The organism is Microbispora sitophila, from assembly GCF_014892245.1.
Taxonomy (GTDB): domain Bacteria; phylum Actinomycetota; class Actinomycetes; order Streptosporangiales; family Streptosporangiaceae; genus Microbispora; species Microbispora siamensis.
This window is the reverse complement of the sequence record NZ_JADBGC010000035.1, coordinates 1-57,201: the sequence shown is the minus strand read 5'-3', so window position 1 is coordinate 57,201 and position 57,201 is coordinate 1. Positions and strand designations below refer to the sequence as shown.

General features: G+C 70.7%; 51 protein-coding genes and 1 pseudogene (1 of these 52 only partly in view). 26 read left to right on the top strand and 26 right to left on the bottom strand.

Going from position 1 to position 57,201, the window contains the following annotated elements; all coding sequences use genetic code 11:
• Window positions 1–45, bottom strand: the beginning of a protein-coding gene (locus IL992_RS41070; protein WP_030511444.1) for a WhiB family transcriptional regulator. 210 nt of this gene lie to the left of the window's left edge; the window shows 45 of its 255 coding nt (coding positions 1–45); it begins with the start codon at window positions 43–45; its stop codon lies beyond the left edge, outside the window.
• Between the two features lie 286 nt (window positions 46–331).
• Window positions 332–1,324, bottom strand: coding sequence for a diacylglycerol/lipid kinase family protein (locus tag IL992_RS41065; protein ID WP_193208691.1), 993 nt, complete (start codon window positions 1,322–1,324; stop codon window positions 332–334).
• 248 nt (window positions 1,325–1,572) lie between these two features.
• Between IL992_RS41065 and IL992_RS41060 the strand changes: the two genes are divergently transcribed.
• Window positions 1,573–1,974 (top strand): hypothetical protein, encoded by a 402-nt coding sequence (locus IL992_RS41060; protein ID WP_319019152.1) that lies wholly within the window; start codon window positions 1,573–1,575, stop codon window positions 1,972–1,974.
• Between the two features lie 107 nt (window positions 1,975–2,081).
• On the opposite strand, the gene IL992_RS41055 is transcribed toward IL992_RS41060, so the two are convergent.
• From IL992_RS41055 to sodN, 3 genes are all read right to left on the bottom strand, one after another.
• Window positions 2,082–2,882, bottom strand: coding sequence for an RNA polymerase sigma factor SigF (locus tag IL992_RS41055; protein ID WP_139580371.1), 801 nt, complete (start codon window positions 2,880–2,882; stop codon window positions 2,082–2,084).
• A complete protein-coding gene (locus IL992_RS41050) occupies window positions 2,882–3,307 on the bottom strand; it encodes an ATP-binding protein (RefSeq protein WP_079316287.1) in 426 nt (141 codons plus the stop codon). Before IL992_RS41050 ends, IL992_RS41055 begins: the two co-directional genes overlap by 1 nt.
• Before the next feature lie 213 nt (window positions 3,308–3,520).
• A complete protein-coding gene (gene sodN, locus IL992_RS41045; RefSeq protein WP_079316288.1) occupies window positions 3,521–3,922 on the bottom strand; it encodes a superoxide dismutase, Ni in 402 nt (133 codons plus the stop codon).
• Window positions 3,923–4,006: 84 nt separating this feature from the next.
• On the opposite strand from sodN, the gene IL992_RS41040 reads away from it, so the two are divergent.
• Window positions 4,007–4,321 carry a S24 family peptidase gene (locus IL992_RS41040; protein WP_319019150.1) on the top strand — a complete coding sequence of 105 codons (315 nt, stop codon included), beginning with the start codon at window positions 4,007–4,009 and terminating at the stop codon, window positions 4,319–4,321.
• Window positions 4,322–4,343: 22 nt separating this feature from the next.
• On the opposite strand, the gene IL992_RS41035 is transcribed toward IL992_RS41040, so the two are convergent.
• Window positions 4,344–4,871 (bottom strand): CGNR zinc finger domain-containing protein, encoded by a 528-nt coding sequence (locus IL992_RS41035; protein ID WP_193208690.1) that lies wholly within the window; start codon window positions 4,869–4,871, stop codon window positions 4,344–4,346.
• 294 nt (window positions 4,872–5,165) lie between these two features.
• On the opposite strand from IL992_RS41035, the gene IL992_RS41030 reads away from it, so the two are divergent.
• Complete coding sequence (locus tag IL992_RS41030) at window positions 5,166–6,329, top strand: NAD(P)-dependent malic enzyme (RefSeq protein ID WP_226874719.1); 1,164 nt, start codon at window positions 5,166–5,168, stop codon at window positions 6,327–6,329.
• Window positions 6,330–6,539: 210 nt separating this feature from the next.
• Window positions 6,540–7,946, top strand: a complete 1,407-nt coding sequence (locus tag IL992_RS41025) for a hypothetical protein (RefSeq protein WP_226874718.1) — start codon at window positions 6,540–6,542, stop codon at window positions 7,944–7,946.
• Between the two features lie 14 nt (window positions 7,947–7,960).
• Here IL992_RS41025 and IL992_RS41020 read toward each other — a convergent pair whose 3' ends face one another.
• From IL992_RS41020 to IL992_RS41005, 4 genes are all read right to left on the bottom strand, one after another.
• Window positions 7,961–9,082 carry a trypsin-like serine peptidase gene (locus IL992_RS41020; RefSeq protein WP_226874717.1) on the bottom strand — a complete coding sequence of 374 codons (1,122 nt, stop codon included), beginning with the start codon at window positions 9,080–9,082 and terminating at the stop codon, window positions 7,961–7,963.
• A 168-nt stretch (window positions 9,083–9,250) separates the two neighbouring features.
• A complete protein-coding gene (locus IL992_RS41015; RefSeq protein WP_193208688.1) occupies window positions 9,251–9,535 on the bottom strand; it encodes a hypothetical protein in 285 nt (94 codons plus the stop codon).
• Between the two features lie 69 nt (window positions 9,536–9,604).
• On the bottom strand, window positions 9,605–10,786 hold the full coding sequence (locus IL992_RS41010; protein WP_193208687.1) for a trypsin-like serine peptidase: 1,182 nt from the start codon (window positions 10,784–10,786) through the stop codon (window positions 9,605–9,607).
• 286 nt (window positions 10,787–11,072) lie between these two features.
• Window positions 11,073–12,200, bottom strand: a complete 1,128-nt coding sequence (locus IL992_RS41005; protein ID WP_193208686.1) for a trypsin-like serine peptidase — start codon at window positions 12,198–12,200, stop codon at window positions 11,073–11,075.
• 211 nt (window positions 12,201–12,411) lie between these two features.
• Between IL992_RS41005 and IL992_RS41000 the strand changes: the two genes are divergently transcribed.
• A complete protein-coding gene (locus IL992_RS41000; RefSeq protein ID WP_193208685.1) occupies window positions 12,412–12,903 on the top strand; it encodes an SSI family serine proteinase inhibitor in 492 nt (163 codons plus the stop codon).
• 140 nt (window positions 12,904–13,043) lie between these two features.
• On the opposite strand, the gene IL992_RS40995 is transcribed toward IL992_RS41000, so the two are convergent.
• The gene (locus tag IL992_RS40995; protein WP_193208684.1) at window positions 13,044–14,204 is read right to left on the bottom strand and encodes a trypsin-like serine peptidase; all 1,161 of its coding nucleotides are present in this window, start codon (window positions 14,202–14,204) and stop codon (window positions 13,044–13,046) included.
• 346 nt (window positions 14,205–14,550) lie between these two features.
• On the opposite strand from IL992_RS40995, the gene IL992_RS40990 reads away from it, so the two are divergent.
• Window positions 14,551–15,513, top strand: a complete 963-nt coding sequence (locus tag IL992_RS40990; protein WP_193208683.1) for a zinc-binding dehydrogenase — start codon at window positions 14,551–14,553, stop codon at window positions 15,511–15,513.
• Here IL992_RS40990 and IL992_RS40985 read toward each other — a convergent pair.
• The 7 genes from IL992_RS40985 to IL992_RS40955 all read right to left on the bottom strand — a co-directional run bounded on the left by IL992_RS40985 (window position 15,503) and on the right by IL992_RS40955 (window position 23,051).
• Entirely contained in the window at window positions 15,503–15,742 is a 240-nt protein-coding gene (locus tag IL992_RS40985) for a hypothetical protein (protein ID WP_193208682.1), read from the bottom strand. The two genes, IL992_RS40990 and IL992_RS40985, sit on opposite strands and share 11 nt — an antisense overlap.
• 41 nt (window positions 15,743–15,783) lie before the next feature.
• Complete coding sequence (locus IL992_RS40980) at window positions 15,784–16,524, bottom strand: helix-turn-helix transcriptional regulator (RefSeq protein ID WP_193208681.1); 741 nt, start codon at window positions 16,522–16,524, stop codon at window positions 15,784–15,786.
• A gap of 150 nt (window positions 16,525–16,674) precedes the next feature.
• A complete protein-coding gene (locus tag IL992_RS40975) occupies window positions 16,675–17,496 on the bottom strand; it encodes a DUF4097 family beta strand repeat-containing protein (RefSeq protein ID WP_193208680.1) in 822 nt (273 codons plus the stop codon).
• A 189-nt stretch (window positions 17,497–17,685) separates the two neighbouring features.
• Window positions 17,686–17,859: a DUF6104 family protein gene (locus tag IL992_RS40970; protein WP_167530605.1), complete on the bottom strand. Its 174-nt coding sequence runs from the start codon at window positions 17,857–17,859 to the stop codon at window positions 17,686–17,688.
• A gap of 84 nt (window positions 17,860–17,943) precedes the next feature.
• On the bottom strand, window positions 17,944–21,627 hold the full coding sequence (locus IL992_RS40965; protein ID WP_193208679.1) for a multifunctional oxoglutarate decarboxylase/oxoglutarate dehydrogenase thiamine pyrophosphate-binding subunit/dihydrolipoyllysine-residue succinyltransferase subunit: 3,684 nt from the start codon (window positions 21,625–21,627) through the stop codon (window positions 17,944–17,946).
• 196 nt (window positions 21,628–21,823) lie between these two features.
• Window positions 21,824–22,465 (bottom strand): B3/B4 domain-containing protein, encoded by a 642-nt coding sequence (locus IL992_RS40960; protein WP_193208678.1) that lies wholly within the window; start codon window positions 22,463–22,465, stop codon window positions 21,824–21,826.
• Window positions 22,466–22,475: 10 nt separating this feature from the next.
• Entirely contained in the window at window positions 22,476–23,051 is a 576-nt protein-coding gene (locus IL992_RS40955) for a TetR/AcrR family transcriptional regulator (RefSeq protein ID WP_193208677.1), read from the bottom strand.
• 70 nt (window positions 23,052–23,121) lie between these two features.
• Here IL992_RS40955 and IL992_RS40950 point away from each other — a divergent pair, with 70 nt between their 5' ends.
• On the top strand, window positions 23,122–23,880 hold the full coding sequence (locus IL992_RS40950) for an SDR family oxidoreductase (RefSeq protein ID WP_193208676.1): 759 nt from the start codon (window positions 23,122–23,124) through the stop codon (window positions 23,878–23,880).
• Between the two features lie 81 nt (window positions 23,881–23,961).
• Here the strand turns inward: IL992_RS40950 and IL992_RS40945 are convergent, their stop codons facing one another.
• Window positions 23,962–26,502, bottom strand: a complete 2,541-nt coding sequence (locus IL992_RS40945) for a glycoside hydrolase family 9 protein (RefSeq protein ID WP_319019148.1) — start codon at window positions 26,500–26,502, stop codon at window positions 23,962–23,964.
• A 203-nt stretch (window positions 26,503–26,705) separates the two neighbouring features.
• Here IL992_RS40945 and IL992_RS40940 point away from each other — a divergent pair, with 203 nt between their 5' ends.
• The 3 genes from IL992_RS40940 (at window position 26,706) to IL992_RS40930 (ending at window position 29,308) form a co-directional block, all read left to right on the top strand.
• The gene (locus IL992_RS40940; protein WP_193208674.1) at window positions 26,706–27,287 is read left to right on the top strand and encodes a winged helix-turn-helix domain-containing protein; all 582 of its coding nucleotides are present in this window, start codon (window positions 26,706–26,708) and stop codon (window positions 27,285–27,287) included.
• Between the two features lie 7 nt (window positions 27,288–27,294).
• Entirely contained in the window at window positions 27,295–28,182 is an 888-nt protein-coding gene (locus tag IL992_RS40935; RefSeq protein ID WP_193208673.1) for an MFS transporter, read from the top strand.
• 61 nt (window positions 28,183–28,243) lie between these two features.
• Window positions 28,244–29,308 (top strand): MBL fold metallo-hydrolase, encoded by a 1,065-nt coding sequence (locus IL992_RS40930; RefSeq protein WP_193208672.1) that lies wholly within the window; start codon window positions 28,244–28,246, stop codon window positions 29,306–29,308.
• A gap of 56 nt (window positions 29,309–29,364) precedes the next feature.
• On the opposite strand, the gene IL992_RS40925 is transcribed toward IL992_RS40930, so the two are convergent.
• On the bottom strand, window positions 29,365–30,888 hold the full coding sequence (locus tag IL992_RS40925; RefSeq protein ID WP_193208671.1) for an FAD-dependent oxidoreductase: 1,524 nt from the start codon (window positions 30,886–30,888) through the stop codon (window positions 29,365–29,367).
• Between the two features lie 450 nt (window positions 30,889–31,338).
• Between IL992_RS40925 and IL992_RS40920 the strand changes: the two genes are divergently transcribed.
• Window positions 31,339–31,749 carry a MarR family winged helix-turn-helix transcriptional regulator gene (locus IL992_RS40920; protein WP_193208730.1) on the top strand — a complete coding sequence of 137 codons (411 nt, stop codon included), beginning with the start codon at window positions 31,339–31,341 and terminating at the stop codon, window positions 31,747–31,749.
• Between the two features lie 9 nt (window positions 31,750–31,758).
• On the opposite strand, the gene IL992_RS40915 is transcribed toward IL992_RS40920, so the two are convergent.
• Genes IL992_RS40915 through IL992_RS40900 form a run of 4 tightly spaced genes read right to left on the bottom strand, consistent with a single transcriptional unit; the run spans window position 31,759 to window position 35,970 of the window.
• Window positions 31,759–32,589, bottom strand: a complete 831-nt coding sequence (locus tag IL992_RS40915) for an SDR family NAD(P)-dependent oxidoreductase (RefSeq protein WP_193208670.1) — start codon at window positions 32,587–32,589, stop codon at window positions 31,759–31,761.
• The gene (locus IL992_RS40910; protein WP_193208669.1) at window positions 32,586–33,428 is read right to left on the bottom strand and encodes an amidohydrolase family protein; all 843 of its coding nucleotides are present in this window, start codon (window positions 33,426–33,428) and stop codon (window positions 32,586–32,588) included. Before IL992_RS40910 ends, IL992_RS40915 begins: the two co-directional genes overlap by 4 nt.
• Entirely contained in the window at window positions 33,425–34,612 is a 1,188-nt protein-coding gene (locus IL992_RS40905; RefSeq protein WP_193208668.1) for a mandelate racemase/muconate lactonizing enzyme family protein, read from the bottom strand. The genes IL992_RS40910 and IL992_RS40905 overlap by 4 nt, the downstream gene beginning before the upstream one ends.
• Complete coding sequence (locus tag IL992_RS40900; RefSeq protein WP_193208667.1) at window positions 34,612–35,970, bottom strand: aspartate aminotransferase family protein; 1,359 nt, start codon at window positions 35,968–35,970, stop codon at window positions 34,612–34,614. The genes IL992_RS40905 and IL992_RS40900 overlap by 1 nt, the downstream gene beginning before the upstream one ends.
• A gap of 189 nt (window positions 35,971–36,159) precedes the next feature.
• Here IL992_RS40900 and IL992_RS40895 point away from each other — a divergent pair, with 189 nt between their 5' ends.
• From IL992_RS40895 to IL992_RS40840, 12 genes are all read left to right on the top strand, one after another.
• Window positions 36,160–36,969, top strand: coding sequence for an IclR family transcriptional regulator (locus IL992_RS40895; protein WP_226874716.1), 810 nt, complete (start codon window positions 36,160–36,162; stop codon window positions 36,967–36,969).
• Between the two features lie 218 nt (window positions 36,970–37,187).
• On the top strand, window positions 37,188–39,344 hold the full coding sequence (locus IL992_RS40890; protein WP_226874715.1) for a hypothetical protein: 2,157 nt from the start codon (window positions 37,188–37,190) through the stop codon (window positions 39,342–39,344).
• 23 nt (window positions 39,345–39,367) lie between these two features.
• Window positions 39,368–41,491, top strand: a complete 2,124-nt coding sequence (locus IL992_RS40885; protein ID WP_193208665.1) for a peptidase C14 — start codon at window positions 39,368–39,370, stop codon at window positions 41,489–41,491.
• A gap of 34 nt (window positions 41,492–41,525) precedes the next feature.
• Window positions 41,526–42,779: a Gfo/Idh/MocA family protein gene (locus tag IL992_RS40880; protein ID WP_193208664.1), complete on the top strand. Its 1,254-nt coding sequence runs from the start codon at window positions 41,526–41,528 to the stop codon at window positions 42,777–42,779.
• Window positions 42,780–42,811: 32 nt separating this feature from the next.
• Window positions 42,812–44,044, top strand: coding sequence for an ABC transporter substrate-binding protein (locus IL992_RS40875; RefSeq protein WP_193208663.1), 1,233 nt, complete (start codon window positions 42,812–42,814; stop codon window positions 44,042–44,044).
• Window positions 44,045–44,129: 85 nt separating this feature from the next.
• Window positions 44,130–45,026 (top strand): carbohydrate ABC transporter permease, encoded by an 897-nt coding sequence (locus IL992_RS40870; RefSeq protein WP_193208662.1) that lies wholly within the window; start codon window positions 44,130–44,132, stop codon window positions 45,024–45,026.
• Window positions 45,023–45,859 (top strand): carbohydrate ABC transporter permease, encoded by an 837-nt coding sequence (locus IL992_RS40865; RefSeq protein ID WP_319019147.1) that lies wholly within the window; start codon window positions 45,023–45,025, stop codon window positions 45,857–45,859. The genes IL992_RS40870 and IL992_RS40865 overlap by 4 nt, the downstream gene beginning before the upstream one ends.
• 3 nt (window positions 45,860–45,862) lie before the next feature.
• Window positions 45,863–46,882: an NAD-dependent epimerase/dehydratase family protein gene (locus tag IL992_RS40860; protein WP_193208661.1), complete on the top strand. Its 1,020-nt coding sequence runs from the start codon at window positions 45,863–45,865 to the stop codon at window positions 46,880–46,882.
• Window positions 46,882–47,868, top strand: coding sequence for a dihydrodipicolinate synthase family protein (locus tag IL992_RS40855; protein WP_193208660.1), 987 nt, complete (start codon window positions 46,882–46,884; stop codon window positions 47,866–47,868). Before IL992_RS40860 ends, IL992_RS40855 begins: the two co-directional genes overlap by 1 nt.
• Entirely contained in the window at window positions 47,852–48,829 is a 978-nt protein-coding gene (locus IL992_RS40850; RefSeq protein WP_193208659.1) for a hydroxyacid dehydrogenase, read from the top strand. The genes IL992_RS40855 and IL992_RS40850 overlap by 17 nt, the downstream gene beginning before the upstream one ends.
• On the top strand, window positions 48,826–49,758 hold the full coding sequence (locus IL992_RS40845) for a GNAT family N-acetyltransferase (RefSeq protein ID WP_226874714.1): 933 nt from the start codon (window positions 48,826–48,828) through the stop codon (window positions 49,756–49,758). Before IL992_RS40850 ends, IL992_RS40845 begins: the two co-directional genes overlap by 4 nt.
• A 65-nt stretch (window positions 49,759–49,823) precedes the next feature.
• Window positions 49,824–50,732 (top strand): SDR family oxidoreductase, encoded by a 909-nt coding sequence (locus IL992_RS40840; RefSeq protein WP_193208657.1) that lies wholly within the window; start codon window positions 49,824–49,826, stop codon window positions 50,730–50,732.
• Window positions 50,733–50,760: 28 nt separating this feature from the next.
• Here the strand turns inward: IL992_RS40840 and IL992_RS40835 are convergent, their stop codons facing one another.
• Complete coding sequence (locus IL992_RS40835; RefSeq protein ID WP_193208656.1) at window positions 50,761–53,163, bottom strand: glycoside hydrolase family 65 protein; 2,403 nt, start codon at window positions 53,161–53,163, stop codon at window positions 50,761–50,763.
• Window positions 53,160–53,903 (bottom strand): beta-phosphoglucomutase family hydrolase, encoded by a 744-nt coding sequence (locus IL992_RS40830; RefSeq protein WP_193208655.1) that lies wholly within the window; start codon window positions 53,901–53,903, stop codon window positions 53,160–53,162. The genes IL992_RS40835 and IL992_RS40830 overlap by 4 nt, the downstream gene beginning before the upstream one ends.
• 175 nt (window positions 53,904–54,078) lie before the next feature.
• Between IL992_RS40830 and IL992_RS40825 the strand changes: the two genes are divergently transcribed.
• From IL992_RS40825 to IL992_RS40815, 3 genes and pseudogenes are all read left to right on the top strand, one after another.
• Window positions 54,079–55,266: an ROK family transcriptional regulator gene (locus IL992_RS40825; RefSeq protein ID WP_193208654.1), complete on the top strand. Its 1,188-nt coding sequence runs from the start codon at window positions 54,079–54,081 to the stop codon at window positions 55,264–55,266.
• Window positions 55,267–55,312: 46 nt separating this feature from the next.
• A complete protein-coding gene (locus IL992_RS40820; RefSeq protein WP_226874713.1) occupies window positions 55,313–56,860 on the top strand; it encodes a sugar ABC transporter ATP-binding protein in 1,548 nt (515 codons plus the stop codon).
• Window positions 56,853–57,201 (top strand): annotated as a pseudogene (locus tag IL992_RS40815) (ABC transporter permease); the annotation flags it as partial. The gene IL992_RS40820 and the pseudogene IL992_RS40815, both read left to right, overlap by 8 nt.

Genomic DNA, 57,201 nt, shown 5'->3' with positions numbered 1-57,201 from the left:
TTCGGGGTCCACGTCACGGCAGGCAGCGCGGTGGCGCCAGTCCATGCGTTCCACTCCTTCGTAAAGTGGAGCCTCCGTGGCTCCTCTGGCCGTCAACTTTGTGAACTCTTTCACTAGCTGCTGCGAACGGTCACCCGGATCCAGGGTGGGGGCCGGGCTCGTCCGCATGATCGCCGGGGCTCCTTACGGAGGCGGTGGTCTCCGTAAAGGTCCTACGTTCCGACGTCGTAGTTCAGCTTTTCAGCCGTACCAACACCACACAAGAGGTTTGGGACAAGGTTTTGCCCGTCGTGGCTGTCGGATGCGTCACACTATGACTACATGTAACAGGCTAGACGAGGACTTGTAACGCGTCCGGGATAGCGCGGAAGATCACCCACTCGTGTTCTCCCAGGTAGTCGCCGTCGAGCTGGAAGGCGACCGGGCGGGAGGCGTGGAGGGTGAACTCGGCCTCGTCATGGATCTGAACGAGGTGTTTACCGCGCGGCAATCCCCGGTGTTCGCCGATGATCTGCCGCGCGAGCGCGAGCACGGTCGGCAGGCTCATCCTCCGGAGCCCGAGCATGTCGAGCCCCGTCTCGAAACCGGCCCACGGCGTCGGGTTGATCGGACGTGTGCCGGCGTACGTCCACGGCGACGTGTTCGACACGATCGCCATGAAGATCCCATCCTCTGTCGGCCGGCCGGGACGCGTCAGCCGGATCGCCGGCCGCCGGCGGTCCGTCACGAAGAAGTGGCGGACCGTCGTGCTCACGTAGAGAGCGGGCAGCGCTCGATGCCCCGCGCTCCGCAGGCCCTCCACGGCTCGGACGACCTCGGCGTCGTATCCCAGCCCAGCGCAAAATGTGAAATATCTGGACCTTTGCTGGTCAGGTGGCGCATCTGCCCCCGGGTCCGGGCCTGAAACCTCGTCATGCCAAATCGCCTGTCCCAAACCGATGGTCCGGCGGCGTCCTTCGCGTAGCGCCTCCAGGACGGCGCCGGTCGCCTCGACCGGGTTGTTGGGCAGCCCGAGGGCGCGGGCGAAGACGTTGGCGCTGCCCCCGGGAATCACGATGAGCGCGGGCCGCTCGCTCGCGCCGCCGCCGGGCCGGGCGTCCAGGAGTCCGTTGACGGTCTCGTTGATCGTGCCGTCGCCGCCGAGGACCGCCACCGCGTCGAAGCCCTTGGCGTGCGCGGTCGCCGCGAGCGCGGTCGCGTGGCCGCGGTAGGCCGTCTCCTCGACCGACAGGTCGACGGCGGCGCCGAGTGCCCGGATCAGCACGTCCCGGGTACGCCGGTGCGTCGAGGTCGCCTTGGGATTGACGAGGAGGAGTGCCCGCATGCCTGAAGGTTAACGAACGGTTTACCGCTCGTGCCGGTTGACGCCTCCTCGTGCCTCTCCCTCCAATCTTTGCCCCGTCGCGTCGCCCAGAGCGGCACCTCGCTGCGTTGTCGTCGTCGCTCGTAGCTCCGCTACGAGCTCCTCCTCCGCCTTGCGATGCACCACTCTGGACACCGCGCCGTACGGGCAAATCTTGTCGGTCGAGGCACCCGAAGAGGCGCACGTATCTGCGGGTAGGGTTGGGCGGTGTGATCAGCAGTTCCGTCGGCCGCCCCGGCACACTGACCGTGGCCGCCGCCGTCCTGGCCGCGGAGGGCCTGCTCGCCCTCGCCCTGGGCGGTTACGTCGGCGTCGAGACCGTGATCGGCAAACCCACCGACTTGGTCACCAGCATCGCGGTGGCCGGATTCGGCCTGCTCGGCGGCGCCCTGCTGCTCTGGGTGGGCTGGGGCGTGTGGCAGGTGCTGCGCTGGAGCCGGGGCCCGGCCGTGGTGACGCAGATATTCGCGCTTCCGGTCGCGATCAGCCTCATCCAGTCGGCGCAGTACGCGTTCGGCGTCCCGCTCATCGCCGCGGCGGCGGTCGCCCTGGTCGCGCTGCTCGCGCCGGCCTCCACCCACGCCCTCATGGGCGAGGACGGCGCGCGCTGAGCAGACACCAGGACACCGGACGCCGGCTACTGACCGGGCGCCGCCGGGGGGAACGCGGCGTCGCGGTCGTCCTTCTCCGATCGTCCCGGGCCGCCCGGGCCGGACGATCAGTCCTCGGCGGTGAGGCCCTCGCGGAGCTGGGCCAGGGTCCGGGCGAGCAGCCGGGACACGTGCATCTGCGAGATCCCCAGCTCGGTCGCGATCTGCGACTGCGTCATGTTGCCGAAGAAACGCAGCAGCAGGATCCGCTTCTCGCGCGGCGGCAGGCGCTCCAGCAGCGGCTTGAGCGACTCGCGGTATTCCACGCCCTCCAGCGACTCGTCGACGATGCCGAGCGAGTCGGACACGGCGGGAGCGTCGTCGTCGCCGGAGTCCGGAGCGTCGAGCGACACGGTGGAGTAGGCGTTCGCCGACTCCAGGCCCTCCAGGACCTCCTCCTCGCTCATGCCCAGGTGGGCGGCGAGTTCGGCGACCGTGGGCGCCCGGCTCTCCCGCTGCGACAGCTCGCTTATCGCCTTGGTGAGCGAGAGCTTCAGCTCCTGCAGGCGGCGCGGCACGCGGACCGCCCAGCCCTTGTCGCGGAAGTGCCGCTTGATCTCGCCGACGATGGTCGGGGTGGCGTACGTGGAGAACTCCACGCCGCGGGCGAGGTCGAAACGGTCGATCGACTTGATCAGACCGATCGTGGCGACCTGCGTGAGGTCGTCGAGCCACTCGCCCCGGTTGCGGAAGCGGCGGGCCAGGTATTCCACCAGTGGCAGGTGGAGCTCCACCAGCTCGTCGCGGATGCGCTGGCGCCTCGGGTCGTCCGGCGGGAGCTCCGACAGCTCGGCGAAGAGTGTGCGCGCGCGTACGCGGTCCGGCACCGCCGAGTCGCCGGAGGTCATCGCACTCGTCCTTTCCGTCATCACGACGGCCTCGCCGTGCTCCGGCGCTTACGCAGCACGATCGCCAGATGGTCGGCGTGGTCGGAGATGGCGTCCACGTCGTCGGCCAGCGCGGTCAGCACCATCCAGGCGAAGTCCTCCCGGTTGGGCGAGCTGACTCCGAGCGTGTTGACCTCGACGCGAACCGTCATCTCCTGGCCCGTGAGTTCGAACTCCGCGAGGAGGTCCGTCCCGGGCACGGCGTGCCGCAGCAACATGGCGCACGCCTCGTCGACGGCGATGCGCAGGTCCTCGATCTGGTCGAGGGTGAAGTCGAGCCGTGCGGCGAGCCCGGCGGTTGCCGTGCGCAGCACGGACAGGTAGGCGCTCACGGCGGGCAGCCGGACACTCACAGCATCGCGAATCCCGGTCAGATCCACCGCAGGCGTCTCGGTTTCCTCGGTCACGTTCCTCCTCGCCCCTTCAGCCGGCTGAGTGCCGCTGACTGCAACCTACCGCCACTCGCGCGGTGCTGCCCCGGCTGGACGCGCTGATTGTGGCGTTCCTTGGAGGTAACTGCACGTAAATTCCGTACAACCGAATATGGAGTTTGTATGGGCCTTGGGATGATCTGGCCCCGCGCGGCCGTGGAGGCCGTGCGGGGCCCGAGTTCCCCAGGCTCAGGCGGCCTTGGTCTCCCAGAAGATCTTGGCGATCTCGTCGATCTTCGCGAGGAGGTCGTCGGCCAGGGCGGGGTCGACGGTGCCCTTGGCACCGGCGGCGCCGGCGAGCTTCGTGGCGTCCCAGAAGAGCTGGTGAAGCTGGGGGTACTGCTCCAGGTGCGGGGGCTTGAAGTAGTCGGTCCACAGCACCCACAGGTGATGCTTGACCAGCTCGGCCCGCTGTTCCTTGATGAGCAGCGCCCGGGTCCTGAAGACCGGGTCGTCGTTGTCGGCGTACTTCTTAATGATCGCCTTCACCGACTCGGCCTCGATGCGGGCCTGTGCCGGGTCGTAGACCCCGCACGGCAGGTCGCAGTGGGCGGACGCCTCGTGCCGGGGTCGCAGCAGTCGTGCGAGCATCGGAATCCTTCCTTAGGAATGCTGGTGACAGCACTGTTCCAGGACCGACCTTACTCGTCTCGAAATCACTGTGCGGAGGGGGATGTGCTCACCGCCGTGTGTGTCTCCGGCGACTCGATGCTGCCCGCGTTGCGGCCGGGAGACTGGCTGCTGGTACGGCTCGGCGCTCCCGTCCGCCCGGGCGACGTGGTGGTCGCGAGGCGGCCGCACGGGCTGATCGTCAAGCGGGCCTTCCGGCTCACCGGCGACGGCTGGTGGCTGGAAAGCGACAACCAGTCGGCCCCCGGGCGCCGCGACAGCTGGGACTTCGGCGCCCTGCCGGAGGAGGACGTCGTCGGCAGGGTCGTGCTGCGTTACTGGCCCCGGCCCGCGCTGCGGTTCCCCGCGCCGGCCGCCTGACCGCCCTTCCGGACGGCCCGGGTCAGGCGCCCCGCTTGCGCGCCCGGTAGGCGGCCACGTTGGCCCGGCTGGCGCACCGCTCGGAGCAGTAGCGGCGCGACCGGTTGGAGGAGGTGTCGAGGTAGGCGTTGCGGCACGGCGTCGCCTGGCAGATGCCGAGCCGGTCCACGCCGAGCCGGGTCACGACGCTGGCCAGACCCATGACCGACCCGACCGCGAGGGCGTCGGCGACCCGGCCGCCCTCGGTCAGGTGCAGGTGCCAGGGCTGGCCGTCGTGCCCGGAGATCTGCGGATGCACGGGATGGCGGACCAGCAGCCCGTTGAGCCGCTCGACCACATCCACGTCGTCGCCCGCGGCGGCGGACGCGAAGACCTCCGCGAGCTCGTCGCGCAGCTCGCACAGCGCGTCGATGTCACGGCGGGTGAGGCGGGCGGCCGCCTCCGTACGGCCCGTCTCCTCAAGCAGGGCTCGCAGGGAGAAGGGGTTTTTGAGTTCGTCGCCCATGTTGACCAGCTGAACGGCCAGCTCGGCGTAAGACGTCAAGTCCACTGGGGCGCCCAAGTACGTAAGAGATCACTGGCAATGCCGAGTATTACACGCCCGATGGCCTGGGGGAACACCTGAAGGTGCAACGATGTGTGACCCGATCGGGCAGGGGCGGTTGTCACTTCGTGTGGCACAATCAGGGAACGGGTGACCCCCGTACCCCCCTCAAGAGACGACCGTCAACGACGACGGCCTCCGGCGGCTACCGAAGCCAGGGCTCTCGTTCTCTTGACGGCGTCTACCGAAGGAACTCGTCCTTTCGACACTGGGGTCGCTGTGACCGTTACACCTGTTTCCTTGGAATCTCTCGACCTGGATCCCGCTTTCGCGCTGCACCGCGGCGGCAAGCTGGAGGTCCGCTCCACCGTCCCGGTCCGCGACGCCGACGACCTGTCGCTCGCGTACACGCCGGGGGTCGCCCGCGTCTGCACCGCCATCGCCGACAACCCTGACCTGGTCAACGACTACACCTGGGTCTCCAACGTCGTGGCCGTGGTCTCCGACGGCACCGCCGTCCTGGGGCTCGGCGACATCGGGCCGGCCGCGGCCATGCCCGTGATGGAGGGCAAGGCCCTGCTGTTCAAGCAGTTCGCCGACGTCGACGCCGTGCCGATCTGCATCGACTGCACCGACGTGGACGCGATCGTCGAGACCGTGGTCAGGCTCGCGCCGTCGTTCGGCGGCATCAACCTGGAGGACATCAGCGCCCCCCGCTGCTTCGAGGTGGAGGAGCGCCTGCGGGCGCTGCTCGACATCCCCGTCTTCCACGACGACCAGCACGGCACCGCGATCGTGGTCCTCGCCGCGCTGCGCAACGCGGCCCGCCTCACCGGGCGGTCCCTCGGCGACCTGCGCGCGGTGGTGGCCGGCGCCGGCGCCTCCGGCGTCGCGGTCTCGCGGATCCTGCTGAACGCCGGGATCGGCGACATCGCGGTCTCCGACTCCAAGGGCGTCATCCACGCCGGCCGCGAGGACCTGAACCCGGTCAAGCGGGCGCTGGCCCGCGACACCAACACGGCCGGCCTGTCCGGGTCGACCGAGCAGGCGCTCGCCGGCGCCGACGTGTTCGTCGGCCTGTCCGGGTCGACGGTCTCGGAGCAGGCCATCGCGGCGATGGCGCCGGACTCGATCGTGTTCGCGCTGTCCAACCCCAACCCGGAGGTGGACCCCGCGGTGGCGGGCCGGCACGCCCGGGTGGTCGCCACCGGTCGGTCCGACTACCCCAACCAGATCAACAACGTGCTGGCCTTCCCCGGGGTCTTCCGCGGCGCGCTCGACGTCCGCGCCACGACGATCACGGAGAACATGAAGGTGGCGGCCGCGGACGCGCTGGCGGCCGTGGTCGGAGACGACGTCGCCGAGAGCTACGTCATCCCCTCGCCGTTCGACGCCCGGGTCGCCCCCGCGGTGATCGCCGCCGTCGCCCGGCAGGCCCGGGAGGACGGCGTCGCCCGCAAGTAGTCGTCCTCCTGCAGGCACGGGACGTAGGCACGGACCCGGAAGGGCCGCGCACCGCGTGACAGGCGCGGTACGCGGCCCTTCGTCTTTCCTTGTCGGTCTCCTTGCCAGTGCCGTCAAACATTTGGGAATCCCTTTAGGTCCTCACGGTTAGTGCTATAAAGAAAGCTCTCCGTAACCAACTCGGCTATTGCCTGTCCCGGTTGGAGAGCGATGCGACGTGACCCCAACCGCCTGCTCCAGCAGCACCTCACCGAAGCCGGACTGTCCCGCAAGGGCCTGGCCCGCCGGCTCAACGGTCTCGGCTCGGCCCGGGGGCTGCTGGGGATGCGGTACGACCACGGTTCCGTGCTGCGCTGGATCGGCGGCCGCCGTCCGCGCGAACCGGTTCCCGGCCTGCTGGCCGAGATCTTCTCGCTGCGGTTGGGGCGGCAGGTGTCCAGGGAGGACATCGGCATGCCGCGCGGAACGGTCCCCGCCGATCTGGGACAGGAGTTCCCCCATTCGTGGGAGGAGGGTGTGGCAAGCGTGACAGCACTGTGGAGGGCCGACGTCGAGCGGCGCAGGTTCCTGCTCGACTCCACCTTCGCCCTGGGGGCGGGTTCGGCGGGCATCGTCCGCTGGCTGGCGGCCCCCGACGGGGAGCGGCTCTCCGCGAACGGGCCGCGCCGGGTCGGGCCCTCCGACGTGGCCGCGATACGCGAGGTCACCCGGTCGTTCGGCGAGCTGGACAACCGGTTCGGCGGCGGCAGCATCCGCGGCCCGGTCGTGCGCTACCTGCACACCGCCGTGACGCCGCTGCTGCGCGAGGGCGCGTACGGCGAGGCCACCGGGCGCTCGCTGGCGACCGCGGCGGCCGAGCTGACCCGGCTGGCGGGATGGATGGCCTACGACCTGGAGCAGCACGGGCTGGCCCAGCGCTACCTGATCCAGGCGCTCGGCCTGGCGCGCGGCGCGGGCGACCACGCCCTGTGCGGCGAGATCCTCGCCGGGATGAGCCACCAGGCCGTCTACATCGGGCATCCCCGGCACGGGCTGGAGCTGGCCAGGGCGGCCGTCGCGGCGGCCCGGCGCTCGGGGGTCGCCACGTTGCTGGCCGAGGCCCGGGTGCTGGAGGCGCACGCCCTGGCCCTGCTCGGGGAGCGCACGGCGTGCGGCGGCGCGCTGCACGAGGCCGAGGTCGCCTTCGACAGGCGCAGGCCCCAGAACGAGCCCGGCTGGATCGGCTACTTCGACGAGGCCTACCTGGCCGCGAAGTCGGCCCACTGCCTGCGCGACCTCGGCGACGGGGCGCGGGCCGTACGGCAGGCCCGGCGCTCGCTGGTGATGGACGGGCGTTATGTGCGCGGCAAGATGTTCAACCTCTCGCTGCTCGCGACGGCGCTCATCCAGGAGGGCGAACTGGAGGAGGCGTGCCAGGCGGCGTCGTCGGCCCTCGATCTGGCCGAGAACATCCAGTCGGCGCGCACCCGGACGTACGTGGCGGACATGTGCCGCCGGTTCGCACCGTACGCCGCGCAACCGCGGGTGGCGGAGCTGCTGGAGCGCGGCCGGGGCCGCGCGGGGAACAGGGAGAGCGCGGGCAGGGAGAGCATGAGCAGGGAGGCGGTCGGCGTCTGAGCGGACGCCGACCGTCAGCCCGCTCGCCGTGCCGCGTTGTAGACCTGGAACAGTTCTCCGTCGAAGTACGGCGACAGGCCGGTCCCCGGGCCGGAGAGGCCGATCGTCAGGCCGTTCAGGTACCCCAGACCGCGTACGCCGCGGTAGGCGGCCAGCCACGGCGACCCGGAGGCGGCGGTGAAGGCCGAGCGCACGGCGACCAGTTCGTTCGCCCTCCTGGACAGGTCCTGGGCCAGGAAGGGCTTGCCGTACGCCCGGGTGAGCCGGGTGCGCCCGCTCGCGGGGCCCTCGGCGGTTCCCATCGGGTAGCCGAAGATCGAGAGCGGCCGGTCGACCGGCAAGTTGTAGGCGAGGCCCTGCCCGCCGACCTTGTCGCCGAGACGCCCCGCGGAAAGCAGCCTGACGCCGGTGTAGCCGGTGGCCGTGCGGTACTTCGGCCCGGCGGAGAATCCCGCGAACTGCGCCGCGTCCCGCAGCGTGACGCGCTTGGGCAGCACGCCGGCGTGGACGCTGACGAACGCGTAGTCGCGGTCCAGGTCGCCATACCTGGTGAAGTCGCTGTGGGCGAAGGCCCGGTCGCCGGCGTAGACGCCCCAGGGCGTGCCGCCGCCGGCGTACCCCGGAATGAAGATCCAGTATCGGTAGGGCGTCGCGGTGGACTCTCCCGCGGCCTCCGCTGTGGGCCTCGTCGCGTACACGCAGTGCCCGGCCGTCGCCACGAGATTGCGATGATCGGACTGTACGGACGTGCCCACGCACCAGTGGGGGCGGCCGTCCGAGCCGACGAAGAAGACCTTGCCCGTCGTCCTCGGCAGGTTGACGTTCTTGGACGGGCCGGCGGCCCGTCTGACTCCGGCCGAGGCGGGCACCACGCCCCGTACGCCGCCGGGAGCGCTGCCCTCGGCCGTGACGGGAGTGGCGTCGATCCCGGCCGGCGCGGACGCGGGGGTCGCCGCCGCGAGGGGGCGTCCGCCGTCCCTGAGCCAGTAGGCGATCACGGAGGCCACCTTCGCGCCGGAGACGAGGGGCGTCGTCACGGTGATCTCGTAGGCGTGAGCGGGCACCGCCGTCCCGCCGACGAGCAACGCGGCCGTCGCCGCCGCACCCCACAGCGGGGGGAGGAGGATGCGCTTCAACCGGATCTCCTTGCTGTGGAACGTCTCCCGCGCCCCACACGTGAATGGGCTGCGAGGAACATACAGCGATGGGGATCAAGTCGGGAAAACAACGCGGACGGCGCGTGGTTCTCCCCGGAACGCCGAAGTGCCCCGCCGCGGCGCGACGGGGCACTTCCTGGGGGGTGCTCAGGCCTGTGGCGTGAGACCCGGGGCCTCCTGGGCGAACGTGATGACGATGTCCCGGCCGTTGGCGTAGCTGACCACCGGCCGTCGCAGCGCCTCACCCACCCTGCGGGCGACCGTCTGCCACAGATCCACCATCTCCGGGCTGTCCGCGGTGATCCTGAACCGCCCCTGCGTGACGAGGTGTTCGGCGACGAGCTGTGAGAAGGTGATCTCGCTGCGCGCCCTTTCCTCCGCGTTCAGGGGGGTGCGCCGGAAGGCGGGCCGCGTACCGGAAGGGTGGGTCATCGCTGTTCTCCTCGTGATCGCCGTCCACTCAGCATGCCACTCGCGGACCGGCGCCGAGGTATCCGCGACTCAGGCGATGGAGCCGGACCAGTTGTTGGCGGCGGCCTTGTAGACGCCGTAGGTCTCGCCGTCGAAGTACGGGGAGACGCTGGTGTCGATCCGCTGGTTGCCGTCGGTGTCGGACACGCCGCTGGTGACGCCGTTCAGGTAGCCGAGCCGCTTGGCGCTGCTGTACCTCAGCAGCCACGACGAGCCCGAGGAGCCCTCACCGGTGAAGGACGACTTGACGCCCACGAGCTCCTCGCCCTTGACCGAGGGGGCCTTGGCGGCGAAGGTCTTGCCGTACGACCACTTGAGGGTCTGGCCGGTGAAGGCGTGGTTGCCGTCCGGGTGCGACCCGCTCGGGTAGCCGAACACGTAGACCGAGCTGCCGACCTTCTGGTTGTAGGCGAGGCCCTGCCCGCCGACGTTGCTCTCGAGCCGGCCGACGTCGGTGAACTTGACGACGTAGTACTTGCCGCCCTTGCTCCTGCGGATGAAGCGGTCGTAGCTGAGGTAGGTCTTCCTGTCGACCTGCTTCCAGTTCCACTCGGCGACGTTGCGCAGGTCGCCGCCGCGCCCCGCCTTGATGCCGTTGTAGACGGTCACGAAGGCGTAGTCGCGGTCGCCGTCCTCGTAGACGTCGAAGTCGTAGTGGGTGTAGGCCGTCTTGCCGACGTAGATGCCCCACGGCGCCTTGCCCTGGTAGTAGCCGGGGATGAAGACCCAGCGGTCCATGGTGGCCCGGTTGGACTTGGTGTCGTAGACGCAGTGCCCGGCTGTGGCGACCAGGTTGCCGTACTTCGACTGGACGGAGGTCGCGCTGCACCAGTGCGGCCGGTGGTCGGCACCGCGGAAGAAGACCTTGCCGGTGGTGCGCGGCAGGTTCACGTTCTTCAGGGTGCCGCCGGACTTCCCACCGCCGGTGGCCGGGACGGTGCCGGGCTTGCTGTCGGCGGACGGCCCGCCGGTCGAGATGTGCTTGGCGCTGACCTGGCTCTCGTACCCGTACGGAGTGGCGTTGACCAGGTTGCTGGCCTTCTGGTTGAGCCAGTAGGCGATGACGTTCTTCGCGGCGAGGCCGCTGCCCGCCAGGGTGTCGTGGGCCGTGTCACCGGCGGCCTGAGCCGGGACCGCCATCGTGGCCCCCACGAGGCCGGCCACGGCCACGCCCCCGATGGGGAGGATCAGGCGCTTGACTCGCGTGTTCATGAATCTCCAGGTGCTGTCGTGGCACGCCACATGCGTCCCACCCGTCAGTAAAGGGCTAGTAAAGACAGTACCTCTCGCTTTTATCCGTGTTTTACGTGCTTTCAGGCCCCTCGCTCACGTGACTTTTCCGTGATTCTCAACAGTGCTTGTCAAGGTCGAGGGCGCACCGGAAGATCAGTGCAGGTCCACTCGGACGCCTTCTGTGTCAAATCGAGCACTCGGCGCAGCCGGGGAGGGGGTGGCGATGTGACGCAACTCACATTTTCGGCTCGCCGAGCGGGAGAGGTCAGCCCGTGCCCTGCTTGCTCGCCTCGGTGTACACCCGCTGGGTCAAATGGTTGAAGTAGGGCGTGGAGACGGCGTCGAGACGCCCGCCGCCGCTGAGGTTCCAGGTCAGGCTGGTGATCCCGGTGAGGTAGCCGGTCCGCGTGGCGGCGTTGTAGCCGATCACCCACGGGCCGCCGCTCGCGCCGGCGGTGAACGGGCAGCCCGGCAGCCGCACCCCGTGTTCGAGCTGCCAGGTCGGCGCGCTGACGAACTTCTTCTCGGTGGTGCCGTCGCAGGACTTCACCGTCTGACCGGTGTACGGGCGGCTGCCGTCGGGGTTGGCCCCCGCGGGGTAGCCGAAGACGTGGGTCGGTCGTCCGAGCGGCTTGCCGGAGGCGAAGCGGAAGGCGCCGGCCTTGTCCTCCAGGCGGCCCACGTCGACGGAGCGGTACTTGAGCCTGCCGTTCTCCACGTACGGCTGCCAGGAGAAGCCGCGGTGCACGGTCACGAAGGCGTAGTCGCGGTCGAAGTCGCCCTGGCCGGCGAAGTCCTCCTGCATGTAGAGCGTGTGGCCGACGAAGATGCCGGAGGGGGCCACACCGTCGTGGTAGCCGGGGATGAAGACCCAGTTCTGCACCGGTTTGTCCTGCGACAGCGCGTACGCGCAGTGCCCGGCGGTGGCGACGAGGTTGCGGTGGGAGGAGTGCACCGCGGAGGCGGAGCACCAGTACTCCTTGTCGCCGACCTTGAAGAACACCTTGCCCACCATCGGCGGGGAGGCCACAGGCGGAGGTGTCGCGGCGCGCGGCGCCCCCGTGCGCGTCTTCGAATCCCCCGGGCCCACCTCGGCCGCTGAGGTCGTGCTCTTGGTGGAGGGCGACGGCTTCGTGCTCGGCACGTAGCTGCTCGCCTGCTTGAGCCGCTCGGGGCTCCAGTACGCCGCCACCCGCTCCTCGTCCGCCTGGCTGGGGGCGAGGGGGAAGGCGCTGACCCCGTTCCTGTCGACGCCGATCACGGCGGAGATCGTCGTCGTGGCCGCGCGGGACGCGGCGGTCGCGGGAACGGCCGGTCCCTGGCTCCACAGCACGGCGACCGCACTCGCGGCGGCGGCGACGCCACCGGCGGCGAGTGTCAGCTTCCTGGTCACCGTGAGCCTCTCAGGGCGGAGATATGGTCAGTAAGGGGTGATTTTTCCAGATCCATACGGTTGTGGCACACCTTCTTGTCCAGCTCGTTATGATTCGAGCGGAACCGATGTGATCTGTGGTACGCCACGTTTCCGGTGGGGTCCGGAGTGGACGCTTGCCTCGAGGGTCTCCCATGAGAACGCTGGTCACCAGCGGAAACGGGGGGATCGCATGAAACCGCTGCTTGTCCTACTGGCCGGTGCGGCGCTGGCCGCCGGCCCCTCTGCCCAGGCATGGGCTCAACCGGGCGCCTCCGGCGCCGGCGGGACGACCGCCCCGGCACGGGCGGACACCTTGCCGGCTCCGCCGCCGCCCGAGGTCGCCCTGCGGGCGTCCCGGCCGCCGGCCGCAAAGGTGCGGGCGGTGATCCTGACCGTCGCGGACGGCGAGCAGGCGGAGCCGCCGGCGCGGTCGGTCTTCCTGAACTGCGCTCCGGTGGGCGGCTCGCACCCTTCGGCGGACAAGGCGTGCGCATGGCTGAACAGGACGGGCGTCGACCCGGGCGCTCTGCGGGTGAACGCGGCCGAGCCCTGCACGATGATCTACGCACCTGTCACGGTCACCGCCAGCGGCATCTGGGACGGGAAGTACTTCCAGTTCCGGCGCACCTTCGGCAACGACTGTGAGAAGCGGTCGGCCGCCGGGGCGCTGTTCGACTTCTGACAGGGATAGTCGACCGCACGCGGCGTACAGGGAACGTAAAGGTGCATGGGAGAGCTGTGACAACCAGGGGGCCCGGCGGGACGTCCGCCGGGCCCCCTGCCTGACCGGACGGCCGTGCGGTCAGGTCCGCGCCGCCACTTTCACTGTGTCCACCGGTTGGCGGCCACCGCGTAGACGTCGTAGGTCTCGCCGTTGAAGTACGGCGAGGAGATCCGGTCGTACCGGTCGTTGCCGTCGCTGTCCCACGCCACGCTGCTGATGCCGTTCAGGTAGCCCGTGCGGGTCGCGCTCTTGTAACCCATCAGCCACGGGCCGCCGCTGGCGCCGGAGGTCATGCCGCAGCTGAACCCCAGGTGCTCCTGAATGTCGTACTTCGGCACGGCCGGCATCGGAGCCGACTGGCCATAGCACCACTTCATGGTCCGCCCGGTGAAGGGGCGGTCGCCGTCGGGGTGCGGCCCGGCGGGATAGCCGAACGCGAACACCTTGACCTTGGTGCTGCGGTTCCAGGTGAAGCCCTGGCCGCCCACATTGTCGCCGAGGCGGCCGGCCGGGGTGCGTACGTAGTGGGTGACGTCCCCGTCCTTCTTCGGCGTGAGTGTGAAGCCCGACGACACGTTCACGAACGCGTAGTCGTAGTCGTAGTCCTCCCTGACCACGAAATCGTCGTGCGTCTGGAACCACTTCGCCGGGTAGATGCCGTACGGCGCCTTCCCCTCCCATGCCTGGTCCCCGTCCCAGTACGACGGGATGAACACCCAGTTGTCGTAGAACTGGTTGGTCACCGGGTCGTAGACGCAGTGCCCGGCCGTCGCGACGACGTTGCGGTAGTGGCCCTGCACGGAGGTGCCGGAGCAGTACTTCCAGCTCTTCGGGTCCAGGGGGTTCTTGCCCGGCAGGGTGAAGAACACGCGGCCGACGGTGCGGGGCAGGTTGACCTGCTTGCTGATCTTGCCGGAACCGCCGGCCCCGCTCCTGGCGGCGCCGGCCGGCGGGACCGTGCCCGCCTTGCCGTCCGGGGTGGCGTCGCCGGCCTTGCCGAAGCCCTTGACGGAGTTGCCGAGTTCCTCGGTGTAGTCCTTGGCCGCCCGCAACCGCTGCGGCGACCAGAAGGCGACTGCCTCCGCGGGGGTCTGGGGCGCGGCCTTGGCGGTCACCTCGCCCGGGGCGGCCAGTGCCGCCGCGATCGCCGCGGTCGCGCCGGTCGCAGCCGAGGAGGTGGCAGGGGTGGCGCCGACCACGCCGGCCGCGAGGAGCGCGCCGGTGAGGGGAACGGCCAGACGCCGTGCTCGGGGGATCATGGAGCTCCTTTCCCTGGGACGGTGAGGGTGCGTCCCATTCCTCAGGAAAACGCTCCGAGATTAATGACCGATCTTGTGAAATGTCGGGGATATAACCAGAACAACCGGCACTTTGCCCTATCTGTTATCCATAGCGAGTGGTTATGAGTGCCATAATGCCAGGTCATGGCGCTACTCCGGTGGGGCGTCGCGTCGCGGCGTCATCGGGTTTACGGCCATTCTTGACGGGTCTTGTTTGATTTCTGGCGCTCTGTTCCCACTGATATCCCTGAGTATCAAAGACGCCGGCGGCGAGCCGTGCGGGGGTCGTCCGGGGCCGGTGCGACGGCCGGAGTAATGTTCTGGCATGTTCGCCGTCACCGCCACACAGACCGATCCGGACGACCCGATCAAGGGCCTGACGCTCGGGGAGCACCCCGAGCCCGCCGTACCGGAGGGATGGACGACCGTCACGGTCCGGGCCGCCGCGCTCAACCACCACGACCTGTGGACCCTCAAGGGCGTGGGGATCAGTCAGGACCGGCTGCCGATCGTGCTCGGCTGCGACGCGGCGGGGGTGGACGAGGACGGCAACGAGGTCATCGTCCACTCCGTCATCGGCACGCCCGTCGACGGCGACGAGACCCTCGACCCGGCGCGTTCGCTGCTGTCGGAGAAGTACGACGGGACGTTCGCGGAGAAGGTCGCGGTGCCCCGCCGCAACCTGGTGCCCAAGCCCGCGGCGATCTCCTTCGAGGAGGCCGCCTGCCTGCCCACGGCCTGGCTGACGGCCTACCGCATGCTCTTCGACAAGGCCGGGCTGGAGCCGGGCTCGACCATCCTGGTCCAGGGCGCCGGTGGCGGCGTGGCGACCGCGCTGATCGCGCTCGGCCGGGCAGGCGGCTTCCGCGTCTGGGCGACCAGCCGCTCGCAGGACAAGCGGGAACGGGCCCTCACGCTCGGCGCCGACCGGGTCTTCGAGACGGGCGCGCGGCTGCCCGAGCGGGTGGACGCCGTCATGGAGACGGTCGGCGAGGCCACCTGGAAGCACTCGCTCAGTTCCCTGCGCCCGGGTGGCCGGATCGTCACCTGCGGCGCGACCAGCGGGATGGTCGCCCCGACGCAGCTCGCGCAGGTCTACTTCCTGCAGAAGTCGATCATCGGATCCACGATGGGGACGCGCGAGCAGCTCGCGCGGCTCGCGGTGTTCCTGGAGCAGACCGGCGTGCGGCCGGCGATCGACCGGGTGCTGCCGCTGACCGAGGCGGAGGAGGGCTTCGCCGCCATGCACCGCGGCGAGGTCTTCGGCAAGGTGGTCTTCACGCTCTGACGGGCGCCCGCGCGGGGCGGGCGGCGCTCTCGTCGCCGCCCTCCCGCTGCCGGTCGCGCCGGAAGGCCCGGTCGCCGTGGAGGTTCCGGTCGTCGCCCGGCCGTTCCGGCTCGCGGACCGACCGGGCGCACGGCGGCGGGGGGAGGGGAGAGCGCAGGAACGGATTGCGCCAGCCGTACGGGCTCAACTCGGCTCCTCGCTGGTCGGTGGTGTTCGTGGGGGACGTCACGGGCCGGCCCGGCTTCAGGGCCCCGTTTCAGGGGCCCGGCTTCAGGGACGCAGTGCTCGGCGGATGCGCTCGGCGGCCTCGTCGAGGGCGGCCCGGCACTCGGCCAGAGCCCGCTCGTCGGGCACGCCCGCGCTGGAGGACTGGTGGACGTCGGCGACGAAGTCGGCCAGCATCCGGCTGAGCGCGACGTCGTGGCCGCCCTGCCGGCCGTCGCCGAACCCCCAGGACTCCTCCCAGATCCGGCGCCACTCGTGCTGCCAGCGCTCGCTCTCCTCCTGCCACTGGCGCTTGTGGCGGCGCCACTCCTCCTTCTGCCTGCGCCACTCCTCCTTGGCCTGGTCGCGCTGCCGCCGCCACTCCTCCTTCTGCTCACGCCGCAGGTCTCGGTTGTCGTGGCCGATGTCCCTGGCCATCTGGGTGAGCTCCTCGCGCAGGGAGCGCACGGTCTGCCGTACGTCCTCCTTCACCTCGCGCGCGATGTCCTGGACCGAGGCGGTGATCTCCTGCTCCAGGTCGGCGAGCTCGTCCATCCGGTCGTTCAGCTCGGCCCGCCCCTTGTCGGTCAGCGTGAAGACCTTCTTGCCGTCCACGACCTCGTGGGTGACCAGGCCCTCGTCCTCCAGCCGGGCGAGGCGGGGATAGATCGTGCCGGGGGAGGGGGAGTAGACGCCGAGGAAACGGTCCTGCAGGAGCCGGATGACCTCATAGCCGTGCCGCGGGCTCTCCTCCAGCAGCTTCAGCAGGTACAGCCGCAACCGGCCGTGCCCGAACACGGGACTCATGCCACCTCCTCGCCTCCGGCTCGGAGCGGCATTCGCCAGACGCTGTGTTCCCTGATTCGCTCGCTACGCTCGCTCATGCCACCTCCTCGCCTCCGGCTCGGAGCGGCATTCGCCAGACGCTGTGTTCCCTGATTCGCTCGCTACGCTCGCTCATGCTCTCTCCTCTTCTCGCCTGCCGGCGGGCTGGCCGCTGAGCAGGGTGACGGCGCCGGACACCGTGGTCGCCGACAGGGACGCCATGCCGCCGCCCAGCCGGCCGCTGAGCGAACGGGCCCCCGGGGCCGAGGTGACGTACAACTCGGGGAAGGCCGACTCGATCCTGCCGGAGGTCGAGTGAACGGACACGTCGGTGTCCACGTCGTGCGGCAGCCGTACGACGATCGCGCCCGACATGCTGTGCAGCGTGACGTGACCGGTGGGCTCCAGTTCGAGGTCGGCGGTGACGCGCCCGGACACCGTGTTCGCGCGCAGCCGTCGCGGCCGGCCCGCGGCTACGGTGAGATCGCCGGAGACGCTGGAGAAGGACAGGTCGCCGGCCAATCCGCGGCTCTCCACCGAGCCCGAGACCGTCTCGGCCTGCACTTCGCCGCTGACGCCGTCGAGGACGATCTCCCCCGACACGCTCTTCGTGCCGGTGATCCCCTCCAGGCCCGCCACGACGGCGGAGGCGGAGACGACCCCGGCCTGCACGGGACACGTCTTCGGCACGGTCAGCGTCAGCGTGGTCCTGCGCGGGCCCGGGCGTAACCAGCCCAGGATCCCGTCCCACGTCAGGTCCTTGTACGCGACCGTCAGGCGGCCGTCGTCCTCGTGGGTCACCACCAACGGCGAGCCGTCCACCTCCGTCACCTCGAGGGTCGGCGGGCCGTCACTGGCCAGCACGGCCAGCCGACCGGCCACGACGCGCACGTTGAGCGCGGTGACCTCTCCGAACGTGAGCCGTCCGGGAGAGTCGATCGTCCATTGGGGCATCGCTCAGGCCCTTCCACGCGAAGTCCTGCGCCCGCGCGGGTCGGCACCCGCGCGGACGAACCATCCACAAACAAGATATATCTCGTTTGTGCGAAGTCAAGATGTATCGCGTTTCCCCTGGCTTCTGACTCTCGCCCCGAGCCGCCCTCCCGAACCGCTCTCGCCGGCCGTCCTCGTCGCCCGTCCTCGTCAGTCGTCCTCGTCGAGGCGCGCGAGCCAGGTGGCCAGCCGCTCGACGGGCACCTCGAACTCGGGGTTGAGGTCCACGAACTCGCGCAGCCGCTCCGCGAGCCAGCCCACGCTGACCTCCTCCTCGCCGCGGCGCTCGACGAGCTCCTCGATCCCCCTGTCGGTGAAGTACATACCTCGCTCCAGTGAATGACCTGATCATGGAGAAAGGTCCCCCACGGGCGTGGGGGACCTCCTCAGTGGGTGTGGAATCTTCGCTCAGCCGAAGATCTCGCCCAGGATGGCGTGCAGTTCCTCGTCGTGCTTGGAGTGGGAGCCGACGGCCGGCGAGGAGTTCGGCGTACGCGAGACCCGGCGGAAGGTGCGGCCCCCGAGCAGGTCGGGCTTCTCCACCATCTTCAGGCTGAGGTAGGGCCACGGGCCCATGTTGACGGGCTCGTCCTGCGCCCAGAGCAGCTCCGCGTCCGCGCCGTAGCGGGCCAGCTCGGCCTTGAGCGGGTTCTCCGGGAACGGGTAGATGCGCTCCAGGCGCACCAGCGCCACGTCCTTCCTGCCGTCCTTCTCGCGCCGCGTGAGCAGGTCGTAGTAGATCCTGCCCGAGCAGACCACGATCTTGCGGACCGCCGACGGGTCCACCGTCGCGTCGCCGATGACCGGGCGGAAGGCGCCGGAGGTGAACTCCGAGGTGGCCGAGGCCGCCGCCTTGAGCCGCAGCAGCGACTTGGGCGTGAAGATGACGAGGGGCTTGCGCCGCTCCGACAGCACCTGCCAGCGCAGCAGGTGGAAGTAGTTCGCCGGGGTGCTCGGCTGCGCCACCGTCATGTTGTCCTGCGCGCACAGCTGCAGGTAGCGCTCGATGCGGCCGGAGGAGTGGTCAGGTCCCTGGCCCTCGTAGCCGTGCGGCAGCAGCAGCACGACCGAGGAGCGCTGACCCCACTTCTGCTCGCCCGACGAGATGAACTCGTCGATGATCGACTGGGCGCCGTTGGCGAAGTCGCCGAACTGCGCCTCCCAGGCGACCAGGGCGTCCGGGCGGACCACGCTGTAGCCGTACTCGAAGCCCATCGCGGCGAACTCGCTGAGCAGCGAGTCGTACACGTAGAACTTCGTGGTGCCGTGGTTGAACGTCTTCAGCGGGGTGTGCTCCTCGCCGGTGACCCGGTCGACCAGTACGGCGTGGCGCTGGCCGAAGGTGCCGCGGCGGGAGTCCTGACCGACCAGGCGGACCGGATGGTCGTCGATGAGCAGCGAGCCGAACGCGAGCAGCTCGCCGGTCGCCCAGTCGATCGCGTCCTCGGTGATCATCGCGCCGCGGCGCTGGATCACCGGGGCGAGACGCGGGTGGACGGTGAAGCCCTCGGGCAGGTTGAGCTGGGTCTCGATGACTCGCTTGACGACCTCCTCCGAGATCGCCGTCTTGGTGTCCTCGTGCGACCACGGGATCACCTCGTCGGGCTCGGGCCGGACGACCGCGCCCGGCTGGAGCGGCTGCCTGGTGGCCTCCCGAGTCTCGGTGAAGGCCCGCTCGAGCTGCTCCTGGTAGTCGCGCAGGGCCTGCTCGGCCTCCTCGACCGTGATGTCGCCGCGGCCGATGAGGGCCTCGGTGTACAGCTTGCGGGTCGAGCGCTTGGCGTCGATGAGGTCGTACATCAGCGGCTGCGTGAACGCCGGATTGTCGGTCTCGTTGTGGCCGCGCCGCCGGTAGCAGATCAGGTCGATGACGACGTCCTTGAGGAACGTCTGGCGGTATTCGTAGGCCAGTCGGCCGACCCGCACGACCGCCTCGGGGTCGTCGCCGTTCACGTGGAAGATCGGCGCCTGGATCATGCGCGCGACGTCGGTGGCGTACACGCTCGACCGCGAGGAGGCGGGCGAGGTGGTGAAGCCGACCTGGTTGTTCACCACGATGTGGACGGTGCCACCGGTGCGGTAGCCGCGCAGCTGGGACAGGTGCAGGGTCTCGGCGACCACGCCCTGGCCGGCGAACGCCGCGTCGCCGTGGACGAGCACGGGCAGGACGGTGAAGCCCTCCTCGCCGCGCTCCAGCAGGTCCTGCTTGGCCCGGACCACGCCCTCGAGGACCGGGTCGACGGCCTCCAGGTGCGAGGGGTTGGCCACCACCGACGTGCTGATCTTGTTGCCGTCCGGCGCCACGAAGTCGCCGCTCGCGCCGAGGTGGTACTTCACGTCGCCGGAGCCGTGCGCGCTGCGCGGGTCGATGTTGCCCTCGAACTCGCCGAACACCTGGGCGTACGACTTGCCCACGATGTTGGCCAGGACGTTGAGCCGGCCGCGGTGGGCCATGCCGATGACGACCTCGTCGAGGCGCTCGGCCGCCGCGGAGCTGATCACCGAGTCGAGCAGCGGGATCAGCGACTCGCCGCCCTCCAGCGAGAACCGCTTCTGGCCGACGTACTTGGTCTGCAGGAAGGTCTCGAACGCCTCGGCGGTGTTGAGCCTGCGCAGGATGTTCAGCTGCTCCTCGCGGCTGGGCTTGGAGTGCGGCCGCTCCACCCGCGCCTGGATCCAGGCCCGCTCCTCGGGGTTCTGGATGTGCATGTACTCGATGCCGATCGTGCGGCAGTACGAGTCGCGCAGCACGCCGAGGATGTCGCGCAGCTTCATCAGCGGCTTGCCGCCGAAGCCGCCCGTCGGGAACTCGCGCTCCAGGTCCCACAGCGTCAGGCCGTGCGACTGGATGTCGAGGTCCGGGTGCTTGCGCTGGCGGTACTCCAGCGGGTCGGTGTCGGCCATGAGGTGGCCGCGGACCCGGTAGGCGTGGATGAGCTCCAGCACGCGCGCGGACTTGGCCACGTCGTCGTCGTGGGTGGCCGAGATGTCCTTGACCCAGCGGACCGGCTCGTAGGGGATGCGCAGCGACTCGAAGATCTCGTCGTAGAAGTCGTCGGCGCCGAGCAGGAGCTGGTGGATGCGGCGCAGGAAGTCGCCCGACTGGGCGCCCTGGATGATCCGGTGGTCGTAGGTGGAGGTGAGGGTCATCACCTTGCTGATGGCCAGGCGGGACAGCGTCTCCTCCGAGGCGCCCTGGTATTCCGCCGGGTACTCCATCGCGCCGACGCCGATGATCGTGCCCTGGCCGGGCATGAGGCGCGGCACCGAGTGGACCGTGCCGATCGTGCCGGGGTTCGTGAGGGAGATCGTGGTGCCCTGGAAGTCGTCCACGCCGAGCTTGCCCGCCCGGGCCTTGCGCACGATCTCCTCGTACGCCACCCAGAACTGGCGGAAGTCCATGGTCTCGGCCTGCTTGATCGAAGGCACCAGCAGCTGGCGGGAGCCGTCGCTCTTCTGCACGTCGATCGCGAGGCCGAGCCCGACGTGCTCCGGCTTCACGAGGACCGGCTTGCCGTCCACCTCGCCGTACGAGTAGTTCATCTCAGGCATCGACTTGAGCGCCTGGACGATCGCGTACCCGATGACGTGGGTGAAGGAGATCTTGCCGCCGCGGCCGCGGGACAGGTGGTTGTTGATGACGATGCGGTTGTCGATCAGCAACTTCGCGGGAACCGCACGGACGCTCGTGGCCGTGGGAACGACCAGCGAGGCCTCCATGTTGGCGGCCGTGCGGGCGGCGGCGCCGCGCAGCTTCTCCTCGACCGCTCCGGCCGGGGCCGGAGCCTGCTGCTTGGCGGGCGCCTTGGCCTCGGGCTTCGCCTGCGGCGTCGGCTTCGGGGGCGCCGTCTGCGGGGCCGGGCTCACCGGAGCGGGAGCCTCGGGCGCGGCCGTCGCGGTCGCGCCGTTTGTGGCGCCGGCGGACTTGGACGGAGCGGGCTTGGCCGTCCCGTTGTAGTCAGCGAAGAAGTGCCACCAGGCCTGATCAACAGACTCGGGATCTTCGAGATACTTCTGGTACAACTCGTCGACAAGCCACTCATTTTGTCCAAAGCTTGCCAGCGGGTTTGTCCGCGACGACTCAGACGACACGGCGGAAATCGCCCTCTTCCGCAGATCGGCGTTGATGTTTGGTGAACCTGTCCAAGGCTACTCGCCTCGCACACCGACGTGCGCCCCGGCGGGTCGCAGGTCCCGGCCCATCCTCCCAGGATCGATAAAACAGGTCACGCGCGGATAGCCCGTCTGGGTGGTGAGGTGTCCCTTACCCTCTGGTCACAACGACTGGTCAGCCGATGAGCCGCGACTCGATCCGGATATTGGGAGCTATATCGGACAGCATACCCGTGAGGTCGTCACCCGCTGCACCCAACGCGTCCAGAGAGAGCGGTTCGAGGCGCTCCAGGAGGAAGAGCGCGTCCACCGTCTCCTCGGTGATCCTCGTCCTGACGCACTGCCGCCAGTTCCACCGCCGGCAGGTGACGCCCGCGTCGTCGCGCCACACCACCTCGCCGATCTCCGGGTCGCCCAGCGCCTCCTCCGAGGGCTCGTCGCCCGCGGCCCGCACCAGCCGGGCGGTGCCCTGGTAGCGGCGCAGGTCCTCGCCGCCGATCGGCAGGCCGTGCCGTACGGACACGGCGTTGTAGGCGTCCACCACCAGGTTGATCTCGGGGAGCGGCATCCGGCGGACCAGCGCGTCGACCGACGGCCGGGTGCGCTGCGGCTTGGCGCCGAAGGCACGGTAGGCCGCCCGCCAGGCCTCGATCCTCTCGTCGTCGAGCGGCACGGCGTGGGCCGCCGCGTCGGCGAGCCAGGACCGCGAACGGTCGTCGGACGGCCCGTTGCGCAGGCCGTACGCGCAGATCACCAGGACGGCGAAGTCCGGACGGAGTGCCGTGACGGCGTCGTCCACGAAGATGTCGTCGATCACGCCCGACAGACTACGGCCAGGCGCGCAGCGCCAGCGTCGCCACCGCCTCGAGGTCGGCCCGGCTTGCGCCGTCCCTGGCCTGGGTGGACATGCCCTGGATGACGGCGGCGAAGAACGTCGCGAGCGCGGGGGCGTCGGTCTGCGGCGGGAGGAGGCCGGCCTCGGCGTCCCGCTCGATCCGGCGGCGGATCGCCGCCTTGCCCGCCTCGCGGTGCCCGCGTAGTTCCTCGATCACGGCGGCGTCGCTCGTGTTCACCCCCGCCGAGATGATCATGCAGCCGGGTGGGTGTGCCGGGTCGGTGTAGACCTCCGCCGCCTCACGGAGGAGGCGCTCGACTGCCGCCCGCGCGGTCGGCTCCCCGGCCAGGGCACGGGAGCTGAAGGCGCCGTGGGTCTCCTGGTAGCGGCGCACGGCCTCGCCGAACAGCCGGCGCTTGTCCCCGAAGGCGGCGTAGAGGCTGGGCGGGTTGATCCCCATCGCCGCGGTCAGCCCGGCGACCGAGGTCGCCTCGTAGCCGCGCCGCCAGAACTCCTCCAGTGCCCGTTCCAGCGCGACGTCCCGGTCGAACGCCCTGTTTCTTCCCATGCGCCGATTTTATAGCGATCGCTACACGTCGTGTTATTGTGTAGCGGTCGCTATAAAAAAGGGGACGGACATGACTGTGCTGAGCGGTAAGACGGCGCTGGTGACGGGCGCGAGCAGGGGGATCGGGCGTGGCATCGCCGAACGGCTGGCGGCCGACGGGGCGCTGGTGGCGGTGAACTACGCCAGGGACGAGGCGGCGGCCAAGGACACGGTGGCGGCGATCGAGGCCGCCGGTGGCCGGGCCTTCGCGGTCCGGGCCGAGCTGGGCGCGGCGGGCGACGTGGACGAGCTGTTCGCCGGACTGGACCGGGAGCTGGGACCGGACGCGCCGATCGACATCCTCGTCAACAACACGGGGATCACCGTGCGGGGAACGATCGAGGAGGTGACGCCGGAGCTCTACGACAAGGGGTTCGCCGTCAACACGCGGGCGGCCTTCTTCGTCACACAGCGGGCGCTGCCGCGCATTCCCGACGGCGGGCGGATCGTGACGGTCACCTCGGGAGTGACCAGGATCGCGTTCCCCGAGGCGATCGCGTACGCGATGACCAAGGGCGCGCTGGAGACCTTCACGCTGGCGCTGGCCAAGCACCTCGGACCACGGGGGATCACCGTCAACAACGTGGCGCCGGGGATCGTCGACACCGACACGAACGCGGACTGGCTGCGCGGCGACGAGGCGGCCTGGGCGGCGTCGGCCGGCCGGGCGGCGCTGGGCCGGGTGGGCACGCCGGGGGATGTGGCCGGAGTGGTCGCGTTCCTCGCCTCCGACGACGCCCGCTGGGTCACGGGCACCACGGTCGACGCGACCGGCGGCAGCGACCTGTGAATCGTCTCCCCGACGACGTGGAACCGGCCGCCGCCCCTGCTGGGGCGGCGGCCGGAGCCTTTTGATCCGGTGCGGATCGGGTCAGGCGCAGGCGGCGCCGTTCAGCGTGAACAGGTCGGGCGTCGGGTTGGCCCCCGGCGCGGCCTGGCCGTTGAAGCCGAAGGTGACCGACTGGCCCGGCTTGATGGTCTTGTTCCACGCCTCGTTCGCGGCGGTCACGGTCGCCGCGTCCTGCGAGAACTTGGCGCTCCAGCTACTGGCGACCTTCTGGCCGCCCAGGAACGACCACTTCAGCGACCAGCCGTCGATCGCCTTCGTGCCGGTGTTCTTGAGCGTGATCTGGGTGGTGAAGCCCGTCGGCCACGTGCCGTGCGTGGTGTAGGTGACCTTGCACGCGCCCGGGGCCTTGACCGTGCCGTCGCCCTGGTCCGCGATGAACGCCGAGACCCACGACAGTGCGGAGTTCCAGTTGATGGCCTCCTCGTTCGTGGCGTACGAGCCGATGTCGTCGATGTAGCAGAACTGCGGCTTGCAGCCCTTCAGCTTGGCCTGGGCCACCGGGTCCTGGATGCCGGAGTTCGCACCGCCCGCGAGCGTGCCGTGCGGCGGGTTCGGCAGCGAGGTGTCCAGCGAGTGGGCGTACCACCGGCTGTGCTGGTTCTTCGACGCCACCTCGCCGTAGCCGGTCACGTACGACTGGTTGAGCGCGTTGCGGCCGAGGATGTAGTCGATGGCCTCGATGGCGGCGTCGCGGTACTTGACCGTGCCGGTGATGTCGTAGGCCGCGCCGAGGGCGACCGTGTTGTTGAGGATCGCGCTGTTGGAACCCCAGAAGTAGTCACCCGGATCGAACGGCAGACCGTACGGGTGGCTCTTGACGATGCCGAGGTAGCGCTCCGCGCCGTCGACGACCGACTGGCGCACCGCGTCGCGGCCGGGCAGGTCGTTCGGCACGGTCGCCAGGTCGAGGCGGCCGAGCGCGGCCACGTGGCCCCAGTCGAATGCGCCGCTCTTGCTCCACAGGTCCGCGGTGTGGTGCGGCGAGGCGAGGACGAAGTCCTTGTACTCCTTGTCACCCGTGGTGATGTAGAGCTCGGCCGCCGCCCAGTAGAACTCGTCGCTGACGTCGGCGTCGTCGTAGGTGCCGCCGCCGTTGCCGTCGGAGGGGGAGGCGAGCACGTCCGGGTGCGCCTTGGCCGCCGCCCACGCCTTCTTCGCCGCCGCCAGGTTCTTGGCGGCGAACGCCGCGTCGTACGGCGCGAAGATCCGGGCCGCCTGGGCGGCCGTCGCGGCGAGGTTGAGCGTGGCGGCCGTGGAGACGGGGTGCAGTTCGCGCTTCTGCGCGTCCTGGTGCGGCAGCAGCGGCAGGCCGGTCCAGTTCTCGTCGTGGATCTTGTGGTGGACCATGCCGTCGGACCGCTGCATCTTCAGCAGGAACTCCTGCTCCCAGCGGGCCTCGTCGAGCACGTCGGGAACGGCGTCACCGCTCTCCGGGATGTTCAGGCTGCCGATCGGCTTGGCCGTCGCGGCGTTCTTGGTGCGCTCGAACTCGCTCATGAGCTGGGCCACCGAGATGCCGCCGTTGACGACGTACTTGCCGTGGTCGCCCGCGTCGTACCAGCCGCCGGACACGTCGAGGGAGTAGTCGCAGACGCCCGGCTGGCACGGGACGTTCGTGTCGCCCTGGTTGGGGGCGACGCCCACGTGGCCGGCGGGCCTGCCGTAGCCGGGACGCAGGGCGTCGTCGATCGCGATGCCGCTGCGCTGGGTGTAGTAGAACTTCAGCGCGTCGAGCTTGAGGTCGGCGTACGCGTCGGGCTTGATGTCGAACGGCCGGCTGGTCTCGCCGTCGGCGGTCAGCGTGTATCCGGTCCCGGCCTTCGCGTACGTGCCGAAGTCGATCGAGTGGACGTTCTGCCCGGAGCTGGCGTCGACGCCGCGCGGGGTGGTCGTGCCGTGCGCGACGACGGTCCCGGCGGAGTTCTTGAGCTGCCACGGCAGCGCGTCGGAGGCGTCGGTGACCAGGGTGGCGTTCTTGGGGCCCTTGGGCAGGTAGGCCACCTGGTTCACACGGACCCGGGGGCCGGTGTCGGGCGTGTAGACGTCCGGCGGCGCCCCGCCCTTGAGCGAGACGTTGTCCACGCAGAACCGCCACGCCGTCGCGCTGCCGCCGAGCTGGAAGACGACCTGCGCGTTGGGCAGGTCGACCGGCGAGGTGAACGTGTAGCTGTAGGTGTTGCCCGAGACGCTCAGCTCGGGAGCGGCCGACACGTACTGCGTGTAGGGGTCGGTCGGAAGCTGGACGTACGCCCTGGCGACCTTCCCGGGGTTCGCGGTGGCGAAGAAGCTGAACGCGTAGGTCTCGTCCTTCACCAGCGGGATGTCGTTGACGCCGATGATCGCGTCCCAGGGGTTGGTCGTTCCCGCGGGGATGTCGGAGCAGAGCCGGCCGTCGGACAGCTCGAAGTTCAGGTTCGCGGTGTGCCACCACGGGTCGGTGGTGGTGTCGAACGTGCCGTTGGGGATCTGTTCCGGGCCCTCTTCCGCCGTGGCGGGAGGTGCGCCGGTCAGGCACGCCGTGGCCAGTGCCGCCACGGCGAGGATGCCGATTCGTCTGAGCACAGTCGTCCTCGGGGGATGGATGTGGGAGTGGGAGCGCTCCCAAGGGGTGAGCGAATCGCATGTTTCCTTTGGGTTTCCGCGGGCGTCAACGAGCCGGGCGCCGAGACGCCCCTGACCGGCCATTGCGGGGGCGCGGAGCTGAAACTTTCATTTTCGCAAAGATATTTTTGCAAAGTTATCTTTGCGATGTTAGCGTCCGGTGTATGGATCACGAGGTCTTCCACGTCCACGATCCCCGCACTCTGAAGGCCGTCGCCCACCCGCTGCGGGTGCTGCTGCTGGGGGAGTTGCGTACGAACGGCCCGGCGACCGCGACCGAGCTGGCCGGGCGCCTCGGCGAGAGCTCCGGCTCCACCAGCTATCACCTGCGTCAGCTCGCCAGATATGGCTTCGTGGAGCAGGATCCCGACCGGCGTGATCGACGCGAGCGCCGGTGGCGGGCGATCCACCGCTTCACCTCCTGGAGCGACGTGGAGATGGCCGCGACCGCCGAGGGCCGGGAGGCCGCGGCGTTCCTGCGGCGGCGCCAGCTCGAAAAGCTCACCGCCGACGTCGAGAACTTCGAGCGCGAGCGCGACCTGTGGAGCGAGGCGTGGGTCGAGGCCGCCGGCATGTCCGACGTGGTGGTGCGGCTGTCGCCGGCGACGGTGGCGTCCCTCTACGAGCGGGTGTCGGCCATGCTCCTGGAGGCCGCCGAGCGGGATCGGGACGACCCGGACGCGCGTCCGGTCGCGGTCCTGCTGGCGGCCCATCCGCGCCGCGACCCGGCGGCCGGTCATGGGTGAGCCGGTCATGCATGAGCGGCGGTCGCTCGCCGAGATCCCGCGGCCGGGCAGGCGTGAGCACGGGCGCTACGCCGCGATCGAGTTTCTCACCTGGCTGCCGACCGGCCTGATGCTGGCGCCGATGGTGCTGCTGATGTCCGCCAGGGGGCTGGACATCGCCGAGGTCGGCCTGGTCGGCGGGGCCTACTCGGTCACGATCGTCGTGCTCGAACTGCCGACGGGCGGGCTCGCCGACGTCCTCGGGAGACGCCCGGTGCTCGCCGCGTCGGCCGTCGTCAGCGTGGCCGCGCTGGTCGTGATGGCCCTGGCGCACTCGGTGTGGCCGTTCCTGGTCGCGTCCGTGCTCAAGGGCGTCGCGCGTGCGCTGTCCAGCGGGCCGGCCCAGGCGTGGTACGTCGACACCCTGCACGCCCGGTATGGCCCTGCCGTCGACCTGAAGCCCGGGCTGGCGGCCGGCAACGTCGCGGGCTCGGCCGCACTGGCACTCGGCACGCTCGCCGGCGGCCTGCTCCCGCTGGCCGTACGCCGGGACCCGCTGGCCGCGCCCGTCTGGGCGGGAGCGGGGGCCGCGATCGTCCTCCTCGTGGCCGTGCTCGTGCTCATGCGCGAGCCGAGCCGTACGGGAAGGGGGCCCGGCCGGGCGGCGGTACGGCTGGCCGAGGTGGTCCGCGACGTGCCGGTCACGATCGTCGCCGGGATCCGGCTCGGCCTGGCCGACCGCGCCCTCGGACGATTGCTGCTGCTGGCCGCCGGAGCCGGCGTCATGCTGAACAGCATCGAGCTGCTGACCCCCGGACGCCTCGCCGCCCTGACCGGAGGACCGGAGACGGGCGGCGCGGCCTACGTCCTGTACGTACGCCTCCCCGCCGGTCCCGCTCTGAGGTACCCCCGGTAGAACCATATTCGGTAAGGCGGCACAATCGAGCGGGCAGGGCTGCGAAAGGGGCGGGGAGCCGATGAGCAAGGTGATCGTGACCGCGGCGAACGAGGCGCAGCGCGCGGCGTGGCTGGGCGGGGGACTGCCCGAGGTCGAGCGGGTGCGGCCGGGGCTGTGGTCGATACCCGTCCCGATCCCGATCAATCCGCTGCGCTACGTCCTGGTCTATGCCCTGGAGGTCCCGGACGGGGTTGTGATCATCGACGCCGGCTGGAACACCGAGGAGGCGTACGACGCGCTTGTCGCGGGGCTCGCCACGGCCGGATACGAGATCACCGACGTGAAGGCCGTGCTGGTCACGCACATCCACCCGGACCACTACGGCCTGGCCGGGCGGATCCGGGAGGTCTCCGGTGCCTGGATCGGACTGCATCCGGCCGACGCGCGCATCGTGCACGACCGCTACGACGAGTCGGCCATCGAGTCGCTCGTCCAGCGGGAGCGCTCCCTGCTGGTCAGGTGCGGGGTGCCGGACATGACGGCCCAGGAGCTCGCCGGGGCGTCGGTCATGCTGCGTCAGTTCGTCACGATGGCGACGCCCGACCGGCTCATCGAGGACGGCGACCGGCTCGACCTGCCCGGCTGGGACCTGCGGGCGATGTGGACCCCCGGCCACTCGCCCGGTCACCTGTGCTTCGTGGAGCCGGAGCGCAGGCTGCTGTTCTCCGGCGACCACGTGCTCGCCCGGATCACGTCGATGGTCGCCGTGCACCCGCAGTCGACGGCCAACCCGCTCGCCGACTACCTCGACGCGCTGCGGGCGGTGGGCAAGCTCGACGTCGAGGAGGTGCTGCCCGCCCACGAGTACCGCTTCCTGGAGCTGGAGAAGCGGGTGGACTACGTGATCGGGCACCACGAGGAGCGGCTGGCGGAGGTGCGGCGAGTCGTGGCGGAGGGCGACGGCTCCACCTGCTGGGACATCGCCACCCGGCTCACCTGGTCGCGCAGCTGGGAGGAGATCCCCGCGCACATGCGGCGGGCTGCCAACAACGAGACGCTCGCCCACCTCGTGTGGCTGGAGCAGCGGGACATGGTCACCCGCGTGCCGGGCGAGCCCGACCTCTGGTACGCGCCGTCCGCCTGACGCGGCCGCGCGTGGCCATACCGGCACTGCGCGGTCCGGTCTCATCGCGACGCTCCTCACGCGGCGGGGATCACCTCCTGCCGCGGGCTCCCGGATGCGGTGATGTTCAGGTGGGTTTCGAGGTAGGCGTCGATGACGTTCAGGTCGGCGGTCACGGCGGCGACGTAGCCGTCGGGGCGTACCAGGACCCATTGTCCGGAGGCGAGTCCGTAGCCGTCGCGCACGTATCGGCCGGTGTCGACGATGTCACCGCGTGCGCCGATAGTGTGCACGTGCACGTCGCGCCGGGCGGCGGGGGCGTCGCCGGCGGGCACGTCGTAGCCGATCAGCGTCCAGTGGGTGCCCCTGAAAAGGGAGAACAGGCGGGTGGGCAGGCCGCCGGCACCGGTGACGGGCGCGTCGGGGGCGCGGTCGCCGGCGAGCACGCCCGTGGTGCGCTGTGGGTCGACGAGGGTGAGCGGCGAGTCGGGGTAGCCGAGGTCGAGCTGGCTGACTGCCCGGTTACGGCTCATATCGCGGTTCTTGGCCGCCTCCAGCAGCCGCTTCGACAGGCCGAGCACGGCCTCCGCGATCGGGCGGCGCTCCCTCTCGTACGACGTCAGCAGCCGGTCCGGGGCGCCGGCGAGCACGGCGGCGAGCTTCCAGCCGAGGTTGTAGGCGTCCTGCACGCTGGTGTTCAGTCCCTGCCCACCGGTCGGCGGGTGGACGTGTGCCGCGTCTCCGGTCAGGAACACGCGCCCGACTTGGTAGGTCTCGGCCAGGCGGGCGTTCATCTCGAACACCGAGGCCCACGAGACCGATTGGATCAGCACGTCGTCGCGGCCGGTGCGCTCGCGTAACAGCGCCGTCAGCCCCTGCGCGGACAGATCGACGTCCACGCCGAAAGGGACCGGTCCCATGAGCTGGAACATCTCGGTGCCGTAGAGCGGGCACAGCATGATCTGGTCCGCGGCTCCCCGGCCCCAGCGGTGCCATACCTCGAACGAGACCCCCTCGACGATCACGTCGGCGACCACGGCACGCACCCCGAGGGTCTCACCGTCGAAGGCCACGCCCAGGGCCTTGCGCACGAAACTCGACCCGCCGTCGGCGCCCACGAGGTAGCGCGCGCGCACCGTGCGCGCACCGTCAGGGGTGAGGATGCGGGCGCTCACCCCGTCCTCGTCCTGATCGAAGCCGACGAGCTCGTGGTCGTAGCGCGGGGCGTGGCCGAGCTCGGCCAGCCGCTCGCGCAGTCTGCGCTCGGTGAGGAACTGCGGGACCAGCAGCGCGATGTGGTAGGGCTCGCCCGGTGTCGGGCCGGGCATGTCGATCACGTTGGTGTCGACCGGGCCGTCGTCGGCGTAGGAACGCTGGAGCGGATACTCGCCACCGGAAGCGATGATCTTGTCGATCACTCCGAGGTCCTCGAACACCTCCTGAGTGCGCGACTGGATGCCCTTGCCGCGTGACCCGATGAACGGGTGCGCGGCCTTGTCTATCAACAGGAAGCTCACGCCCCGGCGGGCCAGCTCGATCGCGAGGGTCTCCCCGGCAGCCCCGGATCCACAGATGACCACCTCGACATCGGTATCGGTCATGTTCCTCTCCTCTCCGAAATTATGTGCAGAATACACTCACCTTAGGAAGGGTTCGGATGTCCGTCAATCGCGATCGCACGCTGGTGAGACTGCAGGGGATGAGCAGCGATGTTCCGAGAGTCACCTGCTGCCCTGATGGCATATGAGTGCCTGATGCACGCATTACGCGAAGGTGCGCCGGCTGCCGGCGGGATCGCGCGGTCGCCCCGAGACCGGCACCGCGGCGCTCCGAGACGGCCGGGCGCGCACGCATTCCGGACGGCGGGCCCCGTCACCGCCGCGTGAGCCCCGCCTCTCCGTCGTCGGCGGCGCCGCGGGCAGACCTCCTAGAATTGCCCGTTAGATGAAGGCCCGATACTCAGGAGGGACGGTGGGGCAGCCTTGAGCACACGGCGACGCCAGACCACGCTGCGCCGTCTCCACGGGGCCATCGTCGATCTGGTCGTGCTGATGAACCTGCCCAGCCGCGACGATCTCCTGTTGGCCGAAGCCGGTGTCTCCCTCGACCGCGCCCTGTTCATCCTGCTCGTGGGCGTCGAGCGGTTCGGGCCTATCGGTGTCGGCGAACTGGCCGAACGAACCGGACGCGACTACACCACCATCAGCCGGCAAGTCGCGAAACTCGCCGCCCTCGGGCTCGTCGAACGGCGCCCCAGCCCTGCCGACGCCCGCGTGAAAGAGGCCATCCTCACAGCCGAGGGCCGCCGCGTCACCGACGCTCTCGACGCCGCCCGCCAGCGCCTGGCCGGTCCCGTTCTCGCCCAATGGAGCGACCGTGACCTCATGGAACTCGAACGCCTCATGCGTCGCTACGTCGACGACATGTTCGCCGCGGCAGCGAAGGCCACCGACGGCGACTGACGAGCCGCCCTACCGCGGTTGATCCAGACTCGAGCGGTACGGCGGCATGAACCGGTGGCGGGGCATCTGGTCGGCCAGCACGCCGCCGTCGACCACGAGGGTGGCGCCGGTGACGTACCGGGCGGCGTCCGACGCGAGGTAGACGACGGCGCCGGTGACGTCGTCGGGCGTGCCGTACCCGCCCCTGAGGGGGATGCGCTCCGCCCAGGCCGCCTCGAACGCCTGGTGCTCCAGGGGGAACGCGTCGTCGATCGGCGTGGCGATCATGCCGGGCGCGACCGCGTTGACGGTGACGCCGTGCGGGCCGAGCTCCGCCGCGAGGGACTTGGTGATCAGTTCGACCGCGCCCTTGGACGCGTTGTAGTGGGCCAGCCCGGCCTCGGCCATCAGGCCGTTCTTCGACGAGACGTTCACGATCCTGCCGGGCCTTCCCGCGGCGATCATGTGCTCGGCGATCCGCTGGGACAGGAAGAACACGGCGTCGACGTTGACCGCCATGATCTCGCGCCAGGCCTCGACCGTGATCTCGTTGAAGTGCTCGAGCCTGGCGATCCCGGCGTTGTTGACCAGGATGTCCACCGGGCGCTCGGCCCAGAGGCGGTCGGCGAGGCCGGCGAGGCCGGTGGTGTCGGCGAGGTCGAACTCGACCGGGCGGCAGGCCCCGCCGTACGCCTCGACGAGCCGGACGGTCTCGTCCAGCGGCGGCCCGCCCGGCCTGTCAATCGCCACGACGTCCGCGCCGGCCTCGGCGAGACCGGCGGCGAACGCCTGACCGAGACCGCGCGCGGCGCCGGTGACGACGGCCACCCGTCCTGTCAGGTCGAACCTTCCCCCGTTCATGCCAGTCCCAGCAGCGGAAGGGCGTCGCGGTGGATGAGGCTCTCGATCTCGTCGCGGTCGAGCGGGGGCAGGCCGGGGATGCCCGCCACGGCCCCGACCGCCCGCAGGCCGTCGATCGAGGCGTCGACGGTGGTGAACGGGTAGTCGCTGCCGAACAGCAGCTTGTGCCACACCCCGTAGTCCTGCACGAGCCTGAGGCTGTGCCAGAGCTGGAACGGGCGGTAGTGGAGCGCGGAGACGTCGGCGTAGACGTGCCGGTGTTTGCGGATGACCGCGATGCACTCGCCCTCGAACGGGTGGCCGAGATGCGCCAGGACCATGCGCAGCTCGGGGTGGCGGATCGCGACCTCGTCCAGATGGACGGGAAGCGCCCACTTCAGCGGCGCCTTGGACACGAACGTCGTGCCGGTGTGCACCAGCAGGGGCAGTCCGTGCCGCTCGGCGTAGGCGAACAGGTCGTCGTACTCCGGAGCGGCGGGGTCGAACCCCGCGTACATGGGCATGAGCTTGATCCCGCGCAGGCCCAGGTCCTGGTGGCCGCGCACCAGCTCGTCCCGCCAGCCGGGCTGGGTGGGATCGAGCGACAGGTAGCCGATCAGCCTGTCGGGGTGCGCGGCCACGTAGCCGGCCACGTCCGCGTCGTCCACCCACAGGCCCGACCTGCGCGCCTTGCCGCCCACCACGATCGTCCGGGTGCCGTCGGGGGCGGAGGCCGCGTAGTCGGCCCACCGCACGGTGAGGTCGACGTGACCCCCGTGCGCGCGGGCCGACTCGGCGGCGAAGGGATCCCCGACGTCGTCCGGGCAGGTGAACAGGTGTGAGTGGACGTCCACGATCATGTGCGGTTCCGCTTCTCCCAGCCTTCGGCGAACATGTTCCAGAACCGGTGGCTCGGCGGGTGCTCCTCGAAGACCTCGTCGGCCAGCTCGATTCCCAGTCCTGGCTTATCAGGTATCCCGATATATCCGGCTTCGATGGGCAGGGCGCCGCGGACCGCCTCGAAGACGTACGGCTCCAGCAGGCCGTCGAAGGTCTCCAGGATCGTGAAGTTCGGCATGCCGAGCACGGCGTGCACCGACGCGGTCGTGCACAGCGGCGAGTTCGAGTTGTGGGGCGCCACGGTCATCGCGTGGAGGTCGGCCAGCGCGGCGAGTTTGCGCACCTCGGTGAACCCGCCCGCCATGGACAGGTCCGGCTGGATGATGTCCACCGCGTCGGTGGCGAACAGCCGCGCGTACTCGTACCGGTTGTGGAAATGCTCTCCGCCCGAGATAGGGAAGGCCGCCCGCTGACGCAGTTCGGCGTACCGCTCGATGTGGGTCCACGGCAGCGGCTCCTCGAACCAGCCGATGTCGTACGGCTCCAGCTCCCGCACCAGCCGGGCGGCGGTGTGGAAGGCGAACCGGGCGTGCCCCTCGACGAACAGGTCCACGTCCGGGCCGACGGCCTCCCGTACGGCGGCGACGATGTCGAGCGAGAGCCGCAGCTCGGCGCGGGACAGCTCGCCGAGGCCGGCGCCGAAGGGGTCGAATTTCAGCGCGGTGTAGCCCTTGGCGACCGTCTCCTCGGCCCGCTGGGCGAACGCGCCGGGCTCGCGGTCGCCGGTGTACCACCCGTTGGCGTAGACCCTGACCCGGTCGCGGCAGGCGCCGCCGGTGAGCCGGTAGACGGGCACGCCGAGCGCCTTGCCCATCAGGTCGTGCAGCGCCTGGTCCACGCCCGACACCACGATGCCGCCGATGTCTCCGCCGCGCAGGAAGTCGCCCTGGTAGAGCCGGAGCCAGATCTCCTCCACGTCGAACGGGTCGGCGCCGAGCAGGTGCCGCTGCGCCATCGCCTCGGTCAGCAGGCAGGTCTCCCGCGCCCGGTAGGGATGGGTGATCTCGCCGACGCCCGACAGGCCCGCGTCGGTGTGGATCCGGACGTAGCTGAAGTCGCGCCAGGCCGTGCCCAGGGTGAGGGTCTCGACGCGGCTGATCCGCCCGGCGGGGCCCGCCGGACGGGTGCTGTTCACGGTCAGCATCAGCGGGTTCCTCCCATGGTGGAGGCGGTGCTCAGGTCGCCGGGCGCGCCGATGTCGGCGAGCTGGGCGCGGACGGCCGCCTCGGTGGCCTCGATCAGCCGGTCCACGTCCGCGTCGGTGTGCGCGTACGACAGGTGGCTGCGCTTGAGGTTGAGCGGCAGCTCGAAGACGCCCTGGTCGACCATGCGGCGACGGTATCCGACGAACATGGCGGTGTCGTTGGCGAGGAGGTCGTCGTACGTCTTCGGCAGCCGGTCCATGAAGTAGGTGACGAACACCGAGCCGTACCCGGTGACGACGGCGGGCACCCCGAGAGAGGCGAGCACCGGGGGAAGCTCGGCGCGCACCCGGTCGCCCAGCCGGAACACGTGCTCGTGCACCGGCTCCTCTCGCAGCTTGCGCAGGGTGGCGAGCGCCGCCGCGACCACCGCGGGGTGGCCGTTGTAGGTGCCCGCGAAGAAGACGGGGGCGCCGGGGCGCGAGCTGAACAGGTCCATGAGGTCGGCGCGGCCTCCGAGCGCGCCGACGGGATAGCCGTTCGCGATGGCCTTGCCCATCGTCGTCAGGTCCGGGGTCACGCCGGCGATCTCCTGCCAGCCGCCCAGGCCGTGCCGTACGCCGGTGATCACCTCGTCGAAGACCAGCACGCTGCCGTGCCGGGTGCACTCCTCACGGAGCGTACGCAGGAACTCGGCGTCGGGGAGCAGGCAGCCGACGTTGTGCGGCACGGGTTCGACGATCACGGCCGCGATGTCGTCGCCGTGGTCGGCGAACGCGGCGCGCACTCCCTCCGAGTCGTTGAACCGCAGGACGAGCGTGGCGTCGAGGACCTCGGGCAGGATGCCGGTGGAGATCGGGTCCCTGCGGCCGACGCGGTCGGGCGCCGAGATCACGTTCATGCTCACGGCGTCGTGCCAGCCGTGGTAACAGCCCTGGAACTTCACCACCAGCCGGCGTCCGGTGGCGGCCCGCGCGACCCGCAGGGCATGGAAGGTCGCCTCGGAACCGGTGCTGGTCAGGAGCACGCGCTCCATGCTGGGAACCAGCTCCGCGAGCGTCTCGGCCAGTTCGATCTCGCCCTCGGTGACGCCGACGCCGCACAGGTCCAGGGTGCGTCCCGCCTCCGCCACGGCCGCGGCGACGTCGGGGTCGTTGTGGCCGAGCAGGGGCGGGCCGAAGGCCGCGTGGTAGTCGGTGTACTGCCGCCCGCCCGCGTCCCAGAACGTCGCGCCCTGGGCCCGGGCGATCACCAGGTCGGCGAGTCCCGGAACGTTCCGCTGTCCGCTGTTGACCCCGCCGGGGATGACCTGGCGGGCCCGTTCGGGCAGGGAGACGGACGGGGCCGGTTGCTGATTCACATGGTCTCCTTGGCCGCCGCACCGGGACCAGCCCCGTTCCGGTGTGACGCGAATGTTTCCGCCGCAGATGAATTATTACGAACACTATTCGGTGTACCCGAACAGATAGCGGCATCTTAGGGAGGCGCCCATCCCAGGTCAATGCCGCAAAGGGGAGATGTGGCGAAAAATGCGCTACAGTGTTCGGCTATGACGAACAGCATGGCGAACGGCGAGGTGGAGAACTCCCGCTACTGGATCCGCAGCGTCGCCAGGGCGGCCGAGGTCCTCGAGGCCCTGGCCGGCGGCCCCCCGGGGGAGGGCCTGAGCGTGACCGAGGTGGCGGCGGCGTGCGGCCTGTCGAAGAGCTCGGCCTTCGCCACCCTCTACACACTCCAGCGGTTCGGCCTGGCCGCCGACGACGGCGAGGGCATGAACCGGCGCTACCGGCTCGGGATGGCGCTCGCCCGGCTCGGGGACAGGGCGCGCGACCAGCTGTCCCTGCGGGACGTCGCCCGTCCCATTCTGGTGGAGCTGACCCGGACGACGGGCATGAATTCCCGGCTCGCGATTCCGGAGAGCGACCAGGCCGTGGTGATCGACCAGGTGAGCAACGGCGAGCGCATCCAGGTGGACCTCCGGATGGGCGTGCGGGAGCTGCCCCACTGCACCGGCCTCGGCAAGGCGCTGCTCGCCGAGATGGAGGATCGGCAGGTCGAGGCCCTGATCGAGAGGGTCGGGCTGCCCCGCCGCACGGCCCACACGATCACCGACCTCGACCGGCTGCTGGCGCACCTGCGTGACATCCGCGAGATGGGCTACGCGCTCGACGACGAGGAGGACGCGGAAGGGGTGTTCTGCGTCGGCAGCGCTCTGCGCGACCATTCCGGGACATGCGCCGGGGCCATCAGCATCACGGGCCTGAAACCGGCTCTGCCCACGTGGCGCTACCAGGAGCTGGGGCGGCAGGTGCGTGACGCGGCCCGGCGGATTTCGTCGGAACTCGGCTACCGGCCTTGATTTGCCGACCGAAACCTGCTTAAGGTTTGCGCCACATCGGGCGAACAACTGGCCCCCGCGACGTCACAGCCCCTGACCGCGGACGGTTTCGGCCAGCAGCACCGCCGCCTGCACGCCTCACGCGTGTCCGCCCGGCCTTCATTCACCCCCTGCCGTGCCGCGTCTCGCCGCCCGGCCGAAGGTTGAGGCATCTTGTGAAATACCCCCAAAAATCCCCTGTGGCCCGTCGTGCTCTGCTGACGGCGGGTGGTGTCGGTGGGCTGGCTCTGCTGGTTCCCGGTACGGCTCACGCCGGGCCGGCGGCGGAGCTGAAGAACGCGGTGTACGCCGTGGCGACGGTGGCCGAGTTGCTGTCGCTGGACGGCAAGAAGATCCCGGACGGGACGCTGGTGCGGGTCGCGGGCTACAAGGCGGCCGGTGACGGCGGCGGCATGCTGGTGCGGTGGGACGCGGACTCGACCGCGGTCGCCAATGGCGGAACGGTGCTGCGTCCTGGAAATTTGGGCGGCTCGGGTGCGGGCCGGTGGGTGCAGGTCCACGACGGCGTGGGCGACTTCCGCAGGTTCGGGGTGTTCGGCGACGACGCGCCGGCGGACGCCGCGCTGGACGCGATGGTGAACGACCCGGCCATCCACAGGATCGAGGCCCACACCGACCTGCTGTTCGTCAAGCGCCATAAGTACACCCGCTCGAACCTGGAGTTCGACTTCGGCGGCCACACCGTCCGCACCGACGGCATCGAGAAGAACACGCACGACAACCCGTTCGGGGCCGTGATGTTCTTCCGCGGGGAGGTCACCGGCACGGTCGTCGAGCACGCCCTGAGCGCCCCGATGCCCGACCTGGCCGACGTCTTCGAAGTCGGCGACTCCGCGAAGTTCACGGTCGGCCAGTGGTGGACGGCGGTGGTGAACAACCTCTCCGGCCGCGACGAGCGGGAACTGCAGAAGATGGTGCAGGTCACCGAGATCGTGGACGGCTCCCGCATCCGGGTGAACTACCAGAACGGCTGGGACCTCGACAAGGGCCGCGTGATCACCTGGACCAGGGTGAAGCCGGTCGAGCGGGTTCACGTCAGGAACATGGTCTTCGTCGGCGCCCCGCCGTACGACGGGCCGCGGAACGGGGAGCTGCCCGACGACCGGGAGTACACCGGCTCGCACCCGGTGGCCTACGAGTACGCCGCCTGGTGCGACGTCTCGGGCATCGACGCCTCCCTCACCTGGTGGCCGGTCGTCATGCGCCGCTGGTGCACCTACTTCCGGACCGAGAGCTGCACGCTGAAGAACCCGCCGACGGTCTTCTACGGCGGCGCGGGCTACCTCACCCAGCAGATCTACTGCCTGTACGGCCACGTGGCCGACTGCCACACCTCCAACGCCCGCCACCTCAACGACCTGACCGCGTCGGCCTACTGCATGGTGGAGAACTGCCACGGAGACGGCGACGACGCGGGCGGCAACCCGTTCACCACCCACGGGCAGTACGAGCACGACCTGGTGTTCACCGGCAACTCCGGCCTGATGGACATCGCCAACTCGGGCGCGCAGTGGGGGATCAGTGCGAAGCGGATCACCGTACGCCGGCACGTCTGCTCCTGGTTCACGGCCAACACCAAGATCACCGACCTGACGCTGGAGGACGTCAAGGTCATCCCGCGCTCCACCTTCGACCCCGGCGGCACGCTGACGGTCAACGCCGACGGCGTCCAGATGCGCGGCTGCTCGGCCAGGACGTTCGCGGTCGCGCAGCGCTCCGCGCGGTCCGGCAGGCCGAACGTCATCGAGGACTGCAGCTTCGACCTCCCCGAGGGCCAGGTCGTCGTCCAGACGCCGGTGACGAACCCCGTCCACTTCGTCCGGTGCGTCTTCACCGGGGTGAACGGCGCGGTCATGCGCGGGTCCGGCCCCGTCCACCTCACCGACACCGTCGTCACCGGGACCGCCGGTGCGGCGCCGCTCCTGATCGGAGCCGCCGAGGTCGTCGTGTCCGGCGGGCGGCTGACCGACACCGGCATCCGCCTGTCCGCGGTCCGCGAGCAGCGGCTGTCGATCGGCGGAGGCGCCGTGGTCGAGGGGACCAACAGCGAGAAGGCGCTGCTGTCCCGCGCCGACGGCTCACCGGTGCGGTGGGAGCTGGGCGACTACGTCAGCTCGACCCGCGACGGCGGAACCGCGCACGTCGCGATCACGAGCGGCGTCAACCGCTACTCCGCCGTCGGGGCGCGGTTCCGCGGCGGCGTCATCACGCTCGCGGACGCCGCCTTCGGCGGCGACTCCCACCTCCTGCACACGGGCTGCGCCGAAGAGGGCGTCAGCCGTACGGCCCCGGCAGCGGGGCCCCGAGTCATCACCACCGGCAACCTGGCCGTCTGAGGAGTCCCGAAATGAGTTCATCCATGAGGTCCCGTCGTGCCCTGCTGACGGCGGGTGGTGTCGGTGGGCTGGCTCTGCTGGTTCCCGGTACGGCTCACGCCGGGCCGGCGGCGGAGCTGAAGAACGCGGTGTACGCCGTGGCGACGGTGGCCGAGTTGCTGTCGCTGGACGGCAAGAAGATCCCGGACGGGACGCTGGTGCGGGTCGCGGGCTACAAGGCGGCCGGTGACGGCGGCGGCATGCTGGTGCGGTGGGACGCGGACTCGACCGCGGTCGCCAATGGCGGAACGGTCCTGCGTCCTGGAAATTTGGGCGGCTCGGGTGCGGGCCGGTGGGTGCAGGTCCACGACGGCGTGGGCGACTTCCGCAGGTTCGGGGTGTTCGGCGACGACGCGCCGGCCGATGCCGCGCTGGACGCGATGGTGAACGACCCGGCCATCCACAGGATCGAGGCCCACACCGACCTGCTGTTCGTCAAGCGCCATAAGTACACCCGCTCGAACCTGGAGTTCGACTTCGGCGGTCACACCGTCCGCACCGACGGCATCGAGAAGGCCGGCTACGACGATCCCTTCGCGGCCGTGCTCTTCTTCCGGGGCAAGGTCACCGACACGGTGGTGACCGCGCCGCTCACGGCCGACATGCCGGAGCTGTCGGACGTCTTCGAGGTCGGCGACTCGTCGAAGTTCCAGGTCGGCCAGTGGTGGTCGGCCGAGGTGAGCAAGGGCGCCGGGCAGTGGGAACGCGAGCTGCAGAAGCTCGTGCAGGTCACCCAGATCGTGGACGGCTCCCACGTCCGGGTGAACTACCTCAACGGCTGGACGCTGAAGGCCGGGCGGTCGATCACCTGGACGAGGATCGAGCCGGTCGAGCGCGTCCACGTCAGGAACATGGTGTTCACCGGCGCGGGCGCGGACCAGTACACCGGCTCACACCCGGTGGCCTACGAGTACGCCGTCTGGTGCGACGTGTCCGGCATCGACGCCACCGGTACGTTCTGGCCTGTCGTCATGCGCCGCTGGTGCACGTACTTCCAGACGCGCTCCTGCTCCCTGAAGAACCCCACGTCCGTCACCTGGGGCGGCGCGGGCTACCTCACGCAGCAGATCTATTGCCTGTACGGTCACGTGGCCGACTGCCACACCTCCAACGCCCGGCACCTCAACGACTGGACCGCCTCGGCGTACGGGCTGGTGGAGAACTGCCACGGCGACGGGGACGACCAGGGGCCGTTCGTCACTCACGGCCAGTACGAGCACGACCTCGTCTACACCGGCAACTCCGGCCTGATGACGTTCGCCAACTCCGGCGCGGCGTGGGGCTCGGCGGCCAAGCGGATCACCGTACGCCGGCACGTCTGCTCGTGGTTCGTCGCCCGGGTGAAGGTCACCGACCTGACGCTGGAGGACATGCGGGTGATCGGCAAGCCGTCGCTCGCGGGCTCCGGGATGATCTGGGTCAACGCCGACGGCGTCCAGATGCGGGGCTGCTCCGCCAACGACCAGCTGATCATCTCCCAGTCGTCCGCCCTGTCGGCCAGGCCGAACATCATCGAGGGCTGCGACTTCACGATCGCCGCCGGTTCGGAGATCGTGCAGTCCTCGGTCACCTCGCCCGTGCACATCGTGCGGTCGGTGCTGTCGAACCTGGACGGCAACGCCTGCAACGGCACCGGTGAGCTGCACCTGGTCGACAGCACCCTGCTCGGCAAGGAGGGCGGCCGGCCACTGCCCGTCGCCGCCTCACTCGTACGGATCCAGGGCGGGCGGCTGTCGGGCACCGGCATCCGGCTGTCGGGCAAGAAGGACCAGCGCATCCACGTGGGCGGCGGCGCGGTGGTCGAGGGGACGAACGGCGCGAAGGCGCTGCTGTCCCGGGCCGACGCGGGCGGGATCGTCCAGTGGGAACTGCGCGACTACCGGAGCACGACGAACGACGCGGGCACGGCCCACGTCGCGGTCGAGACCGGGAAGAACGTGTACTCGGCGGTCGGCGCCCGCCTGTCGGGCGGGAAGGTCACGCTCGCCGGGGCCGCCTTCGGCGACGGCTCGCTGCTCCAGCACACCTCCTGCGTCGAGGAAGGCGTCTCCCGGACGACGCCGCCGGACGGCCCCCGGGTTCAGACCACCGGAAACCTCGTTCTCTAACCTTCTACTCCCAAACCAGTACAGAGGAGTGCAAATGGAACGCCGGGTCGCATTGGCCCTCGCCGGCGCCGGAAGCCGGGGCCAGACCTACGCCTCGTGGGTGGCGCGCAACCCGGATCGCGCGCGGCTCGTCGCCGTGGCCGACCCGGACCCCCACCGGCGCGGCCTCGTCGCGGCCGGACACCCCGGGGTGGCGGAGTACGCGACCTGGCAGGACATGCTGGCAGCGGACGCGCCGGCCGACGCGGTGATCGTGGCGACCCAGGACAGGGACCACGTCGACCCGGCCGTCGCGTTCGCCGGGGCCGGGCGCGACCTGCTGCTGGAGAAGCCGCTCGCGCCCACGGAAGAGGAGTGCCGGCGGATCGTCTCCGCGGTCACCGAGGCCGGCGTGCGGCTCGCGGTCTGCCACGTGCTGCGCTACACCCCGTACACCGACCTGGTGATGGAGCTGGTGCGCTCCGGCGTGCTGGGCGAGATCATGAGCGTCCAGCACCTGGAGCCGGTGGGCTGGTGGCACGCGGCCCACTCCTATGTCCGCGGGCCCTGGCGGAGCGAGAAGCTGGCCAGTCCGATGCTGCTCGCCAAGTCCTGCCACGACCTCGACTGGCTGGCGTACGTGACCGGGCGCAGGATCGCCCGGGTGGCGAGCTTCGGCGACCTCGGTCACTTCCGGCCCGAGAAACGTCCCGCGGGCGCCGCGGACCGCTGCCTGGACTGCGCGATCGAGCCCGAGTGCCCCTATTCGGCGCCCAAGCTCTACTACCCCGCGCTGCGGGAGCGCGGAGCCGTCTGGCCCGTCAGCGTGATCACCGACGCGACGGACGAGGCGGGCGTCACCGAGGCGCTGCGCACCGGCCCGTACGGCAGGTGCGTCTACGCCTGCGACAACGACGTCGTGGACCACCAGGTGCTGGCCCTGGAGTTCGAGGGCGGGGCCACCGGGACGTTCACGATGACCGCCTTCACCGAGCAGACCCACCGGCAGACCCGGATCTTCGGCAGCCACGGGCAGCTCGTCGGAGACGGCGAGCGGGTGACCGTCCTGGACTTCCGTACCGGCAGGACCGAGACCGCCGAGGCCGGCCCCGTCGGCGGCGCCAACGCCGGCGAGGGCCACGGGGGCGGGGACGACGGCGTGATGGACGCCTTCGTGCGCGCCGTGGCCACCGGCGACGACGCCCTGATCCGATCCGGCCCGGCCGAGTCGCTCGCCTCCCATCTCGCGGTCTTCGCCGCCGAGCGCGCCCGGCACTCCGGCACCGTCGTCGACGTGCCGGAACAGTGAACTTCCCCGATTCCCCAGAGAGGACCTTCCCCATGCGACTTCGCATGCTCGCGCCGGTCGTGGTGGCGGCGCTCGCCGCCGCGGCCACCGCCTGCGGCTCCGGCTCGGACGCCGCGTCCGGCAAGCAGACCGTGACCATGTGGGTGTACCCGATCATCCCGGACGAGGCCAAGCACAAGGCCTTCTGGGACGGCCAGATCGCCGCGTTCACCAAGGACAACCCGAACATCGACGTCAAGGTCGAGATCTACCCCTGGGCCAAGCGCGAGGAGTCGCTCACCACGGCGATCGCCGGCAACAAGGGGCCCGACCTCGTCTACCTGATCCCCGACCAGATCCCGAAGTTCGCCAAGGCCATCCAGCCGGTCGAGTCCTACCTGTCCGACACGGCCAAGGCGGACTACCGCGACAACGTCAAGCAGGCCGTCACCCTCGACGGGAAGCTGATGGGCGCCCCGATCCTGATGGGCGCGAACCCGCTGATGTGCAACCGGAAGGTGCTCGACGCGGCCGGGGTGGAGGCTCCCAAGACCTGGGACGACGTGCTCGAGATCGCGCCGAAGCTCAAGGAGAAGGGCTTCGACGTCACCAACTACTACGCCGACCCCGGCGCCACGCTGAACCAGTCGTTCTACCCCCTGCTGTGGGAGGCCGGCGGCAGCGTCTTCACGCCCGACGGCGCCAAGGTGGCCTTCGACGGCCCCGAGGGCCTCAAGGCGCTGACCTTCCTCAAGACGCTGGCCGACAAGGGCTACGTCGAGAAGGACCTGCTCACCGGCATCCCCGCGTTCGAGCAGACGCACCTGGCGCAGAACAAGACGGCCTGCACCTGGCAGCAGGTGCCCGCGGACGTCGAGTCGTTCTGGGGCGCGGAGAACATCAAGATCTACCCGCCGCTGAGCGACGCCAAGCAGGTCGGCTACGGCTCCATCGGCGCCCTGTCGATGCTCAAGGGTTCCAAGGCCAAGGACGCCGCCGGCAAGTGGCTGGCCTTCGCCTCCGGCGCCGCCGTCACCAAGGCGTACGACACGGCTTCGGGCTTCTTCTCCCCGCAGAAGTCGATCGGCGCCCTCTACACCGACGGGCCGAACGCCGAGATGGAGAAGACGCTCGACCTGATGCAGGGCGCGCCGCTGCACGACAAGGCGCGCGACGTCATGGGCGTGCTCGCGCCGGAGATCCAGGCCGCGCTGATCGGCCAGAAGAGCCCACAGCAGGCTCTCACCGACGCCGCCACCGCGGCCAACGCCCTCATCGGCCAGTAGGCCGCCCCAGGAACGCCCGTCCGGCCGCCGTGACCCGAGCGGCCGGGCGGTGCGACAAGTTTCGAGACACCTGTGAGGTAAACCCGTGACGGTCACCGCGGAGGCGCGTCCGCGCCGAGTGACGGCCCGGCGCAGGTCGGCGGGCGCCCGGTACGAGGCCCGCTGGGGCCTGGCGTTCGTCCTGCCGTGCTTCCTGTTGTTCCTGGCCTTCCGGTTCGGCCCGGCCGTCGTGGGGACCTTACTCGGCTTCTTCGAGTACACGGTCGGCGACAGCCCGACGTTCGTCGGCCTGGACAACTTCCAGCGGATGCTGCACGATCCGCTCTTCTGGCAGGCGCTCAAGGTGACCGTGATCTACACGGTGCTCTACCTGCCGCTGTCCGTCGGCGTGTCGGTGGGCCTGGCGCTGCTCGTGCGCCGCTCGTTCCGCGGGGTCCGGCTGTTCCGGTCGATCTTCTTCCTGCCGGTCATCACCAGCCTCGTCCTGGCGGCGACCATCTTCACCTGGCTGTTCTCCTCGTCAGGGCCGCTCGGTGAGCTGATCGGCGGCTCCTGGCTGGCCTCGCCGGTGCTCGTCATCCCCGCCCTGGTGATCGTGTCGGTCTGGTCCCGCTTCGGGTACGGCATGCTGATCGTCCTGGCCCGGCTCCAGGACCTGCCGCGCGAGCTGGAGGAGGCGGCGCTCAGCGACGGCGCGGGCCCGTGGCAGCGCTTCCGCTACGTGGTCCTGCCGCAGCTGCGGCCGGCGATCTTCTTCCTGGCCGTGATCGAGACCACGAACTCCTTCCAGGTCTTCGACCTCGTCTACGTCATGACGAGCGGCGGCCCGGGCCGCTCCAGCTACACCCTGGTCATGGACCTCTACGACCAGGGCTTCAAGTACTTCGACCTCGGCTACGCCAGCGCCCTCGGCGTCGCCCTGTTCGTGCTCACTCTGTTCGTCGCGCTGATCCAGCGGCTGCTCATCGGGAGGGCCAAGTGACCGCATACCGAGCGCTGGAGCCGGGACGTGCCGGCCGGGCCGTACGGATCCTGCTCCTGAGCGTCGCCTCGATCGTCACGATCTTCCCGTTCTACGCGATGGTCGTGCTCAGCCTGAAGCCGGTGGCGGCGGTCGAGTTCCCCGGCAGCCTGCTGCCCTGGCCGCTGGCCACAGGGGCGTACGAGCGGGTGCTCGGCGGCGGCGACCTGCCGCTGTGGACGCTGAACACGCTGATCTACTCGGTGGTCAGCGTCGTGCTCGTGCTCCTGCTCGCCTCGCTCGCGGGATACGCCTTCGCCAAGAAGCGCTTCCCCGGCAAGGAGACCATGTTCTGGTCGTTCCTCGCGATGGTGATGGTGCCCTACCACGTGACGCTGATCCCGCTGTTCGTCCTGGTGGCCAACGCGGGCGGGGTGGACACGTTCTGGGGGCTCATCGTGCCGACCCTCGCCAACGCGCAGGCGGTCTTCCTGATGCGGCAGTTCATCGGCGCGCTGCCCGACGAGCTGTTCGAGGCGGCGCGGCTGGACGGCGCCTCGGAGTTGACGATCTTCGTCAGGATCGTGCTGCCCCTGTGCAAGCCGATCCTCGCCACGCTCGGCCTGTTCGTCTTCCTGTGGCACTGGAACGACTTCCTCTGGCCGCTGATCGTCGGGCAGAGCACCGACATGCGCACGCTGACGGTCGGCATCGCGTCGTTGCAGGAGCAGAACGTGCCGCTCAACGTCGTGCTCGCGGGCGCGACCGTGGCCTTCGTGCCGATCTTCGCCGCCTACCTCGTGGGCCAGCGCTACCTCACCGAGGGCGTCACCATGTCTGGAATCAAGGGATAAATGATGTTCGACTCTGAATCCGCGCTGGAAGACCGGCTGACGACGCCGTCACCCGCCCTCGTCGCCTCTCTGGCCTCGGGCGCGGGCGACCTGGTCGTGCTCGGCGCGGGCGGCAAGATGGGCCCCACGCTGTGCCGCCTGGCCCGCCGGGGCCTCGACGAGGCCGGCCGTACGGGCGACGCGGTATGGGCGGTCTCCCGCTGGTCCGACCCCGCCGCGGCCCGCGACCTGGAGCGGCACGGCGTGCGGACGGTGACGTTCGACCTGATGGGGAACGCGGACCTGGGCACGCTGCCGGACGCCCGCGACGTGGTGTTCATGGTGGGGGCGAAGTTCGGCACCGCCGCCGCGCCCTACCTCGCCTGGGTGGTCAACGCCGCGCTGCCCGCGCGCGTCGCGGAGCGGTACGCCGGCGCGCGGATCGCGGCGTTCTCCACGGGGAACGTCTACCCGCTCACCGGCCTGGAGACCGGCGGCTGCGCCGAGACCGATCCGACCGGACCGGTCGGGGAGTACGCGATGAGCTGCCTCGGCCGGGAGCGGGTGTTCGAGCACGCGGCGCAGCGCGGCACGGCGGTGAGCCTGCTGCGCCTGAACTACGCCGTGGACCTGCGCTACGGCGTGCTCGCCGACATCGGCCAGACGGTGCTGTCGGGGTCGCCGGTGGACGTCACCACCGGTCACGTCAACGTGGTGTGGCAGGGCTACGCGAACGAGGTCGCGCTGCGCTCGCTGGAGCACGCGTCGTCCGACGCCTTCGTCCTCAACCTAACCGGTCCCGAGACCGCGTCGGTCCGGCGGATCGCGTCCCGCTTCGCCGAGCGGTTCGGCGTCGCCGCCGAGTTCGCCGGCACCGAGGCCCGTACGGCCCTGCTCAGCGACGCCACGCGCTGCCACGCGCTGTTCGGCTACCCCGACGTCCCCCTGGGCACGCTGGTCGACTGGCAGGCCGACTGGCTGCGGCGGGGACTGCCCGTCTCGGGCAAGCCCACCAAGTTCGCCGTGCGCGACGGGAGGTTCTGATGTCCCTCGCACCGCTGCTCGGCGGGGCGGTCATCCCCGCTCACCCGCTCGCCCTCACCGCGGACCGCACGCTCGACGAGCGCCGCCAGCGGGCCCTCACCCGCTACTACCTCGCGGCGGGCGCCGGCGGGGTCGCCGTCGGCGTGCACACCACCCAGTTCGCGATCCGGGAGGCCGGGCTGCTGCGCCCGGTGCTGGAACTGGCGGCCGAGACCGTCGCCGCGAGCGCCGAGGACGTCGTGACGATCGCGGGCGCCTGCGGCCCCGTCGCGCAGGCGGTCGCGGAGGCGGAGCTCGCGGCGGGCCTCGGGTACGACGCGGTGCTGCTGTCGCCGGTCGTCCCCGGCGCCACCGAGGCCGACCTGCTGGAGCGGGCGCGCGCGGTGGGCGAGGTGCTGCCCGTGATCGGGTTCTACCTGCAACGGGCCATCGGCGGCCCGGAGCTGTCCCGGGGCTTCTGGCGGGCGCTCGCCGACCAGCCGTCCACCGTCGCCATCAAGGTCGCGCCGTTCGACCGGTATCGCACGCTGGAGGTCGCGCACGGCGTCGCCGCCTCCGACCGGCGCGAGGAGGTGGCGCTCTACACCGGCAACGACGACCACATCATCGGCGACCTGCTCGCCACGCTCCCCGGCGGGCTGCGGTTCCGCGGCGGCCTGCTCGGCCAGTGGGCGGTCTGGACCCGGGCCGCGGTGGCGATGGTCGAGCAGGTGTCCCGGGACCCCGCCGGACTGGCCGGGAAGGCGCAGCAGCTCACCGACGCCAACGCGGCGGTGTTCGACGCCGCGCACGGCTTCGCCGGCTGCATCGCGGGTGTGCACGAGGTGCTCAGGCGGCAGGGCCTGCTCGCCGGCGTCTGGTGCCTGGACCCGGACGAGGGCCTGTCGCCCGGCCAGGCCGAGGAGCTGACCCGGGTGACGGCCGCCTACACCTGGCTCGTGGACGACGACTTCGTGGCGGAGCACCTCGATGCCTGGCTCGCCTGACGCGCGCACGCTGGTCTGCGTGCCGCCGGAGCTGCGCGCCCGGCTGTTCGGGCGGGAGCTCGGCGAGGCCCGCCTGCTCGACGACCCGGCCGACCGGGCCGGCCTGGCCGAGGCGCTTCCCGGCGCGGAGATCCTGGTCACGGGCTGGGGGATGCCGGTCCTCGACGCGGCCCTGCTGGACCTCGCGCCGAGCCTGCGGCTGGTCGCCCACATCGGCGCCAGCGTCAAGTTCTTCGTCACCGGCGAGGTGTTCGCGCGGGGGATCAGGGTGACCCAGGCGGGACAGGCGATGGCCCGCCCGGTCGCCGAGGTGGCGCTCGCCTTCACCCTGTCCCTCCTGCACCGCGTCCACCGTTTCGACCATGCCCTGCGCGGCGGCGCCGACTGGCGCACGGCGGAGCAGGCGCCGCCGCGGCACGAGATCCTGGGATGCCGCGTCGGGGTCGTCGGCGCCTCCCGCACCGGCCGGGCGTACCTGGAGCTGGTGCGCGCCCTCGGCGCGGAGACGGTGGTGAGCGATCCCTACTTCGCGGGGGAGCCCGGCGTGCCCGCCGTGCCGCTGGACGAACTGCTGGCCACGAGCAGGATCGTGGCCCTGCACGCGCCGGTGCTGCCGGAGACCAGGCACCTGCTCGGCGCGCGCGAGCTGGCGCTCATGCCCGACGGCGCGGGGCTGGTGAACACGGCCAGATCGTGGCTGGTGGACGAGGAGGCGCTCCTGGTGGAGCTGCGCACCGGACGGATCGACGCCGCGATCGACGTCTTCGACGCCGAGCCGCTGCCCGCGGACCACGGATTCAGGACCCTGCCGAACGTCCTGCTCACGCCGCACCAGGCGGCCGGGACGGTCGAGGCGCGGCGGCGCCAGGGCGCGCTCGTGCTGGACGAGATCCGGCGCCACCGCGCGGGGCTCGCGCTGCGTCACGAGGTGACCCCCGAGATGCTGGAGCGCATGGGTTGACCGAGTTCAGGACCCTACGCGTGGACGAGGTGGACTCCCTGTACGCGCTGTGGGCGCGGGCGTTCACCGCGCCCCACATCGCGCCGCTGTACGAGCAGGACGAGGGGCGCCTCGGCCGCACGCTCGTGGCCGCGGACGCCACCGGCGTCCTGGCCGTGGTGTATTGGCTGCCCCGCGAGGTGCGCGACGCCCGCGGCGGCGTCCGGCGGGTGGGCTGCGTGTCCAGCGTCGCGACGAGGCCGGACGCCCGGGGCAGGGGACTGGTCAGGCGGTTGCTCGCGATGGCGGCCGACGCGATGACGGCGGCCGGCTGCGCGTGGTCGCTGCTGTTCACCGGCACGCCGGGCGTCTACGCCGGTTCCGGCTGGCGGGTGTTCGACCGGCCGCGTGTGGACGGCCGCTTCGCCGCCGCCGAGACTCTCGACGCGGGGACTCTCGACGCCGGCTGGACCGCCGGACCGGCCGGGCTCGGCGACTGGCCCGTGCTCGCCGTGCTGCACGACCGGTACGACGACCGGCGCCCGCTCACCACCGTGCGTTCCGCCCGGGACTGGACCGGCCGCGTCCCGGTCTGGTACGGCCCGCCGCACGAGATCCTGCTGGTCCACGAGCACGGCACCCCCATGGCGTACGCGGTGGTGGACTGGAGCGCCGGGGACGTGGTCGAGGTGGCGCTCGCGGACGGCGGGGCGGCCGCGCCGCTGCTGCGCGCCGTGGCCGCCGAGGCCCGTGCGCGCGGTGTGCGGTCGGGATGCCTGCGCGCGCCGCTCGACCCTCCGATCCGGTCCGCCCTGACCCTCCTCTTCGAGGAATGGGAGCGCCGGGACGAGCACACCGGCATGGCCAGGCCGCTGCTGCTGGAGGAGGCCGAGGTCAGGGCCGTCGTCGAGCACCCGCTCGCCGTGCACTGGACGGCCGACTATTTCTGACCGCCACCGCCGCCGAAGGCTAAAGTGCTACCAGAACCTTGTTCTCTTTCTGGAAGGGTGGCGCGATGCCTGCTGGTGAGGATTCCGAGCTGAGGTTCGACGGGAGAGTGGCGATCGTCACCGGAGCCGGGCATGGGCTCGGCCGGTCGCACGCGCTGCTGCTCGGCGGGCGCGGGGCGAAGGTCGTCGTCAACGACCTCGGCGGCGCCCTCGACGGCTCCGGCGCGTCCTCGGGCCCGGCGGCGGAGGTCGCCGAGCTGATCGTGAAGAACGGCGGAGAGGCGGTGGCCAGCACCGACAACGTCGCCATGCCGGAGGGCGCGGAGGCGATCGTGCGGACCGCGCTCGACGCGTTCGGCCGCGTGGACGTGGTCGTCAACAACGCCGGCATCCTGCGCGACCGCTCGTTCGGGAAGATGACGGTCGAGGAGTTCGACGCCGTGATCGCCGTGCACGTGCGCGGCTCGTTCCTGGTCAGCCGGGCGGCGTTCCCGCACATGAAGGAGCAGGCGTACGGGCGGATCGTGAACACCTCCTCGCCCGCCGGGCTGTTCGGCAACTTCGGCCAGGCCAACTACTCCACGGCCAAGATGGGCCTGGTGGGCCTGACCAAGACGCTCGCCATCGAGGGCGCGCGGGCGAACATCAAGGCCAACGCGATCGCCCCCGTGGCGTGGACACGGATGACCGAGACGCTGCTGCCCGCGGAGTTCGAGAGCAGGTTCACCCCCGAGCGGGTCAGCCCGCTGGTGGCGTACCTGGCCCACGAGAACTGCGAGACCAGCGGCGAGGTGTTCTCGGTCGGTGCGGGCCGGATCGCCCGGGTGTTCGTGGCCGAGGGGCCGGGCTGGCGGACCGACGACCTCACCGTCGAGGCGATCCGCGACAACTGGGAGGCCGTCATGGCCGAGCAGCCCTATCTCCCCACGAAGCTGGGCGAGCAGGCCGGCGCCTCCCTGCAGGCGATGCTCTGACCTTCCCTCGTCGCGCCCGGCCGGGCCGTCAGAGCTCCTCGGCCGGCTCGGCCGGGCCGATGAGGTCGCGGGACAGGTCCCCGGGCCGCCGGGGCGCGGGCGCGCGGCCGGGCGGCTGCCTGACCCGCAGGCCGGGGAAGGGCGGCGGCGCGTTGCGCCGGGCCTGCGGCTGCGCGCCGAGCGTGAACTCCTCGCCGTGGTGCGACAGCGTGAGGGGCGGGCCGTGCAGGAGCCGGTACGTCGTGCCGTCAGGGGTGACGTCGATCCGCAGCAGGCGGCCCCGATAGCGGACGCGGAAGGTGAGCCGGGTGATGCCCGAGGGCAGGCGGGGGGCGAAGCGGACCCGCCCCTCGCGTGCCCGCATGCCGCCGAACCCGGCCACCAGCGCGATCCACGCCCCGGCCAGCGAGGCCATGTGGACGCCGTCGCGGGTGTTGTGCTCGAGGTCGCGCAGGTCCATCAGCGCGGCCTCGCCGAGATAGGCGTAGGCGAGGTCGAGCTGCCCCACCTCGGCGGCGAGCACGGCCTGGGTGGCCGACGACAGCGAGGAGTCCCGCACGGTCAGCGCCTCGTAGTAGGCGAAGTTGCGCGCCTTCTGCTCGGACGTGAACGCCTCGCCGCACAGGTGCATGGCCAGCACGAGGTCGGCCTGCTTGACGACCTGCTTCCGGTAGAGGTCGAAGTAGGGGAAGTGGAGCAGCAGCGGATACTGCTCGGGTGTGGTGCCCGCGAAGTCCCACACCGCGTGCCCGGTGAACCCCTCGCTCTGCTCGTGGACCCCCAGCCGCTCGTCGTACGGCAGGTAGGTGGCGGCGGCGCAGTCGCGCCACATGGCGGTCTCCTCCAGCGTGACCCCCAACTGCTCGGCCCGGTCGCGATGGCGTACGGCCGCCGCGGCGGCGGCCCGCAGGTTCCGCTGGGCCATGAGGTTGGTGTAGACGTTGTTGTCCGCGATCGCGCTGTACTCGTCCGGGCCGGTCATGCCGTCGAGGCGGTAGCGGCCCTCGGCGTCGTGGTGGCCGAGCGCGCACCACAGCCGGGCGGTCGCGACGAGCAGCGGCAGGCCGATGTCCCGCTCGAAGTCGGTGTCCTCGGTCGCGTCGACGTACCGCGTGACCGCGGCGGCGATGTCGGCGTTGACGTGGAAGGCCGCCGTGCCCGCCGGCCAGTATCCCGAGCACTCCTCGCCGTTGATCGTCCGCCAGGGGAAGGCGGCCCCGCCCAGCCCGAGCTGCTCGGCCCGCGCCTGGGCGAGGGGCAGGATCGAGGCGCGCCACGTCAGGGCGTCGGCGGCGGCCCTGGGGTAGGTGTAGGTGGCCACCGGAAGCACGAAGCTCTCGGTGTCCCAGAACGCGTGCCCGTCGTAGCCCGAGCCGGTCAGCCCCTTGCCGGGAATGGGCCGCCGCTCCAGCCGGGCGCCCGCCTGGAGCAGGTGGAACAGCCCGAAGCGCACGGCCTGCTGCACCTCGGCGTCGCCCTCGACCTCGACGTCGGCGCCCGCCCAGAAGTCGTCGAGGAAGGCGCGCTGCTCGGCGCACAGGCCCTCCCACCCGGTGAGCCGGGCCGCCGCGAGCGCCGCCACGACCTGGTCGTGCATCGCGGGCCTGGACCGCTTGGCCGACCAGCCGTAGGCGAAGAACTTGTCCAGCCGCAGCCGCCGGCCCGGCACGAGCCGGGTGGCGACCGTGACCCGGCTGACGTTGCCGCCGCCGTCGCACTCGGCCCGGGTGCCGTCCGGACCGTCGATCTCGTGACGCATCGCCGCCGCGACCCGCAGCCGGCTGGCCCTGGTGGAGTGGACCATGACGCACACGTTGTTGCGTGCGGCGACGTTCTCCTCCAGGACCAGCGGCGCCTCCAGTGCGGCGGCGGCGCGGGGGTCGGCGGTCGGCGGCGGCACGGTCTCGTTGGCCACCAGTTCCGACTGGACGACCACGTTGAGCGGCTGGTCCACCGGTTCCACCTCGTAGCGGACCGCGGCCACGGCCCGGTGGGTGAACGACACGAGCCGGGTCGAGGTGACGCGCACCTGCGCCCCGGTCGGCGAGCTCCAGCAGACCTTCCGGGTGAGCGTCCCCGCCCGCAGGTCGAGGACCCGCTCGTGTGAGTGCAGCGTGCCGTAGCGGACGTCGAACGGCTCGTCGTCCACGAGCAGCCGGATCAGTTTGCCGTTGGTGACGTTGACGACGGTCTGCCCGGACTCGGGGTAGCCGTAGCCCGCCTCGGCGTACGGCAGCGGGCGCAGCTCGTAGAAGGAGTTGAGGTAGGTGCCCGGCAGCCCGTACGGCTCGCCCTCGTCGAGGTTGCCGCGCAGCCCGATATGCCCGTTGGACAGCGCGAACACCGACTCGGTCTGGGCGAGCACGTCGGTGTGCAGGTGGCACTCCCGCACCGACCACGGCTCGACGATGAAGGCGGGATGCTTGATCATTTCTCGTCCAGCAGCTCGGAGAGGTCCGTCACCACGACGTCGGCACCGTTGTCCCGCAGGGCTTCGGCCTGGTGCCCGCGGTCCACGCCCACCACGACGGCGAAGCCGCCCGCGCGCCCGGCGGCGACCCCCGCCAGCGCGTCCTCGAACACCGCGGCCTCGGCCGGCGCGAGCCCGAGCGTCTCGGCGGCGGCGAGGAACATGTCGGGGGCGGGCTTGCCCGCCAGGCCGCGCTCCCTGGCCACCTCGCCGTCGATCCGCGCGTCGAACATGTCCTCAAGCCCGGCCGCGGCGAGCACGCGCGCGGTGTTGGCGCTGCTGGAGACGACCGCGCGGCGCAGCCCGGCGTCGCGGGCGGCGCGCAGATAACGCACCGAGCCCTCGAAGACCTCCACGCCCTGCCGGTCGAGGATCCCTTGGACCAGTTCGTTCTTGCGGTTGCTCAGGCCGTTGACGGTGGGCATGCCCGGCGGGTCGCCCGGCTTGCCCTCGGGCAGGTCGATGCCCCTGGCCCGCAGAAACCCCCGGGTGCCGTCCAGGCGCTTCTTGCCGTCGACGTACCGTTCGTAGTCGCCGGTCTCGTCGAAGGGCACGAACGGCGTGCCGGTGGCGACCGCCCGCTCGCGCAGGTACTCGTCGAACATCTCCTTCCACGCCGCGGCGTGGATCCGGGCCGTGCGCGTGAGCACCCCGTCCATGTCGAACAGGCAGCCGCGCACCCCGTCAGGCAAACCCAGCATGTCAGGCGACCCCCAGCATGCGCCTTCCAACCATCCTCTCTGCTCTCCTACCCCGCACACGGGACGCTACTTTTGCTGATTTCAGCGAAAGGTTGCATCACATCGATAAAAGGTCTTCCCCAATCAGCAGAAAAGAGGTACGTTTCCAGCCAATCACCGGGACGCGGAGGCGTACGTGAAGAGGACGACCATCAGGCCGGAGAACGTCCACCAGGCCGCGCTCCTGCGGTTGCTGAGGGACGGCGGGCGTTCCCGTGCCGAACTCGGCGACGTGGTGGACCTGTCACGGTCGAAGCTCAACGTCGAGCTGGACCGCCTGCTCGAGCTGGGGCTCGCCGAGCCCGACGGACTGGCCGCCTCGCGCGGCGGCCGGCGCTCGGGACGCGTACGGCTGGCCCGTGACATCCGGTTCGGCGGGATCGACATCGGCGCCACCTCGATCGACGTCGCGGTCACCGACGGAGAGCTCAACGTGCTCGGTCATCTGAGCGAGCCCTGCGACATCAAAGAGGGACCCGCCGTCGTGCTCGACCGGGCCATCGAACTGCTCGGCAAGCTGAGCAGGGACGGGCTGTTCACCGATCTGAGCGGCGCCGGCATCGGCGTCCCCGGGCCGGTGAGCTTCGCCGAAGGCGTTCCGGTGGTGCCGCCGATCATGCCGGGCTGGGACCGTTACCCGGTGAGGGAGACGGTCGGGCAGGCGCTGTGCTGCCCCACGGTGGTCGACAACGACGTCAACATCATGGCGCTCGGGGAACTGCACGCAGGTGTCGCGCGGCACGTCGAGGACTTCCTGCTCGTCAAGATCGGCACCGGTATCGGCTGCGGCATCGTGGTGGACAGCAAGATCTACCGCGGGGTGTCCGGCAGCGCCGGCGACATCGGCCACATCCGGGTGGACGACCTGGGGCCGGTCTGTTCCTGCGGCAACTCGGGATGCCTGGAGGCGTACTTCGGCGGCGCCGCGCTGGCGCGGGAGGCCGTCGCGGTGGCCCGCTCGGGCGGCTCGCCGTACCTGGCCGAACGGCTCGCGGTCGCGGGCACGCTGACGGCCGAGGACGTCGCCGCCGCGGCGGCGCAGGGCGACGCGGGCGCGATCGGGCTGATCCGCGACGGCGGGCGCCGGGTGGGCCAGGTGCTGGCGAGCCTGGTCAGCTTCTTCAACCCCGGCCTCGTGATCATCGCGGGTGGCGTGGCCAAGCTCGGCCACGTGCTGCTCGCGGAGATCAGAAGCGTCGTCTACCGCAGGTCGCTGCCGCTCGCCACCGGAAACCTGCCGATCGTGCTGTCCGAACTCGGCGATACCGCGGGTGTCATCGGCGCCACCCGCCTCATCAGCGACCACGTCTACTCCGCCAACTGATCATCGTTGGGAGACCCCCATGGGAGACGAACACCCCCTGCTTCAAATGAGGGGGATCGTCAAGCAGTTCCCCGGCGTACGCGCGCTGGACGGCGTGGACCTTGAGGTCAGAGCCGGAGAAGTGCACTGCCTGCTCGGCCAGAACGGCGCCGGAAAGTCCACGCTCATCAAGATCCTGTCCGGTGCCCACGAGCCCGACGAGGGCGAGGTGCTGCTCGACGGCTCGCCCGTACGGCTGGCGCCGCCGACCGCGGCCATGGGCCACGGAATCGCCACCATCTATCAGGAGCTCGACCTGGTCGACGGGTTGAGCGTCACAGAGAACATCTTCCTCGGCCACGAGATGGCGTCCTTCGGGTTCTCCCGCCGGGCCGAGGCCGACCGGGCGACGGCCGAGCTGCTCAAGCGGCTGGGGCACGGCGAGATCCGCCCCCGCACCGAGGTGGGCCGGCTGTCCCCGGCGCACAAGCAGATCGTCAGCATGGCAAGGGCGCTGTCGCACTCGGCCCGGCTGATCATCATGGACGAGCCGTCGGCCGCGCTGGCCCACGACGAGGTCGAGAACCTCTTCCGGGTGATCCGCGACCTCACCTCACAGGGCGTGGCGGTGATCTACATCTCCCACCGCCTGGAGGAGATCCGCGAGATCGGCGACCGTGTCACGGTGCTGAAGGACGGCCGTACGGTCGCGGTGGGGCTGGCGGCCAAGGACACGCCGACCTCGCAGATCGTGGCGCTGATGACCGGCCGCAACGTCGAGTACGTCTTCCCGCCCCGGCCGGGCAGGGACGCCCACGAGGGCCGGCCCGAGGTGCTGCGGGTGGAGAACCTGACGCTGCCCGGCCGGTTCGCCGACGTGTCGTTCAGCATCAGGGCCGGGGAGATCGTCGGCCTGGCCGGCCTGGTCGGCTCGGGCCGCAGCGAGATCATCGAGGCGATCTACGGCGCACGGCGGGCCAGTGGCCGGGTCGTGCTCGACGGGCAGACGGTGCGGCCGGGCAGCACGACCCGCGCGGTGCGGATGGGCATGGGCCTGGCGCCCGAGGAGCGCAAGGCGCAGGCGTTGCTGCTGGACCACCCCGTCGCGCAGAACATCACGCTGGCGAGCCTGAGCCGCTACACCAAGCCGCGGTGGCTGGGCTGGCTCGACCGCAGGACCGAGTTCGCCGAGGCCAAACGGCTGTCGGAGGCGCTGGACATCCGTCCGCCCGATCCGCGCCGGCCGATCAGGACGTTGTCGGGCGGCAACCAGCAGAAGGCGGTGCTGGGGCGCTGGCTGGCCGAGGACCGCAAGCTGCTGCTGCTGGACGAGCCCACCCGCGGTGTGGACGTCGGCGCCCGGGCCGAGCTGTACGCGCTGGTGCGCAAGCTGGCCGACGACGGCATCGGCGTGCTGCTGGTGTCCAGCGAGGTGCCCGAGGTGCTCGGCCTGGCCGACCGCGTGCTGGTCATCCGCGAGGGCCGGATCGTCCACGAGGCGCCGGCCGAGGACCTGGACGAGCACCGCGTGCTCGACCTGGTGATGGTCTCCGCGGAGGAGACGTCCGGGTCCGACGAAGCAAATCCCCCCTCCGAAGGAGCGTTCCATGACTGAGGTCGATCAGGCCGCGCCGGCCGGTCCCCGCGTGAAGGCGGCGGGCCCGGGCGGTCGCTTCGGCCGGCTGGGTGAGGTCCGGCATCTGGGTCTGGTCGCGGCGCTGGTGCTGCTGGCGATCGTGGGCCTGGTGACCCGGCCGGAGAACTTCGCCACGTCCTCCAATTTGGTGAGCATCCTGGCGTTGGCCTCGACCATCGGGGTGATCACGGTGGGCATGACCTTCGTGATCATCGGTGGTGGCATCGACCTGTCGGTCGGGGCGTTGATGGCGTTGGCGTCGGTGTGGGCGACCACGCTGGCCACCCAGTCCTACGGGCCGGTCGTGATGATCGTTTGCG

Coding starts and splice junctions, on each gene's coding strand:
- IL992_RS40995 (WP_193208684.1), bottom strand. CDS start 14,204: ATGATCCCCCGAGCACGGCGTCTGGCCGTTCCCCTCACCGGCGCGCTC.
- IL992_RS40930 (WP_193208672.1), top strand. CDS start 28,244: ATGAGCAAGGTGATCGTGACCGCGGCGAACGAGGCGCAGCGCGCGGCG.
- IL992_RS40860 (WP_193208661.1), top strand. CDS start 45,863: ATGTTCGACTCTGAATCCGCGCTGGAAGACCGGCTGACGACGCCGTCA.
- IL992_RS40905 (WP_193208668.1), bottom strand. CDS start 34,612: ATGCTGACCGTGAACAGCACCCGTCCGGCGGGCCCCGCCGGGCGGATC.
- IL992_RS40935 (WP_193208673.1), top strand. CDS start 27,295: ATGCATGAGCGGCGGTCGCTCGCCGAGATCCCGCGGCCGGGCAGGCGT.
- IL992_RS40975 (WP_193208680.1), bottom strand. CDS start 17,496: ATGCCCCAATGGACGATCGACTCTCCCGGACGGCTCACGTTCGGAGAG.
- IL992_RS40850 (WP_193208659.1), top strand. CDS start 47,852: ATGCCTGGCTCGCCTGACGCGCGCACGCTGGTCTGCGTGCCGCCGGAG.
- IL992_RS40895 (WP_226874716.1), top strand. CDS start 36,160: ATGACGAACAGCATGGCGAACGGCGAGGTGGAGAACTCCCGCTACTGG.
- IL992_RS40940 (WP_193208674.1), top strand. CDS start 26,706: ATGGATCACGAGGTCTTCCACGTCCACGATCCCCGCACTCTGAAGGCC.
- IL992_RS40885 (WP_193208665.1), top strand. CDS start 39,368: ATGAGGTCCCGTCGTGCCCTGCTGACGGCGGGTGGTGTCGGTGGGCTG.
- IL992_RS40840 (WP_193208657.1), top strand. CDS start 49,824: ATGCCTGCTGGTGAGGATTCCGAGCTGAGGTTCGACGGGAGAGTGGCG.
- IL992_RS40880 (WP_193208664.1), top strand. CDS start 41,526: ATGGAACGCCGGGTCGCATTGGCCCTCGCCGGCGCCGGAAGCCGGGGC.
- IL992_RS40920 (WP_193208730.1), top strand. CDS start 31,339: ATGAACCTGCCCAGCCGCGACGATCTCCTGTTGGCCGAAGCCGGTGTC.
- IL992_RS40915 (WP_193208670.1), bottom strand. CDS start 32,589: ATGAACGGGGGAAGGTTCGACCTGACAGGACGGGTGGCCGTCGTCACC.
- IL992_RS40990 (WP_193208683.1), top strand. CDS start 14,551: ATGTTCGCCGTCACCGCCACACAGACCGATCCGGACGACCCGATCAAG.
- IL992_RS41015 (WP_193208688.1), bottom strand. CDS start 9,535: ATGACCCACCCTTCCGGTACGCGGCCCGCCTTCCGGCGCACCCCCCTG.
- IL992_RS41000 (WP_193208685.1), top strand. CDS start 12,412: ATGAAACCGCTGCTTGTCCTACTGGCCGGTGCGGCGCTGGCCGCCGGC.
- IL992_RS40970 (WP_167530605.1), bottom strand. CDS start 17,859: ATGTACTTCACCGACAGGGGGATCGAGGAGCTCGTCGAGCGCCGCGGC.
- IL992_RS41025 (WP_226874718.1), top strand. CDS start 6,540: ATGCGACGTGACCCCAACCGCCTGCTCCAGCAGCACCTCACCGAAGCC.
- IL992_RS41065 (WP_193208691.1), bottom strand. CDS start 1,324: ATGCGGGCACTCCTCCTCGTCAATCCCAAGGCGACCTCGACGCACCGG.
- IL992_RS40955 (WP_193208677.1), bottom strand. CDS start 23,051: ATGGGAAGAAACAGGGCGTTCGACCGGGACGTCGCGCTGGAACGGGCA.
- IL992_RS40820 (WP_226874713.1), top strand. CDS start 55,313: ATGAGGGGGATCGTCAAGCAGTTCCCCGGCGTACGCGCGCTGGACGGC.
- IL992_RS40925 (WP_193208671.1), bottom strand. CDS start 30,888: ATGACCGATACCGATGTCGAGGTGGTCATCTGTGGATCCGGGGCTGCC.
- IL992_RS41055 (WP_139580371.1), bottom strand. CDS start 2,882: ATGACGGAAAGGACGAGTGCGATGACCTCCGGCGACTCGGCGGTGCCG.
- IL992_RS40950 (WP_193208676.1), top strand. CDS start 23,122: ATGACTGTGCTGAGCGGTAAGACGGCGCTGGTGACGGGCGCGAGCAGG.
- IL992_RS40910 (WP_193208669.1), bottom strand. CDS start 33,428: ATGATCGTGGACGTCCACTCACACCTGTTCACCTGCCCGGACGACGTC.
- IL992_RS40830 (WP_193208655.1), bottom strand. CDS start 53,903: ATGCTGGGTTTGCCTGACGGGGTGCGCGGCTGCCTGTTCGACATGGAC.
- IL992_RS40980 (WP_193208681.1), bottom strand. CDS start 16,524: ATGAGTCCCGTGTTCGGGCACGGCCGGTTGCGGCTGTACCTGCTGAAG.
- IL992_RS41010 (WP_193208687.1), bottom strand. CDS start 10,786: ATGAACACGCGAGTCAAGCGCCTGATCCTCCCCATCGGGGGCGTGGCC.
- sodN (WP_079316288.1), bottom strand. CDS start 3,922: ATGCTCGCACGACTGCTGCGACCCCGGCACGAGGCGTCCGCCCACTGC.
- IL992_RS40855 (WP_193208660.1), top strand. CDS start 46,882: ATGTCCCTCGCACCGCTGCTCGGCGGGGCGGTCATCCCCGCTCACCCG.
- IL992_RS40875 (WP_193208663.1), top strand. CDS start 42,812: ATGCGACTTCGCATGCTCGCGCCGGTCGTGGTGGCGGCGCTCGCCGCC.
- IL992_RS40835 (WP_193208656.1), bottom strand. CDS start 53,163: ATGATCAAGCATCCCGCCTTCATCGTCGAGCCGTGGTCGGTGCGGGAG.